The organism is Acrocarpospora pleiomorpha (assembly GCF_009687885.1).
GTDB lineage: Bacteria > Actinomycetota > Actinomycetes > Streptosporangiales > Streptosporangiaceae > Acrocarpospora > Acrocarpospora pleiomorpha.
In genome coordinates this window covers 1242-58912 of the sequence record NZ_BLAF01000081.1, presented here as the reverse complement: position 1 = coordinate 58912, position 57671 = coordinate 1242, and the positions used below count along the sequence as shown (strand labels likewise).

Sequence of the window (57671 nt, the reverse complement as noted above, 5' to 3'; positions counted from 1 at the left end):
ACTGCCAGACGGCCTGGACCTGGCCTCGATCTGCGACTTAGGGCCGCTCTTGTATATAAAGGACTTCTCGTGATTGTCGCTCGGCCGGTTGGCGGCCCTGTCGGCAGCGTTCACTACGTAGAGCCTATAACAGACGTAGAGTATCGGCGCATTTCCCGCGGATGCAAGCAAAAGCGGCACCCAACCGTTCAAGGACATCGCCCCTCCTGAGGGTCTCGTGCCAGCGCCCTCCCGCTCCAGGGGCGTAATCATACTTTTACCCCATAGCCCGTGCACCACGAGCACTGTCACAGAAATATTTGGCCACAAGAGCGGCTAAAGCGGTTTCGGTCGAGCCTCGAGCCGCATTTTGTTTAGCGCCGTTGCGGTCGATTTTTCACATTTATACCGTTCTCGCGTCGGATGGACTCAGCCGTGCCGGGATCGCCGCGCCCTTACCGGCACGACCTGGTGAGCGTGCACCAGCAGCACGGCGACAACCGTGCGCTGGCGGTGTCCGGCCAGGTATACCGGCTGCCGAATTCCACAACACGACGGTAAACGTCACGCTCCACTACGCACCGTACCTTCTTACGCAGAAGGGGCTCTTACGGATGCGGCTTAATCTCGCAGCGTGGTGGCGACGTCGGGGACATAGTTCCGCTGCGTGCGCGGTGGGCGGCGGTAGCCGCTCGCCGGGGGGCGTTTGGGGATTTCGAGCGGAGTCTGCCGCACCTCGCCGTACGGGATGGTCGAGAGCAGGTGGGAGATCATGTTGATCCTGGCGGCTCGCTTGTCCTCGCTCTCCACCTCATACCACGGCACCTCGGGAATGTCGGTGTGAACCAGCATCTGATCCTTGGCCCGCGAGTAGTCCTCCCACCTGGTGATCGACTCCAGATCCATCGCCGAGAGCTTCCAGCTCCGCATCGGATCCTCCAGCCGCGCCCTGAACCGCTTCTCCTGCTCGACGTCGCTGACCGAGAACCAGTACTTCCGCAGCAGGATGCCGTCCTCCACGAGCAGCCGCTCGAAGATCGGGCACTGATGCAGGAACCGGGTGTACTCCTCCTGCGTGCAGAACCCCATCACCTTCTCCACACCCGCCCGGTTGTACCAACTGCGGTCGAACAACACGATCTCCCCCGCCGCGGGCAGATGCTCGACATACCGCTGGAAATACCACTGCGTACGCTGCCGCTCGGTCGGAACCGGAAGCGCCACGATCCTGGTCACCCGCGGATTCAGATACTCCGCCACCCGCTTGATCGTGCTCCCCTTGCCGGCCGCGTCCCGCCCCTCGAAGATCACAACGAGCCGCTTCCCCTCCGCCCGCACCCACTCCTGGAGCTTGACCAACTCACCTTGAAGACGAAAGAGCTCCTTCTGGTACGGCTTGCCCTTCACCATGCACCACCCTCTCGTTTCCAGGGGATCATAGCGATCAGCCCTGAACACCCCACCACCGTGCTTCGACAGGGCGGTGGGGTGCATGAAGGCGGTCAGCGGCACGGCCGCCAGGGGGTGGCCTTGAGGTCGAGGGTCTTGAGGATGGCACCGCGACCTGCGGCGTTGGCCGGCGGGCAGGTGCCGGCCGCCGTGGCCCCCTCGTCGGTGTACTCGACCTGGAACACGGCCTTGCCCGCGACGAGGAACTGGTCAAGGAGATCGCACTCGTCCCACTCCTGGCAGCTCTCGTTGATCGCGTAGTCGAACCAGTCGATCAGGTCGGCGACCTGGCCGAGATCGTTCTTGAGCCCGGCCGACAGACCATGGTCGTGGGCCAGATCGGCCAGCGCCCGGTTGTAGGCGAGCTGGTCGGCTGGACTGATCACGAATCCCGGGTCGTTCTGGTACGAGTCGACGTTGTCGAACTCGACCGAATCGAAACCGGCCTGCTCGCACTTGGCGACGCGAGCATCCATCAGCGGCAGCAGCACGGCCAGGTTCCGCACGTCGAGCCACTTCTCCCCCGGCCAGGTGCCGTCCGGGCCCCCGTCCACGTCGTTGCCCTTGACCGACTCGGGGAAGTCGCCGGCGTCGGGCCGCCAGTCCTCCCAGGTTCCGGCGGAGATGTAGCAGATCGCGTGCTTGCCTGAGGCGTGGATGGCCTGGACCGCGGCCGTGTTCGGGGTCACGTGGTCAGGGGCGTACAGATCGATGTCGTACACGGTCGGGGAGACGCACGACCCGCCGCTATACGCAACGGTGCACAGGTTGAGTCTGATGCCCCCGGCCGTGCCGCTGCCGGTCGCGTTGGGCTGGAGCTGGTACTGCCAGCGGTCGGTCTGGGCGGGCAGCCACAGGTCGGGCTCGGGCGTCGGCGTGGTTTCGGCGTGGGTGACGGTCAGGCCCGCATAGTCCAGGTCGGCGTCGTCCACGGCGTTCGAGGAGGTGATCCTGATGAGGATGTTCCCCGTGGCCGCCTGGACCAGCTCCGTCTGCGGACCCGGAGCGTTGAAGGTCAGCAGCTTCCAGATCCCCCAGGAGGTGGCGCCGGTGTTGTCCCCCAGCACCACCCAGGAGCCGGTGGTGAAGTTGTAGACGCTCCACTGCCACTGCTGCTCGGCCCTCGACGGCCCCCGGTAGTTGAGCCTCAACTGCACGCCACTGACCGAGGAGGCCGGGACCGACGGGGGCAGGGTGTAGGTGAGCTGGCCGCTGTAGGCCGTGTTCGCCGTGTGGCCGCGGAACTCGACGTACTCGTCCCAGTCGTCGTCGATGCCGGACTGATCCTGAACTCTCAGGTTGCCGACGCTCTGGCCACTCCCGATCGAGCCCGCGCCGGTGGTGAGCGATACGGGCACCAGAGTGGTGGTGTCCGCATTCGCGGGGGTGATCCCCGCGAGCATTCCCCCGATGGTGAACAGGACGGTTCCGGCCACCAATAAGGCGCGCCGGAACGTGGAATTTCTATGCACTGAATACCCCGTCTCAACTGTTGCGAGAAAGTCCGAAGCCCGACCGGCCCCGAACAGGCACGTCCCGCCGTCTGGTACGCCTTTCGGCCCGCGCCCGCGCTCCACGCTAGGAATACCGACTTGGATACCAGTTGTGGACGGCCGCAGAAAATCGCCCGTGCCATTCCAGCGAAATACCATTAATTCGGCCGGTCGGTTAACGACCTTTTCGGCACGGCCGGCCGACCCTGGCCCTTACACTGGTGATCTTTCCAAGAGTTCGTTGAAGGGCTGATCCTCGTTGCCGATCTATGGAGCCATCGAAGCGGGCGGCACGAAGTGGGTGTGCGCGGTCGCCGACGACGCCGGACGTTTGCTCGCGACCGAGGTGATACCGACGACGACCCCGGCGCAGACCATCCCCGAGGCGGTGCGGTTCTTCCTGCGCCACGACACCCTGACCGCGATCGGCGTCGCCAGTTTCGGTCCCGTCGACCTGGATCCCGCCTCGCCGACGTACGGCCACATCACCGCCACCCCCAAGCCGGGGTGGGCGAACACCGATGTCGTCACGCCCCTGCGGACCGCGCTGAAGGTCCCCGTCGGCTTCGACACCGACGTGAACGGGGCCGCGCTGGGCGAGGCACGGCACGGCGCGGGCCGTGGCCTGCACACGGTCGCGTACGTGACCGTGGGCACCGGCATCGGCATGGGCGCCATCGTCCACGGCCGCCCGCTGCACGGGCTGGCGCACCCCGAGTTCGGGCATATACGCGTCCCTCACGACACCGGTCGTGACCCCTTCGCCGGGAGTTGTCCCTTCCACGGAGACTGTCTGGAAGGGCTCGCCTCGGGTGAGGCGATGCGACGGCGCTGGGGCCAGCCCGCCGAGCAGGTGGAGGACGCCGCGGCGTGGCAGCTCGAGGCCGAGTACCTCGCTCTCGCCGTGATCAACCTGACCTACACGCTGTCCCCCCAGCGCGTCATCGTAGGCGGGGGCGTGGCGAAGCATCCTTCCCTTATCGAGCAGGTACGGGCACGCGTACTCGACCTGGCCGCCGACTACCCGGTCCCGACCGATCAGGCGGCCATGGACGCCTACCTCGTCAGCCCGGGCCTCGGCGACCTCTCCGGCGTCACAGGAGCCGTCGAACTGGCACATGACGCCACCAAGACAACGCACGCTCGCGGCTAGCGCGGGAGTGGAGCGGTGCTGCCCCGATCTCGCCAACCCCCAGCTCCCGTGAAGTTACGTTCACAGATCACGAAATATACGATGCGCGACCTGGCTACTTCCGTGAAACGTTCACGAATCGTGCCGTTCGTGACATATCCACCACTGGACGAAAAGTCCAGGCTGGGAAACGTGTGGCGCGCAGCGTGACGGTCGCCGTGAGCGACGGACCGTTGACGGCCCCCCGGGCGTTGGATGTACTCCGCGACATCACAGCCCTTCCGGCATCTGTCAGGGGGCACGTGTAGTTCTCGACATGTTAGCGCTAACACACATAGCGCCAACCGGGTCAGGAGCCCCCATGTCTCTGAGCCGTCGCCAGCTCTTCCAAGCCGCGGGCGCGACCGTCGCGCTCTCGGCCGCCGGTCAGGTCGCCGGTACGTCCGCCGCCCAGGCCGCCATCGCCCCCGTACGATCCGACATCGGTGTGTCCGCCTACGAGTTCGACCTCGGCCTGGTGCGCCTGAACTCGGGGCGCTGGCTCGACAACCAGAACCGCACGTTGTCCTACCTGCGTTTCGTCGACGTCGACCGCCTGCTGTACGTCTTCCGCGCCAACCACCGCCTCTCCACCAACGGTGCCTCGGCCAACGGCGGCTGGGACGCCCCCGGCTTCCCGTTCCGCAGTCATATGCAGGGGCATTTCCTGACGGCCTGGGCGCAGGCGTACGCCGTGCTGGGCGACACCACCTGCCGGGACAAGGCCACCTACATGGTCGCCGAGCTGGCCAAATGCCAGGCCAACAACGGCGCGGCCGGGTTCACCTCCGGCTACCTGTCGGGCTTTCCCGAGTCCGACATCACGGCCGTGGAGAACCGTACGCTGAGCAACGGCAACGTGCCGTACTACTGCATCCACAAGACGCTCGCCGGGCTGCTGGACGTGTGGCGGCACATCGGCGACACCCAGGCCAGGACGGTGCTGCTGGCGCTGGCGGCATGGGTGGACACGCGGACCGGACGGCTGTCGTCCAGCCAGATGCAGGCGATGCTGGGCACCGAGTTCGGCGGCATGAACGCCGTGCTCGCCGACCTGTACCAGATGACCGGCGACTCCCGCTGGCTGACCACGGCCCAGCGGTTCGACCACGCCGCCGTGTTCAACCCGCTGGCGTCCAACCAGGACCAGCTCAACGGCCTGCACGCGAACACGCAGGTGCCCAAGTGGATCGGGGCCGCGCGCGAGTACAAGGCGACCGGCACGACCCGCTACCGCGACATCGCCGCCAACGCCTGGACCATCACCACCACCGCGCACACGTACGTGATCGGCGGCAACAGCCAGGCCGAGCACTTCCGCGCGCCGAACGCCATCGCGGGCTACCTGTCCAGGGACACCGCCGAGTCCTGCAACACCTACAACATGCTGAAACTGACCCGGGAGCTGTGGCTGTTGTCCCCCTCCCGGGCCGACTACTTCGACTTCTACGAGAGCGCCCTGCTCAACCACCTGATCGGCCAGCAGAACCCGGCCGACAGCCGGGGGCACGTCACCTACTTCACCCCGCTCAACCCCGGCGGGCGGCGCGGCGTCGGCCCGGCCTGGGGCGGCGGCACCTGGAGCACGGACTACGACTCGTTCTGGTGCTGCCAGGGCACCGGCATCGAGGTCAACACCAAGCTGATGGACTCGATCTACTTCCACGACGGCACGACGCTGTTCGTGAACCTGTTCGTGCCTTCCACGCTCAACTGGTCGCAGCGCGGCATCACGGTCACCCAGTCCACCTCCTACCCCGTGAGCGACACCACGTCGTTGCAGGTCACCGGAAACGTGAGCGGGTCGTGGTCGATGCGCATCCGCATCCCGGCCTGGACGCAGGGTGCCACGGTGAGCGTCAACGGTGTCCAGCAGGGCATCGCCACCACGCCGGGCTCCTACGCGGTGCTGACCCGGTCGTGGACCTCCGGCGACACGGTGGCCGTCCGGCTGCCCATGCGGGTGATCATGAAGGCCGCCAACGACAACCCCAACCTCCAGGCCGTCGGGTACGGCCCGGTCGTGCTCTCCGGCAACTACGGCAGCACCTCACTGTCGTCGGCGCCGACGCTGAACACCTCGACGATCAACCGGACCAGCACGTCGGCGCTGGCGTTCACCGCGACGGCCAACGGCTCCTCGGTCAACCTGGGGCCGTTCTACGACGCCCACAACCACAACTACGTCGTCTACTGGAACGCCGGCGGCGGGGGCCCAACGGGCGGCGAGGCCAGTTTCCGGCTGGCCAACGCGGCCAGCGGGCTGGCGCTCGGCATCCAGAACATGTCCACCGCCGACGGCGGCCTGGCACTCCAGTGGACCGACAACGGCACCGCCGACCATGACTGGGTGCCCGTCGTCGACGGGAACGCGCTGCGCTTCCGCAACGTCAACAGCGGCAAGGTGCTGGGCGTCGAGAACATGTCGACGGCCGACAACGCCCGGGTCATGCAGTGGACCGACAACGGCACCGCCGACCACCGGTGGACGATCATCGACGTCGGCGACGGCTCGGTCAAGATCCGCAACGCCAACAGTTCGAAGCTGCTGGGCATCCTCAGTGGAAGCACCGCCAACGGGGCTTTCGCCGTACAGGACCCGGACAACGGCAGTGCCGACAACCAGTGGCGGTTCGTGCCGAACGGCGCGCGGCGCATCCAGAACGTGGGCACCGGCATGGTGCTGGGCGTGACCGACATGTCCACCGCCGACGGCGCGCTGGTCGTGCAGTGGGGTGACACCGGCACCGCCGACCACCTGTGGACCGCCGTCGTGGACACCGGCGGTTACCTGCGGCTGCGCAACTCCAACAGCGGCAAGGTGCTGGGCGTGGAGAACGCCGCCACCGCCGCCGGGTCCCGGGTCGTGCAGTGGGCCGACAACGGCACCAACGACCACCGCTGGCGGCTGCGTTACGGAAGCAACGCCGCCTTCCGCATCCAGTGCGCCAACGGCGGCCGGGTGCTCGGCCTCAGCGGCACCTCCCAGGGCGCGCAGGTCGTGCTCGCCGACGACAACGGGTCCGGAAACAACCTCTGGAGGTTCCTGTGAAGAGCCTGCTCACCCAGACCAATTCCCCCTGACGCTCCCGCCGCCGCACCCGGGCCCCTGGTGGAGACCTATTGTTCGGCCGCGATCCGGGTGGCCGTCTCGACGAGGCGGTTGGCGTAGCCCCACTCGTTGTCGTACCAGCCGAAGATCTTCACCAGCGTGCCGTCGGTCTGCGTCAGGGGCGCATCGAAGACGCAGGAGGCGGTGTCGCCGATGATATCGCTGGAGACCAGCGGGGCCGTGCTGTAGCGCAGGACGCCGGCCAGCCGGCTCTGCGCCGCCTGGGCGAACGCGTGGTTGACCTCCTCGACGCTGGTCTGGCGGCCGACCACCGCGGCCAGGTCGGTCAGCGAACCGTCGACGACCGGGACGCGCAGGGCGATGCCGTCGAGCCGGCCCCGCAGGTCGGGCATGACCTCGCCGACCATGCGGGCGGCGCCGGTCGTGGTGGGGATGATGTTGACGGCGGCCGAGCGGGCGCGGCGCGGGTCCTTGTGCGGGGAGTCGAGCAGCCGCTGGTCGCCCGTGTAGGCGTGGACGGTCGTCATGAAGCCTTTGACCAGGCCGAACGTCTCGTTGAGTACCTTGACCATGGGCGCGACGCAGTTGGTCGTGCAGGATGCCATCGAGATGATCTGGTGCAGCCCGGGTCGGTAGGCGACGTCGTTGACGCCGGGGACGAGCGTGACGTCCATATCCTTGCCGGGCGCGCTGATGAGCACCTTGCGGGCGCCGTTCTTCAGATGCTTCTCGGCGTCGGACCTGCTGCGGAAGCGGCCGGTCGCCTCGATCACGAGGTCCACTCCGTACGCCGTCCAGTCGATGCCGGACGGGTCACGGTAGGCGGTGACCGGTATGCGCCTGCCGTCGACGATCAGCGCGCCGGGGGCGACCGAGACGGGCTTGTCATAGGTGCCGTACGTGGAGTCGTGCTTGAACAGATGGGCCAGCGCGTCGGCGTCGGCCAGGTCGTTGATCGCGACGATGTCCAGCCCCTGGTCCAGCCCGGCGCGGAGCACAGCGCGGCCGATCCGGCCGAAGCCGTTGATACCGATCTTCATCGTGATTCCTCTCTGCGGGTCTGCACGCCGATCGTCCGGCGATGCCGGTGCGTGCTCGTAGAGGCGAAGGACCGAACTTCCGGCCCGCCCATTGACTTCACCAGGCGTACGAAGGCGAGCCCGGTGAGCGCCGCCACCGTCGCGGCCATGACGGCGCCGCCGAGAACGCCGATCGCGGCGACCAGCCAGACCGGCTGCCCTTCCCGCCACAGCGGCGTGGTCACGGCGGCGAACGCGGCGAGAGCCACCATCCAGGCGCCCGCCGTGGCGGCGACCCACCAGGCCGTACCAGGCAGGCGCGAGGCCAGGACACGCCACTGCAGACCGCCCATCGCGACGAGCATGACGGCGCCCAGCAGCACGAGCACCATCGGCGGCTGGTCGAATCCGCCGAGTACGATGGGGATCGCGCCGATCGACCAGGCCACCGCCGCTCCCCCTGCGGTGGCCCCTGCCCAGGTGACGGTCGGCACCCACGGCAGGGCCGTTCGCAGTGCGTACGCCTGAGCCAGGCCGAGAACCGAGCCCTCCACGATTCCCGCGGCCACGATGAGGAGCGCCGACAGCAGTTCGGGGCCTGCCGAGGCGACCGACGCGGCGACCAGCGCGGGCACCGCGAAGCCGGCCAGCTCGCCCAGCGTCACAGCGCCGAACCAGCGACGCCACAGCCCGCTGGGCTCGGGCCGGGGTTCGGCCGGCGCGAGCACCATCGTGACCGCCACACCGTCCTCGAGCGAGGGCACCACAGGCACGCCCACCGCTCCGAGGGCGTCGCGGACCGCGGTCGGCGCCCTGTCCACTGCCCCGTAGGCGGCATGCCGCTTACCCCGCAGGACCACGGTCAGCGGTGCGCCTCCAGCCAGGTTGCGCCACCACAGCCGGTCACGCCTGCTGACGATCGTGAGGACGTCGCCATCCTCCGCGTACTGGACGGGGACGGCGATGGTGCGCCCCGAGCGGCGACCTGTGATCAATAACAGGACCACGCTCCGGGACAGCAGATCATGCAACGGGGACAGCAGTAACCATCGCACCACGGCGTTGACGACACGCATCGGAGCCTCCTTCAACGGCTCTTCCACGGTCGCCAATCTCACCGATCCAGACATGTGCCGAAAGTCCCGCCCGGCGGTGCCTTTGGGCTCGGGGCGCTCCGCCGTACCGCTCGAAAGGCTTGAAGCGCCTACGAGTCACGGCAAGGAGTGAAGAAATGACCTACATCTTCGACTTCGCCGACGGTGACATGCACATGAAAGACCTGCTCGGCGGAAAGGGCGCGAACCTGGCCGAGATGACCCGGCTGGGCCTGCCGGTCCCCCCGGGCTTCACGATCACCACCGAGGCCTGCCGGGCCTACCTCAAACTGGGCGAAATCCCCGAAGGGCTGCCGGCGGAGATCGGCGACCACCTGCTCCGCGTCGAGAAGACCATGGGCCGCCGGCTCGGCGACCCGGCCGATCCGCTGCTGCTGTCGGTCCGCTCCGGCGGCAAGTTCTCCATGCCCGGCATGATGGAGACGATCCTGGACGTCGGCCTCAACGACACCACGGTCACCGGCCTGGCCACCACCTCGGGCGACGACCGCTTCGCCTGGGACTGCTACCGCAGGCTCATCTCCATGTACGGCACCACGGTCGAGGCCGTCCCGCACGACCTCTTCGAACGAGCGCTCGCGACGCGCCGACAGGCGGCCGGCGTGCGCACCGACCCGGAACTCGACGCGGCCGACCTCCGCGACCTGGTCGAGGAGTACAAGCAGATCTTCCAGGACCACACGGGCGAGCCGTTCCCCCAGGACCCGGCCGCGCAGCTCACGGGCGCCGTCCTGGCCGTCTTCCGTTCCTGGAACACCGAACGCGCCCGCGTCTACCGCCGCGCCGAGCACATCCCCGACACCCTGGGCACCGCCGTCACCATCATGGCCATGGTGTACGGCAACCGGGGCCCCAGGTCCGGGACGGGCGTCGCCTTCACCCGCGACCCGACGACCGGCGCCCGCGGCCGCTACGGCGACTACCTGCCCAACGCCCAGGGCGAGGACGTCGTCTCCGGCAGCCGCGACACCCTGCCCCTCCAGGAGCTGGCACACCTGGACCCGCCGAGCTTCGACCAGCTGACCGCCGCTATGGGGGTCCTGGAGCAGCGTTACCGCGACCTGTGCGACATCGAGTTCACCATCGAGGAGGGCCGGCTGTGGATGCTGCAGACCCGCGTCGGCAAACGCACCGCGGCCGCGGCCTTCACCATCGCCGCCCAGCTCGTCGACGAAGGCGTCATCGACCTGGACGAGGCGCTGCGCCGCGTCGACGGCGCCAAGCTCGCCCAGCTCATGTTCCCCCGCTTCGACCTGGCGGGCGACCCGGAGCCGATCGTGACCGGCGTGGCCGCCGCACCCGGAGCCTCCTGCGGCCGGGCCGTCTTCGACTCCCGGCGCGCCACCGAAGCCCGCGAGCCGGTCATCCTGGTCCGGCGCGAGACCAATCCCGACGACCTGCCCGGCATGCTGGCCGCGCGCGGCATCCTCACCAGCAGGGGCGGCAAGACCTCGCACGCGGCCGTCGTCGCCCGCGGCATGGGACGCACCTGCGTCTGCGGCACCGCCATCGAGATCGACGACGAGCTGCGGGAGTTCCGCGCCGGCGACGTGGTTGTCCGCGAAGGCGACCTCATCTCGATCGACGGCACCACCGGCAAGGTCTACCTGGGCGAGCTTCCCGTGCGCCCGTCCCCCGTCGTCCAGTATTTCGAGGGCGAGCTGGACGCGGGCTCAAGTCCGCTGGTCGCGGCGGTGCACCGGCTGGTCTCGCACGCCGACGCCGTCCGCCGGCTCGGCGTGTACGCCAACGCCGACACCCCGAAGGACGCCGCCCGTGCCCGCCGGTTCGGCGCCGCCGGAATCGGCCTGTGCCGTACCGAGCACATGTTCCTGGGCGAGCGGCGCGAGCTGGTGGAGCGGCTGATCCTCGCCGAGGGCGAGCAGGAGGTCCAGGCTGCGCTGGACGCGCTGCTCCCGCTCCAGCGGGCCGACTTCACCCGCATCCTGGCGGCCATGGACGGCCTGCCGGTGACCATCCGGCTGATCGACCCGCCGCTGCACGAGTTCCTGCCCGCGCTGGAGGACCTGCTCGGCGCGACCACCGAACACGACAGGAAACTGCTGGCGGCGGTCCGCCGGATGCACGAGAGCAATCCGATGCTCGGCCTGCGCGGCGTCCGCCTCGGCCTGCTGGTGCCCGGGCTGTTCGCGATGCAGGTCCGCGCGATCGCCGAGGCCGCCGCCGAACGGGTCGCCGCCGGCGGCGACCCCCGACCGGAGATCATGGTGCCGCTCGTCGGCGACGTCCGCGAACTCCACCTCGTACGCGCCGACGCGGAACGTGTCCTGGCCGGCGTCCCAGGCATCCCCATCGGAACCATGATCGAGGTGCCGCGCGCGGCCCTGACCGCCGGCGACATCGCGCACGAGGCGGAGTTCTTCTCCTTCGGCACCAACGACCTGACCCAGATGGCCTGGGGTTTCTCGCGCGACGACGTGGAAGGCTCGATCTTCCCGGCCTACCTGCGCCTGGGCGTCATCGACGCCTCGCCGTTCGAGACCATCGACCGCCGCGGCGTCGGCCGGCTGGTGTCGATCGCGGTCGAGGAGGGCCGCCAGGCCCGGCCGGACCTGCGGATCGGCGTCTGCGGCGAGCACGGCGGCGACCCCGACTCGGTGCGCTTCTTCCACGAAGCCGGACTCGACTACGTGTCCTGCTCCCCCTTCCGAGTGCCGGTGGCCCGCCTCGAGGCAGGCCGCGCGGCACTCCCGGCCGGCACCTGAACCCTGGCCGTTCTGTCCGGTCGTGAACCAACGAGAAGAGATGATCATCATGCGCTCTCTCATCGCAGAAACCGTCCAGGCGGCCGGGCTTCCCGTCCCGGTGCCCGCGCCCACCCCCGTGCTGGTGGCGATCCGCGCCGAACGCCATCCCGGGCTGGATCGCCTCGTCTTCGAGTTCCGCGACGGACTGCCTGTGCGACGGAGCGGCACGTACGTCAAGCGGCTGGTCGCCGACGGGTCCGGGGAGGATGTGCGGGTAACCGGGGACGCCATTCTCCTGCTGCGTTTCACCGGGGCCGACGGCCATGACGCCTTCGGCACCCCCTCGTACGGGTCGGCGCGCACGACGTACGCGCTGCCCGGGATCATCCAGGTGGTCAACGCCGGTGACTTCGAGTCGGTGCTGTCGTTCGGTGTCGGGCTGGCCAAGCGGGTGCCGTACCGGATGTACACGCTGACGAGCCCCAGCAGGGTCGTCGTGGACTTCTCCGCCCCGTACTGGACCGTGAACGCAGGGATTCGCCTGCCGGACTCCACCGGGCATCCGCGTACCGTATTGCGCCCGGTGATTCCCCCCGGCGTGGCGCGCGGCGCCCTTCTGCGGCTGTTCGCCGGGCCGACGGCGGCCGAACAGGCGGCGGGGCTGCGGCTGGTCAGCTCGCACGCCACCGGATTCAGCAAGCTCACGATCAGCAGAGGCGTCGCGCGGGTGTATCTCACCGGTCACGTGCGCGGCGACGGGTCCGCCTTCACCATCGCGAACGAGATCACGCTCACCCTCAAGCGGTTCCCCACCATCTGCTGGGTGAAGATCTACGACGCCTCCGGCCGCACGCAACAGCCTCGGGGCCGTTGCGACTCGATCCCCGAATGCCTGGAACCGTGATGCTGATCCAGGGCCGAAAGTCCCGTCCGGAACGGGCCTAGCGGGCCCGCCGCGCGAGTCCTCCAGCCCTAAGCATTGATCTGAGAAAAGGGTGTTATTGGGGTGCGAGAACAAGACAAGGACCGCTCTTAAAAGGGACTCACCATGGCCACCACCGAAGGACGCCGCACCGTCCACATCCCCCGCACTTTCAACTCGCACACGCCGTCCAGCGCGGCACGCACGGTGGACTACGTCTGGGCCGTCGCGCGCATCTCCCTCGGCTGGGTCTTCCTGTGGGCCTTCCTCGACAAGGCCTTCGGCTGGGGCCTGGCGACCCCCGCCGCCCGCTCCTGGATCAACGGCGGCAGCCCCACCACCGGCTTCCTCAAGGGCACCGGCGAGAACGCCCTCGGCGGATTCTTCTCCAGCCTGGCCGGACAGGCCTGGGTCGACTGGCTGTTCATGCTCGGCCTGCTCGGCATCGGCGCCGCCCTCATCACCGGCGCCGGAATGCGCATCGCCGCCGCCACCGGCTCCCTGCTCCTGATCTTCATGTGGGCCGCCGAACTCCCCCTCGCCAACAACCCCTTCCTGGACGAACACCTCATCTACGCCGTCGTCCTCATCGGCCTCGCCCTCACCTCCGCCGGCAACACCCTCGGCATCGGCGCCTGGTGGTCGCGCACCGCGATCGTCCAGAAGTACCCGATCCTCAAGTAGCCAAGTCTCCCAAGACGCCCATCCGCAACGGATGGGCGTCTTGTTGCGTCGGTTCGCGGCCAGAGGTCACCCGTGGCCCAGTTCGTCCAGCGGCAGCGACCGCAGGAAGTCCTCGGCATCGAAGATCTCCCCGGCTGTGGCGCGAAACCGAGCGACTCCTCAACGGCTGAACCCGACCGAAGCCGGCCTCAGAGCTGGATCAGCAGCTTCCCGACATGTTCTCCCCGGAACAAACTCACGAAGGCGCGGGGCACGCTGTCGATCCCCTTCAGGATGGTGACCCGATCCCGCAGACGTCCGTCGCGGACCAGTTTCGCCATCTCCGCTTGGACGGTGGGCAGGAGTTCGGCGTAGGACCTGGTCAGATAGCCCTTCACCGATAGTTCCTTGGCGACGATGGCAAAAAGGTTTCGCGGGAGGGAACCTGACTGGGTGTCATAGTTCGACACCGTCCCGCACATCACAATGCGGGCCCCAGGCCGGGCGTTGTCGATCGCCGCTTCGAGCTCCGGCCCTCCCACGCAGTCGAAGTATCCGTGAATGCCGCCAGGAGCCGCCGTTCTGAGTGCCGCGGACAGGTCGGGAACACGTCGGTCGAGCGCCACGTCCGCGCCCAACCCCAGGACGAGGTCCCGCTTCTCGGCGCTCCCCGCACTGGCCACCACCCGCGCACCCGCGATCTTCGCGAGTTGCACCGCGAGGCTCCCGATACCGCCTCCGGCGGCGGAAACGAAGATGACGTCACCGGGTCGCGGGTCCAAGAGCTTGACCATCCCGACGTATGCCGTCAAACCGGCGGGACCCAGCGCGGTGAGGTACGCGGCCTCGGACATGCCCGGCTCCTCGACGATCCGGTGCGGACCTCGCCAGCCGGTCTCGTCAGCGCGAATCACCGCGTGCGTCCGCCAGCCGGAGCTGTGCAGCACGAGATCGCCTTCCGCGAAGCCCGAGCGGCGCGAGGACAGCACGCGCCCCAGGGCGAAACCACTGATGGGCCCGCCTAACGTGATCCTCGGCATATACGGCGAATCCGATTCGCGCATGCGAAGGCGGGCCGAGGCGTCGAGGGACAGCCACGAGTTGGCCAGCAGGAGCTCGCCGGCTTCCAGGGAGCGCGGCACCGGTGCCCGATGGAGCTCGAAGTCCTCCTCGCGGAGGATGTCCGGCGGATAGGCGCGGAGTCGTATCTCGGTCGCTTCTCTCCGGCCGTCGGAAATCCGATCCATCGTTCCGCCAGTATCTTGAACTCAGTATACAATAATCAAGCATACACGATCGATGTTCGACAGGAGAGCGACCCATGAGCGAGGACGCGCTCAACGTTCCGCTGCTGCACGCCGCCGTGATGGACCGGCTGGTTGAAATGATCGTGCGAGGCGAACTGCGGCCCGGGCAGCGCCTGTACGAGATCGAGCTCTGCGAACGGCTGGGTGTCAGCCGGTCCCCGCTCCGTGAGGCGATCCGGAAACTCGCGGCCGACGGGCTGCTGCACATGGAACCCCGCCGAGGAGCCGTGGTCGCCCCTCCTGCCAAAGCGGACGCGGCCGCGCTGTACGCCTGCCGGGAACTCGTCCAGATCGAGTGCACCAGGCTCGCGATGCCCCACCTCACCGAGGCGGAAACCGACAGGATGGCCGAGGTCCTCAAGCAGATGCGGGCCGCGGCCGACGTGGCGGACACCTACTCCTACCTGCAGTTGGTCGGCGAGTTCCGCGGCGTCATCGACCGGGCGTGCGGCAACAAGGTGCTGATCGAGCTCGTGGAAGGCCTCTGGCGGCGCACCCTTCGCTTCAGGTATATCGCCGTTCAGAACGCCGCGCATCTCACGAACTCCCTCTCCAACCACGAGCAACTGCTCGCCGCCATCCGGGCGGGCGACACCGAGCATGCCCTGGAGCTGACCCGAAGGATGATCAACGCCTCCCTCGACTCCATCCTCAAAGGAATCGACATGCTTGAGGAGACCAGGGCATCGTGATCACCGGCCGCGGGGGACGAGCAGGCTCCACGAGAGCATGCCTCCGGAGGCGACAGCGAGGCCGCCGACCAGGAGCCACCCGAGCCGTGGCTCGCTGACACCGCTGGTGACGGCCATCACGAGCGGTCCGGTGGCGGAACCGAGCATCCCTCCGGACTGAACCACCGCGCCGGCCATGGCTGGCCGTCCCAGCCCTCTGCGAATCGCGCTGGTGAACATCAGCCCCGACCATCCCCAGCCGAAGGTGAAGGCGACCAGGATCCCCACGGCCGACGCGGTCGCCTGCCCGATGGCCAGGAGCAGGGCGCCCCCTCCGCCAGTAAGGATCATGCCGGCCAGCGCCAGGTCCGTGAGCTCCGGGCGAGCCTGGACCAGGAGCCCGGAGACGATCCGCGACGCGATCCCGAGGACGTTCGCCACGATGAGCAGGTGCGCCGCGTCCTGGTTCGCGAACCCGGCGGCCGTAAGCCCGGCGAACGCGTACCCGGTGAGCGCTCCCGGCAGGAGCGAGGCCAGCAGCGTCACCCAGCCGAGCGCGGTGAGCCGGCGCTCGGCCGACGGCCCGTACGCGGACGTCAGGGGACGTGACGCGGGCGGCCGAGCCGGGAGGACGGCGCGGAAGCCGACCACGGTGGCGAGCGACAGCGCCGCCGCGATGGCGAAGGGCGCCCGCCAGCCGATTCCGCTCACGACAGTGCTCGCGTAGGCCGAGGTCATAAGCCCGATCGGGATGGCGGCCTGCTTGACGCAGAGCACCACCACCAGTCGCCGGGGGCTGACCACCCCGTCCAGAACGGCGTTCGTCGAGGGCAGGGTGAGGCCGAATGCCGCTCCCGAGGCGACGCTCGCCAGCAGCAGGACGGGCGGCCACTGGCCGCCCAGGGCGACGGCGAGCAGTGCCACCGCGCTGACGATGGTGGCCGCCGAGGCGACTCTGCGTGGCCCGATGGCCTCCAGCCGCCTGCCCAGCACGGCCGCGGCGAGACTTCCGCCCAGGAAGTACGCGGCCACGGCCACTCCGACGACCCAGGTCGGCTGGCCTCCGGGCAGCTGATGCCCGACGACCCCCAGGAGCGCGACCAGGATGACTGTCGAGATGTCGACGGCGATCGCGGCGACAACGATGACGGCGACCCCTGACGCACGCCGCATCAGGCCGGGAGGGCGTCGCGCGCACGGCAGGCGTCCGGATCGACGCCCAGCAGTCGCGAGACACGATCGGCGGCCGCGACCAGCTGCACGGCCAGGTCCCGCATGTGCGCCCAGGACATCTCCGGCGGCAGCCCCAGAAGCCGGAGGGCGAGTTGCACCCTGCCGTCGGTCCCGAAGACGGGAGCGCCGAGGAACCGCACCGCGCAACGCTCCCCGGGGTCGAGGTCAGCCGGTTCGACGGATGCCTCGAGTCTGTCGATCGCCTGGGACACGCGCTCCACCAGGTCGGTCGTGATCTCACCCCCGGAGGCCGCGTCGAACAGCCGATCGAGCTCGGCGGAGTCGTCGGCCAGCCAGATCGACCAGCCGCGTTCCCTGATGCGGTGGAGCATCCGGGACCAACCGGCGGGTGTCTCACCCATGTGCCGGAACCGGCGGCTCCACCGCAGGTTCTCCTGCGGTTGCCAGGCGGCGAACAGACCGCCCCGTGGCGGAACCAACGGGATTCGCAGCCCCACGCGAGTGGGCGCGTGGCCGTGCGGGCTGACGCCCGCGCTCGCGATGAAGACGAGCTCATCGCCCAGCAGCGCCTGGGCGACACACTCGAAACCGGTGCGCTGGGCGATCTGTTCCATCTCCGCTCGGGCCAGGTCGGCGAGCCGGATCTGCGGGAGCAGGTCGATCTCGGGGGCGAGAACGAGAGACGCCGGTGTGAACTGCCCGTAGCCGCCGCGGAAGAACACCAGTGGCGGCGCGTCGCTGCCTTCACCCAGCGCCGTGACCCGCCCGATGACGATGTGGTGGTCCCCCGCCTCGTGCACCGCGTAGTGCTCACACTCGACCCACAACAGCGCGTCGGGAAGCGATGGAGCGCCTCCCGGCGTGGGCTGCCAGGCGATCCGGTCCCAGCGGTCCGGGTAGCGGGCCGCGAAGGAGCGGCACACTTCGGCCTGCTCCGAGCTCAGCACGTTGACCGCGAAGCGCACCGCATTTCTGATCTTCGGAAAGGTGGTGGACGACCGGTCAGGCATGAAGCTCACGAGCGGCGGATCCAGGGATACCGACGAGAACGTCCCGACGATCATGCCGACCGGATCTCCGGCGGCGTCCATGGCGGTCACCAGGGCCACTCCTGTCGGATGCCGCCCCAGCGCCCGCCGGAACGCGGGACCATCGATGGTCATCGTCGCACCTCTCCTTCCGCTCGCTCTTCCCGTCCGGCGTCCCTTGTGCTCACCCGTAGTCGTCGTACTTGACGATCTTGCCGTCCTGGATGGTCATGACGGTGCAGAGTTCGAGCTCGATCGACTCGCCCGCCTTGGCGAAGCCGGGCATGTCGGCCTTGGCGGTGGCCGCCCAGGTGTGTTCGATGAGGACCACGTCGTCGAAGGCGACAATGCGCCGGCGATCGCGGAAATGCTTGTCGGGGATGACGGCCGCGGCGCCTTCCTTGCCGGCGAAGACGATGTCCCGGCCGATCCGGTGCACCCCCCGGTTGTGGTGGGTGACCTCGACGTCCTCGCTCATCAGCGTCTTCATCGTGGCAAGGTCGTCGGAGTTGTAGCACTCCACGTACGCGTTGGCCACGGCCAGCAGTTCCTCTTGGGTCATGTGCGCTCCTTTGACGGTTGTGGAGACGGGTAGACGATCAGTCGGCGGCCGGGGCGAGCTTTCGCAGCCTCGGAGCCACCTCCGCGGCCATCAGCCGGAGCGACTCATTCCAGGGCTCCGGATTGGCGGCGTAGTTGTGTCCGGGGACGAGGGTGGTGCCCCACCCCCCGCTCTCCTCAAGGCAGGCGGCCAGCTTCTCGGCGACGGTGTCGGGGGATCCGACGATCCAGACGTGGTCGGCGAGGTAGTCCAGGTCGACGCTGAGAGGATCGGCCACGCCCTGGACCAGGCCATCCAGCAGCCCCAGCCGCTTGAAGTGCGGAAGGAGGATCCGACTCCACGCGTAGCCCAGGCCGCCCTCGATGGCCCACTTGCGCGCCTCCTTGTCCGTCTCGGCGACGAAGACGTCGCGCTGCACCCGGAGCATGGACCGGTCGACCGTGTGGCCGGCCGCCTCGGCGGCCTCCGAGAACGTGGCCCAGTGCTGCGCGACCCTCTCGTTGCCGGAGAAGACCGAGAGCGGGATGTAGCCGCGCGAGCCCGCGAACGCCAGGGACTTCGACGGCGAGCTCGTGCCGGCCATGGCGATCTCGACCTTGCCGCCGTACGGCCGGACGTCGCGGAGTGGAAGCTGTCCCTCCTTGGTCTGCGGATAACCCGCCTTCCAGAATTTCCCCTCGTGGTGGAACGGCTCGGCCGCCCAGACCTTCTCCATGATCTCCAGAGCCTCCACCACCATGTCGTGGTTGCCCCGCATGTCGGTGAGGCCGCGCAGGGCGGCGTCCGACGGGTAGGCGCCGGCGCCGACCCCGAGGATGTAGCGGCCTTCCGCGAGATGCGTCAGCCAGGAGACCTGCACGGCGAGGGACGCGGGGTGGTGGTAGGGAAGCAGGTGGGCCCCCGGGCAGAGCTTGATGCGCTCGGTCCTCGCCGCCGCGGCGGCGAGGATGATCTCGGGGTTCGGGACCGGCTCCCATGCCACCGTCGCATGCTCACCCACCCAGTACTCCGTGAGGCCGGCCTGGTCGGCCACGACGGCCTGGCCGACGACCCAGTCGTACACCTCACGAGGCGTGCGCTCGGGCGGCGTGTGCGGCGATTGGAACAGTGCGAACTTCATATCGAGGCCTTTCTCTCAGAGGGCAAGGGGTCGGGCGGGCTCACTTCGTGTCGACCGCCCCCGTGAACATGGCGGGCGAGGTGGTCAGGAATCCGCCGTCCACCGGGATGATCGCGCCCGAGACCCAGCGGGCCCACGGGCTCGCGAAGAACACCACGGCCCTGGCGACATCCCAGGCGTCGCCGCCCGGTCCCAGCGGGGCGGTGCGCTGGCGGTCGGCGATCTGCTCCGGGGTCAGGGTCATCCGCAGCAGCGGGGTGTCGAGAGTACCCGGCACCACGGTGTTGACCCGGATGCCCTGCGGCCCGAGCTCGGCGGCGAGGACGGTGGCGACCGCCTCGATGGCGCCCTTGGAGGCGGTGTAGGCGACGGTGCCCGAACTCGACACCCCGCGATGGGCGGCGATCGAACTGATGTTCACCACCGAACCGCCACCTGACGCGGCCATGGCCGGTACCGCGGCCCGGATCAGGAAGAGCGTGCCCTTGAGATTGACCCCCAGGTGCAGCTCCAGGTCCTCGTCGGTCATGGCCGCGAGCGTGCCGGAACGGAAGACGCCGACGTTGTTGACCAAGGTCGTGAGACTTCCGAACGTGTCCACCGCGGTGTCCACGGCGCGCCGGGCGACGGCCGGGTCGCGGACGTCGCCCACGCAGCCGACCGCGCGACCGCCCTCCGACTCGATGAGCTCGACCGTCTCCCTGGTCCGCTCCGCCACGCTGTCGAGGACGACGACGCCGCACCCGGACCTGGCCAGCAGCACCGCACTCGCCTTGCCCGTGCCGAAGCCCGGTCCGCTCGACCCCGCGCCGGTCACGATCGCGACGCCGTCCACCATGGGCTCGAAACTCATCATCACTCCTGGCACTCGATCCGGATGACCTGCGCGAGTTTCGCGCAGGTCATCGGTCTCCAATTCACTGTCCGGGCGTGACCAGCTTGCAGGTGCCGTCTCCGTCGCGGAGTTCGCAGACCGCGATGGGTGCCTGCAGCACCCCGTTCTGGGCGAAGGAGACGTCGCCGTTCCCCGCGTTGACGCTCACCGTCTTGAGCGCCTTGGCCACCGCGTCGGGGTCGTCGACGGTTCCCGCCTTCTCCATGGCCCTGGCGAGAGCGTTGATGGAGGAGGTGAACTCCGTCGCGTACAGCTGCGCGTCCAGGGCCGGCGGCTTGCCGTTGACCTGCTCGTACTGCTGGAACAGCTGGGTGACGTCCGGGTTGCCGGTGTACGGGTCCAGGCCCCGGTTCATGATGTACATGTACGGGAAGGGAAGGGGTTTGCCGTTGTTCCCCGTCAGTCCGGTTCCGGCGGTCGCCCCCAAGACGATCATGCTGCCGAACGGGCTGCCGAGCTGCACGGCCTGGGAGGCGAAGGCCTGAACCGCCCCACTGGTGGTGCCCGTGAAGACGATATCCGGCTTGTACGACTTGAGCTTGGTGAGAATGCCGGAGAAGTCGGTGCTCGCGATGTCGAAACGCAGCTTGTCCACGACGTCGACCCCCTTGGCGGCGAAGGCCTTCTCGATGAGCTCGACGTAGGGGTCGGACGCGGCCCCGGACGGCCACACGATCGCGGCCGTCTTCGTGCCGGGCTGGTACTGCAGCGCCCCGTTCACGGCGGCCGGGAACACCGTGGCCGCGCTCGGGTTCGTACCGAAGATCTTCGCGAAGGCCGGGTCACCGGCCTTCGCCTCCAGCCGGCCGGAGATGTAGGTCGACCCGGCCAGCCACAGCACGTCCTGCTTGGTGACCACGGACTCCGCCGCGACCACCGACGGGGTGTCGGCCGGCCCGATCAGGTACTTGACCCCCTCGTCGCGGATCATGCCCAGGACCCCTGCCGTCGCTTTCGCGGGGTCGCTGGCCGAGTCCTTCGTCGTCACGGCGAAGGTGTACTTCTGGCCGTTGACGGTGATGCCACCGGCCTTGGTCACCTGGTCGATCCCCAGCTTGATGCTGCCCAGATGGGCCTCGCCCTGGGCGGCGAAGGGGCCGGTCAAAGACAGCACGGCCCCGATTTCGATCACGTGATCGTTGACACTGCTCGTTCCCCCGTCCGAGCCACAGGCGGCGGCCGTCGACAGTGACATGACGGCGGCTACAACCGCGAACTTCTTACGCATGACTCTCCTTTGGTTCTTCCGGACGTGGGTGTCCGAGCCCGTGAATTCCCCGGGTCGATCGCTCAGGGGTCGACACCGAAGTAGGCGGTGTTGATGGCGTCGCCCTCCGACAGCTCCGCGCTGGAGGCGGAGGCGACAAGGTGTCCGTTCCGGAGCACGTAACCCCAGGTCGAGACCTGTAGGGCCAGCGCGCTGTACTGTTCCACGATCAGGACCGCGGCCCCGAACGTGGTCTGTGCCCAACGGATCAGCTCCACGATCGTCGGGAGCATCACCGGTGCCAGGCCCAGCGACGGCTCGTCGAGCAGCAGCATCCGCGGGCGCGACATGAGCGCGCGCGAGATGGCGAGCATCTGCTGCTGTCCACCCGACAGCTGACCCGCCGGCTGCTTCGCCTTCTCCGCGAGAACCGGGAAGTGGTCGAGCAGCAGCGCGATGGTCTCGTCATGGGTTCCGCCGCCGCGCCGGACGGAACCCAGCCGGAGGTTCTCCAGCACGGTCATCTGCGCGAACACCTGCCGGCCTTCGAGCACATGGGCCACGCCCCTGGCGAGGGTCTGGTCGGGGCGGAGACCGACGAGCGACTCCCCGTTCAGCCGGATGTCGCCGGACCGCGGCTTCACCTGACCGGAGACACTGCGCAGGATCGTGCTCTTGCCCGCGCCGTTCGCTCCGAGCAGGGCGACGGTCGTGCCCGCCGGCACGGACAGGCTGACGTCCTTGACGGCGACGACCCCGCCGTACCCCGCGGTGAGTCCCGAGATCTCCAGTTCGGCAGTGCTCATGGCTTCTCCTCCATCGGGGTCCCGAGGTAGGCCTCGATGACCCGCGGATCCTTCACCACCACCGACGGAGGGCCCTCGACCAGCTTCTTTCCGGCGTCGAGGACCACCACCCTGTCGCACATGGACACCATCAAGGTCATGTCGTGGTCGACGATGCCGACGGTGACGCCCAGGTCCCGCAACGTCAGTAACAGCGCCTTGAGCTCGCGCGTCTCGAAGTCGTTGAGCCCGGCCGCGGGCTCGTCGAGCAGCAGCAGGTCTGGCTGCGCCGCCAGCGCGATGCCGATCCCGAGCCGGCGGAGATAGCCCAGGGGAAGGTCGGACGCGAGCGCGTCGAGGACCGCGTCGAGGCCCACGAGCGCGACGAGTCTCTCCCCGGCGAGCGCCTCGTCGACGCGCTTGCTCTTCGGGCGGCAGCTGTGCGCGATGGCGAGGGCCTCCCGCACGGTGACCCCGCCGAAGACCATCTGGTTCTGCGACGCCATGACCAGCCCGTGCCGGGCCAGTTTGTCGACCTTCCAGCCGGTGACCTCCTCGCCTCGCCAGAAGACGCCGCCCCGCGTCGGCGGGTGGACGGAGGACAGCGCGCGCAGCAGCGTGCTCTTCCCCGAGCCGTTCGGGCCGATGATGCCGAGAATCTCACCGGCCACGACGTCGATGTCCACCGCGTCGCAGGCGACCAGCGCTCCGAACCGAACCGTCACCCCGGCGCCACGCAGCAGGACCTCGCTCATGAGATCTCCTCTCGCACCAGGTCGGACGAGGGCCGCGCGTCGGCGCCACCGGCCGCGGGCCTGCTGGAGCCGGCGGCCGCGGCCGGGTGACCGGTACGGGTGAGACGAGACCGGAGCGTCGAGTAGCCGGTGATCAGCGCCGGGACCAGGCCGCGCGGGAGAAGGAGAATGATCATGATGAGGAGCACCCCGAACAGGAGTTGTTGGTCCACCGGATCGAGTCGCAGGAGCTCGGGCAGCAACACGTAGACCATCGAGGCGACCAGCGGGCCGGCGAGTGAGATCCCGCCCAGGATCAGGATGATGACGATCTCGATGCTGAAGATGGCGTCGAACGACGTGGGGACGATCACGGTCTGCGTGTAGAGGTAGAGCACGCCCCCCACGGCTGACACGGCTCCGCTCAGCGCGAAGGCGCCGACCTTGGCCCGGCCGACCCGCAGGCCGATCGAGCGGGCGAGGCTCTCGTTCTCCCGGACTCCCGCGAGCTGCCTGCCGAAACGGGTCGGCTTGACCATGCGGAGGCCGAAGGCGGCCAGGAGCGTCACGAGGAGCACCAGGTAGAACTGGGACCGGAGGTCGGTGAAGGTGATGGGACCGATCACGGGGAGTCTTTCCGGCAGGATCAGCCCGTTGTCGCCGTTCGTCAGGTCGATGGCGGTCAGCGTCACCTGGGTGACGAGCGCGGAGAAGGCCAGCGTGACGAGGAGCAGGTAGTGGCCCGTACATCGGGAGACCACCAGCCCGAGGAGCGCCCCGGCCGCCACCGTCAGCGGCACCGCGACCAGCAGCGCCCACCAGAAGCCCAGACCCAGGTGCACGGCGATGACCCCGGCCGAGTAGGCGCCCACGGCCATCAGGCCGCCCTGCGCGATCGACAGGACGCCGGTGGTCTCGTACACGTACGCCAGCGCGTAGACCTGGATGGCGTACAGGACGCTGAGCAGGACGAGCGACTGCAACCGGGACGTGCCCACCGCCTCGAAGATCACGATCGGCAGGAGCACGAAGGCGGCGCCGCCCAGCAGTGTCTCCACCCGGCTGTGCCTCCGCACGTGGGCGACGCCCCTGGATGACCGGGCGAAGGTCGAGTCGCCGGGCGGGTGCTTCTCGAAGAGACCACCCGGCCGCACGAGCAGCACAATGATGATCACTCCGTAGGTGAAGAACGGAACGTATTCGGCGCGGCCGTAACCCGCCACCAACGTCTCACCGATGCCGTAGAGCACGCTGGCCTTCGCCAGCCCTGACACGTTCCCCAGGCCGCCCAGCAGGGCGACCGCGAATCCCTTGAGGATCAGGTGCCCGCCGTCGAAAGCGCCCACGGGCTGGAGCGTGCCGTAGAACACGCCGCCAAGACCGGCGAGCGCGGAGCCCGCCACGAAGGCGACCGTGACCATGCGCCCGACGTTCACGCCGACGTGCGATGCCGCGACGGGATTCTCGTGCGCGGCCCGCAGTTGCGCGCCGAGCTTCGTCCTGGCCAGCAGCAGGAACAGACCGGCGGTGACCAGGCCCGCCATGACGAGCACGAGCACCCGGTTCCAGGCGAAGTAGGTGTCGCCGAGGGCGGCGCCGCCGTCGAGTGCGGCGGGCACGCTGACCTGGAAGCCGCCCCAGATCTTGAAGGCCGCCGCCTCCAGCACGAGCAGCAGCCCGAGGCCGATGATCAGTCCGTTGTAGGGGTTGTCCATCGTGAAGCGGAAGAGCAGCCGTTCGCTCAGCCAGCCGATCGCCCCGGCGGTCACGACGGCGGCCAGCGCGGCGAAGACGAAGGGCACGCCCGCCGTGATCAGGTCGAGCGCCACGAAGACGGCGAGGACGAGGAACTGGCCGTGCGCGAAGTTGATCAGTCGCGTCAGCCCGAACACCAGCGTGATGCCGACCGCGATGAGCATGTATACGGAGCTGGCGACCACGCCGTTGAACAGGTGTTGCATGAGGAGATCCATGCCCACCCCTTTCCTCGTCCTGCCCGGGATGTGGAGCGTCCGAGCCACTCCGGAATATACGGATTCAGTATCTTGAATACAATAGCCAGGATGCGGGTTTCACTTGCCGATCCGGAGACCGGTGAAGGCCGATCAGCCCAGCAGTTCCCTGGTCAGCTGCCCCACGCTGACGTACCTCTCGACCACGTGCGCGCCCGCCTCGGCGAGCGTCGCCATCTTGGCCTGGGCGCTTCCGGCAGGTCCGTCGGCCTGCGCGCCGGCATGGCTGTAGCGGATGCCCGCCGGGGCCGCCGCGCCCGCGATGTACGCGACGACCGGCTTGCCGACCTGGCCCTTGCGGATCAGCTCAGCGAGCCGCTCCTCCTGCGTGGTCCCGATCTCGCCAAAGATCACGATCGCCCGGGTGTCCGGGTCCTTCTCCGCCAGCGTGACGGCCGTGGGCATGTCGATGCCGATCACGCTGTCCCCGCCGATGCCGATGCACGTGGACGTGCCTATGCCGGCGCGCGCGAGGTTGTCGGCGATCGTCGACATCATCCCGCCGCTGCGCGAAACGACGGCGACCTCGCCCGGCCTGAACCTGCTGGGATCCAGGGCCCCGAGCAGGCACTGGCCCGGGCTGATGATTCCCGGGCTGTTGGGACCGATCAGCGTCACCGCGCTTTCGCGAGCCTTGCTCAGCAGTTCGATCGACAGGTTGAGCGGAACTCCGTCGACCATGAGCGTGACGGGGTCCATGCGCTCGTGAATCGCCTCAAGCGCCGCGTCCCGCAGCCCGGCCGGGGGCACCAGCACCAGGGACGCGGTGCACCCGGTCTGGTCGGCCGCTTCGGCGACGGTGTCGAAGACCGGAACTCCGCCGACCGAGGTGCCGCCACGGCCGGGGGTGACGCCGGCTACCGGCTGGTAGCCGGCCCTGGACATCAACTCCGTGACGTACACGCCGAGTTGCCCGGTTATGCCCTGGATGAGAACACGCGTGTTCCGGTCCACCAAGAAACTCATCGGCCCTGCTCCTCGCTGGAGTTGACGTCCTCGATCAGGTCACGCAGCATCCGCGCGGCCGTCCACTCATCGGTTTCCTCACCGACCACACGGAGGCGATCCATGCGGCCCGTGCCCCACCGCGCGACGATGTCCCGCGCCTGCGGCGATTCGTTGCCCGCGAAGCGCACCACGCTGGGCCCTCGCCAACCGGCGCGTTCCCAGCCGTCGACCAGCCCGTGCGCCGTCGTGGTGAGCGGCTGGTTGGCGATGCAGGTCGAGAAGAGCACGCCCTCGATGTGCGGCTGACCCGCCACCAGCTCGGCCGCCACCGCGACCTTCTCGGCGGAGGGAGCGCCCGAGGTGTCGCAGTAGTTCGTGGGCGCGAGATCCGCAGCCGCGAGGGCGTCGAGGACGACCATCGACTCGCCCCCTCCGACCGAGTGGGAGGCGACCCGGGGCTGCTCGGCGGGCGCCGCCCCTTCGGGCAGCAGCTGCACGTAGCGGAAGCTCCCCCGGTGGTCACGGGACTGGTATTCACGGGCGAGCCGCTCGCGCGGGTCCGTCTCCACCGCCTCCAGGTACGCCGCGTCCGGGATCAGGGCCTTGGAATAGTCGTCGATGTCGGCCTTGCCGTCGAGCGCGACCAGGCCGTGCGGGGTCAACGCGATCGGGTTCAGCTCCAGGAGGTAGGCCGACCAGCGCGAGACGCACCGGATCATCGCGGACAGCGTCCGCGTCACCTCCAGGAGTTCGTGCGAGGCGAGGCCGGTGCGCCGGAGCTCCCGTCTGATCACGTGGGGTTCGATGTGCGAGTCGAACTCCAGCTGGAAGGCCGCCCGCGCCGGGTCGAAACCAGTCCCGCCGGAGCTGGAGAAGCGAAGCACGCGGCGCGGCGGGCCTTCCACGATCGAGACGCTCGCGTACCCCTCCCACTCGGCCTGGATGCCGGCCTCGACGAGCACGGCCTCGACCGGCATGCCCTGGATGGTGGCCGCGAGGAGCTCCGCGGCGATCGCCTCGGCCTCCGCCGGGTCCGCGCCTGACCGTACCCCGCCGGCGGACGCCCGGTCCCCGGCGGCGACCTGCGCCTTCACGAACACCCGGCCACCGAGCTCCGCCGCCGCCTCCCGGGCCTCGGCCGCCGAACGGCAGACCAGCCCGGGTGGCGTCGCGATCCCCTCCTCGCGGAGGATCTCCTTCACCTGGTATTCGAGCAGCTTCGTCATCGCTTACGCTTCCTCCTGCTTTGCGGGTGACACGAACCGGATCGTGTCCAGGGACGGGGCGCGGAAGGGCTTCTCGCCCATGAGCTCCTCGCGGGCGTGCGCGGCCAGCCCGAAGGCCCTCCCCAGCCCGGTGACGAGGGTGATGTCGGCGGTGCCGAGCCCGGCGTCCAGGAGCAGCGCGGCCACCGCGGCGTCGGCGTTCATGCGCAGGTCGCGTCCGGACTCGGCACGGAGTGCCGCCTCGCAGAGCCGGGCGATCCGCCGGTGGGTCCGGTCCTCGGCCACGCCGCTCATGAGGGCGGGAACGCGCGGATCCCGCCGGTGGTAGGGATGCCCGTACCCGGGAAATCTGTCCCCGCGGTCCAGCAGCCGCCGCACCACGTCGCGGGCGCCGGTCTCGTGGTCGTCCGAGGCCGCGATCTCGACGAAGAGGTTCGCCGCCCCTTCGGCTGCTCCCCCGTGCGCGGGGCCCGCGAACGCCATCAGGCCACCGGCGACCGCGAAGGGCACCGCCGACCGGGTCGACGCGGTCACCCGCGCGACCAGCGTGGACGGGGCCGAGACGCCGTGGTCCAGTGCGGCGATCAGGGCGCGGCGGAGCGCGTCGGCGGAGCCGGTGCCGGGTGTTCCCCCGAAGAGCACCAACCACAGCGTGGTCGCCAGGTCACCGTCGTCGATCAGGTCCTCGATGGGGACACCGCGATAGCGGATCGAACTGTCTTCGACGTCGGTGATCGAGGTGGACCATGAACTCAGGTCAGGAATGGGGGTCACCGCCTTCTGGCAGGGTTGGCTCCTCGAATTCGAGGAAGGACAGGTCGTCGATCACGTCTTGGTAGGACAGCTCGCCGGAGCCGCTGCGCGCGCGGCGGGAGGCGAGTCGTTCGGCTTCGATCCGGAGCGCGGCGGCGGGCAACGGCAGCGCGCCATGATCGAGGAAACGCACCGCGCCGTCGGCGTCGCGAACGGGAAGGACGTTTCCCCGCACATGCACGTTCGGAGAGAACGGAATGTCCAGCACGCCGGTGGCCAAGGCGGAGATCGACCCCCGAACCGGGTCGCCGTTCCCCATGTCCAGGACGGCGTCGAGTATCGCGCGGGCCTCCATCAGGTTCAGTTCGAGTTCGAACTCGACCTCGGGGGAGAGCAGCGACGTGGCCTGGCGGGAGATCAGGTGAGTCAGGTACCGCGTGAACCGGATGCTGGCGGCGTTCGCCGCCGCGGTCGGCACGCCGATGCCCTCCTCGATCGTCTTCACGTAGTTGACGGGCGTCCGGGCGATCGCGCAGGCCAGCACGTTGGCCGCGAGCAGGCCGTAGGCGTCGGGCTGGCGGGCTGGAAAGGCGCCGTTCCAGTCGCTGCTGGCCACGTAGGTCCGCACGTCCCCGAAGCCCAGCTTGGCGAGGTACTCGTCGGTCAGCGTGCCCACCGCGATGCAGCCGGCGACGTCCTGGGCCACGTGCCCCTGGAGCATCTGGTACGGGACGATGTGTTTCACTCCCTGCCCGGCCATGATCAGCGCGTCGAGGACGACCCCGACATGCATCAACGAGGGAACCGAGCACGTCCCGCTCTGCGCGAAACCGATCGCGTCCTCGACGATGGGGACGCCGTGGGCGGCGTACTCTCCCATCAACCTGAAGATGTACTGCCAGTTCGGGATGGACACCTCAAGGGACCCCAGCTTGGAGTACTCAAGGGTCGCGTACATCGGGCCCGACACGAATCCCGTCGCCCCCGAGGCGAACGCGGTTTCGGCTACGAGCCGCAGGTCGATGGCGTTGGCGCGCACGATGACCGGCCGATCGACGGCGGAGATCAGCTCCCGCGTGCGTTCGACTCCGTGGGCGAGGAGCGGATATCCGTTGAGCACGGAGCGGTCGGGCGTGCTCTGGGCGAGGGCCTTGGCCGCGTCCTCGAACTTCAGGGACCGGGTGAGGCTGTCGACCGTGATCGGGACGACGCCCGCTCCCGCCGCCGAGAGCGTGCGCATCAGCTCGAGCTGCGCGTCCCAGTGCGCGACACCCGCGCGGGGAATGGCCACCGTGTTACCCGTGGCTTTGGCCCGGGCGAGGGTGGCGGCCATACCGCGGCGCTCCGCGTTCGATCGCGCGAAGTCCCAGGCCTCGTCGAGGTCGTACGGCTCCCGGCCGAGCTGCCGGTGGAAGACGGACGCGCGTTGCGTCTTGAGCTCGTCCAGGTCGAGCATCTCGTTGGAGACCTGGTCAGGCATTCTGGCTCCCGCGCGCACGCAGATCGTCCGCCAGATCCCGGACCGCCTGGTCGGGCAATGTGCGCGGTGGGTAGACCCGGTCGAATCCCATGCGCGCGAAGCGTTCGCGCACCTCGTCCCACGGCGTCGCGGCGCTGACCGACAGGTTGCCCCCGACGTACAGGATGGGGTCGGCGCCCGCCTCGCGGAGTCCTGCCACCAGCTCGGGGCAGAAGATCCCCGCGTGCCCGTTGCTCGACGAGACGAACACGGCGTCGGCGTCCTCGGTCACGGCGGCCGCGACGAACTCCTCGGGCGAGGTCTGGATCCCCAGCTGGATCACATCGGCGCCCGCGTTGCGCAGGGCATGGCCCAGCAGGGTGATGCCCACGACGTGGATGTCGTCGCCGATCGACCCGACGACCACGCGGACGCGCCTCAGGACGCTTGTCACCGCTTCCACTCCCTTCTTGTATCTTGAATACAGAATTCTTGCGTCAAACGCACCTCTTGTCGAGGGACCTTCGAACGTCAGAGCCCCAGGTCTCGCCCGATGATTTCCTTCATGATCTCGTTCGAGCCGGCCCAGATCTTGGTCACCCGCGCATCACGCCAGGCGCGTCCCACGCGGTACTCGTTCATGTACCCGTACCCGCCGTGCAGCTGGAGGCAATGGTCGAGCACATCGTTCTGCACCTGGGCGGACCACCATTTGACCTTCGCCGCGGCTACGGCCGTCAGCTCCCCACGGACATGGGCCAGCACCGCCTGGTCCACGAACGCCTGAGTCGCCTCGACCCGGGTGACCAGGTCCGCGATCAGGAACTTGTTGTGCTGGAAGGACCCGATGCTCTGCCCGAATGCCCGCCGGTCCCTGACGTAGGCGATCGTCTCGTCGAGGAGCTGTGCGGCATGGGCGACGTTGGCGACCGCCGCCGACAACCGTTCCTGCGGCAGCCACGCCATCATGCTGGGGAAGCCCGCGTCGACAGCGCCGATCACGTTGTCATCCGGCACCCAGGCGTCCTCCAGGTAGAGCTCGGCCGTGTCCGCTTCGGACTGGCCGACCTTGTCCAGCCTCCGTCCCCGAGTGAAGCCCGGAGTGCCGGCCTCGACCCCGAAGAGGGTGATACCCCGGCTCCGCTCGGCCGGGTTGGTCCGGGCCGCGATCACGACGAGGTCGGCGGTCGTCCCGTTCGTGATGAACGTCTTCGATCCGGTCAACCGCCAGCCGTCCCCATCCCGGACGGCACGCGTGCGAAGGGCCGCGAGGTCGGATCCACCCGATGGCTCCGTCATCCCGATGGCGGTCAGCATCTCTCCCGAGCAGAAACCCGGCAGCCATCTCCGCCGCTGCTCATCCGTCGTCAGGTGCAGCAGATAAGGCGCCACGATGTCGGCGTGGATCGAGTACGCCGACCCGAGCGCCACCGTCACGCGCGACAGCTCTTCCAGGACCACGGCCATGAACCGGTAGTCCGGCGCGTCGGACCCGCCGTACCGCTCGGGGACGTGGAGGCCGAGAAGCCCGAGCTTCCCAGCTGAGAGCCACACGTCCCGTGCGATCGCGCCGGCCTGGATGAACTCGTCAACCCGGGGAGCGACGGACGTGGCGACGAAGGAGCGAACCATGTCGCGGAAGTCGTCGTGGTCGGTGTCGAAGATCATGCGTCTCATCGTCAGGACGCCAGGTACCGCAGGGCCCGGGATGGACAACCGTCCGCCGCTTGGATCACACCGTCCGCGATCGCGGGGTCGATCTCGGTGACGACCACCTCCACCAGGCCTTCGTCGTCGTCCTGATCGAAGACGTCCGCGGCGGTGAGAACACACTGGCCGCTGCCGATGCACAACGATCGATCGACGGTCAGCTCTCCGGCGGTCCCGACCTGGAACTTCACTTCGGATCACCCCACGCCACCGGAAGCTCGTACAGGCCGTAGATCGTGTGATCCGTCTTGAACCGCAGCCGGTCGCGCGGGACGGCGACGCGGAGGTCCGGCAGCCGGCGGAACAGCGTGGTGAGGACGACCTGCAGTTCGATCTCCGCCAAGGTCTCTCCGATGCATCGGTGGGTTCCGTGGCCGAAGCTCGCGTGGTCCTTGGCGTTGGGACGGTCAAGATGGAGCTCGGCCGGGTGGTCGAAGACTCGAGGATCACGGTTGGCGGCCTCGCTGGAGACCACGATGCCTTCCCCTGCCCTGATGGTCGTGCCGCCGACCTCGATATCCTCGAGGGCCACCCGGCACCGGCCGGCTTGCGCGATCGTCGCGAAGCGCAGCAGTTCGTCGATGGCCAAGGCGACCTGCCTGGGGTCCTCCGCGTCGAGGAGCGCCGCGAGCTGGTCGGGGTGGTCGATCAGCGCCATGACGGACATCGCGATCGAGTTCGCCGTTGTCTCGTGACCCGCGAGAAACAGCAGGCGGGTGCCCTCCGCCAGTTGCTCCATGGTGCAATGACCGGTCTTGACGTGCTCGGAGATGGCCAGGGACAGGACGTCGTCCTCCCGCGGGTGCTCCGAGCGGTCCTGGATGAGGCCGTGGCAGTAGTCGAGAAGACGCTGCGAGGCGGCCCGCGACTCCTCGGCCGAGGAACGCCACGACAACATCGTGTGCGTCTCGTGCTCGACGATCTCGTGGTCCCGATACGGCGCGTTGAGCAGCTCGAAGATCACCTGAGAAGGAATGGGCAACGCGAAATGCTCGACGAGGTCGACCGGTGAACCCATGGCGATCAGCCGGTCGACCGCCTGGTCCACGAGATCCTGGACGCGGGGGCGCAGACGTTCGATCCGCTTGACCGTGAACCACTTCGTGAACATGCGCCGTTCGACGTTGTGCTCCGGGTTGTCCTTGTTGTTGAACGTCTGAAGGCCACTCTTCCGGTAGCCGGCGAGAGCCGGGCTGACGTGGGGGTACCCGGGCAGGTCGGGTCGCGCGCTCACCCGGGGATCCCCCAGCAGCATGCGTCCCTCCTCGTATCCGGCCACCACCCATGCCTCGTCGCCGTTCCACAGCCGCATCCTCAGCATGGGCTGCTCTTCGAGCCGCGTGGTGTAGGCATTCGGCGGCTCGTAGGGACAGCGACTGTCCTTTGGGCTGGGGTAGGTCCCGATGGTCGGCGCGGCCTCGGTGGACATGGCGCTCCTTTCCCGACTGCGTGCGCCATGAATTCTGTATACTTAAGACAAGGCTCGTCAAGGGCTCACGCTGGCTCATTTCACAGCAATCCACACCCGGCCGTGAAGAAGGGCAACCTCACTGGGCGACTGTTTGTCATCTGATGTATTTGCGAAGGACTTGCAATAACTAGGTGATCGCTTTACCTTCGCTCCCATGACGCCCTTTCGCGCCAGATTCGCACCCCTTGCCCCTCTCGTCCTAATTGCCGCGCTTGCACTCACCGCCTGCGCCGCGCCGACGGCGCCCCAGACCTCGTCGAAAGGCTCGCCGGACGACACGTTCGTTCTCGGGATCAGCTCTGAGCCGGACACCCTCAACCCGGTCCTGGGCTACGCGGTCGACGGCGGCTCGCTCCTGTTCGACGGGCTGGTCAGCCGCAACGCCGATCTCTCACTCAAGCCCGCGCTCGCGGAGAAGCTGCCCGAGGCCGACGGCACCACGGTCACCTTCACCCTGCGCAAGGACGTCAAGTTCCACGACGGAACCCCGCTGACCAGCGAGGACGTCGCCTATACGTACCAGGCCGTGCTGGACGAGAAGAACAACTCCAGCATCCGCGGCGACTTCGCGGCGATCGAGTCCGTGCAGGCGCCCGACCCCGCGACGGTGGTCTTCCACCTGAAGTACCCGTACGCGCCGATCCTGCAGCGCACGACGCTGGGCATCGTGCCGAAGAAGCTGCTCGACGGGCAGAGCCTGGAGGGCGCGGCGTTCAACACCAAGCCGGTCGGCACCGGGCCGTACACCTTCGTGTCCTGGACGCCCGGCGACAAGCTCGTGCTCAAGGCCAACCCGTCGTACTGGGGAGGCGCGCCCGCCATCAAGCAGCTCGTGATGGCGTACGCCACCGACGACAACGTGCGCGCCACCAGGATGGCGGCCGGGGAGTTCGACGCGACCGTGCTGCCGCCCAAGGCCGCCGCGCGGTTCGACGGCCAGTCCGACCTGACCGTGCGCCGGGTGCCGAGCGCCGACTACCGGGGCGTGATGTTCCCCTTCGGTACCCCGGTCACCGGCGACGTGGCGATCCGCAAGGCGGTGAGCCTGGCGCTGGACCGCTCGGCGATGGTGGACACCATCCTGGCCGGGGCCGGAGTCCCCGCGTTCGGCCCGATCGCGCCCGACACCACCTGGTACAACCCGGCCATCACCGGTTCGCCCACCCCCGACCAGGCACAGGCCGCCCAGATTCTTGACCAGGCCGGCTGGACCATGGGCGAGGGCGGCATTCGCGCCAAGGACGGCACCCGTGCGAGCTTCACCCTGATGTACCCGGCCGGTGACTCACTGCGTAAGGACCTCGCTCTCGCCGTCGCCTCCGATGCCAAGAAGATCGGCGTCGATGTGCAGTTGGCCGGACTCGACTGGGACGCGATCGAGCCGCGCATGGCTAAGGACGCGCTGGTCATGGGCTATGGGGCGCCGTTCGACCCGGACTACACCAACTACGAGCTGTTCCACTCCGCCTTCGCCGGCCAGGGTTTCTTCAACCCGGGCAACTACAAGGTCCCCGAGGTCGACGCGCTGCTGGAGAAGGGCCGCGAGACGTCCGACCCGGCCGCCCGCAAGCAGGCCTACGACGCCTTCCAGCAGCGCATCAGCGACGACGCCGCCTGGGCGTACCTGGTGTACCTCAAGCACGTCTACGTGGTGCGCGGCCAGTGGACCGGGATCGCCCCGTCGGTGGAGGCGCACGAGCACGAGACCGGCGGCCTGTTCCGGAACATCGCCGAGTGGAAGCCGGCGTCGTGACGCGTGCGCTCGTCCGGATGGCGGTCTGGCGGCTGGCGTTCACCGTGCCACTGCTGTTCGCCGTCACCTTGGGCATGTTCGCGCTGGCCAAGGCCTCGCCGTTCGACCCCGTCCGGCAGTACCTCGGTGACCGCGCGGTCATCACGAGCCCCGAGGTCATGGCACAGATCCGGGAGAACTGGGGCCTGGACCGGCCGGTCGCCGAGCAGTACCTGACCTGGCTGGGCAACCTGGTGCAGGGCGACCTCGGCGACTCGCGCAGCATGCACCGGCCGGTCATCGAGGTGATCGGCGAGCGGCTCGGCTGGACCCTGCTCGCGGTGAGCTGCGCCCTGGTGCTCATGCTGGCGGCCAGCCTCGCGGTCGGCGCGCTGGCCGCCCGGTTCCGCGACTCGTGGCTCGACCGGCTGATCACCGGCACCGCGTACGCCAACGAGGCGGCCCCGGTGTTCTGGGTCGGGCTGATCGTGATCTGGGTGTTCGCGGTGCAGTTGCGGTGGCTGCCGCCGGGCGGGCTGACCGACCCGGCCGCCACCACGCTGGAGGCGGGGGACGTGCTGGCGCACATGGTCCTGCCGGTGGCGGTGCTGGCGTTCTCGCAGTCCTCGTGGTTGTTGCTGTTCGTCCGCGAGTCGCTGATCACCACTTTGCGGGAGGATTTCGTGCTCGGTGCCCGCGCCCGGGGCCTGCGGGAACGCACCGTGGTCGTGCGGCACGCGCTGCGCTCGGCGCTGCTGCCGTTCATCACGCTGCTCGGGGCGCGCATCCCCGAGCTGGTCACCGGGGCGATCCTGGTGGAGACCGTGTTCTCTTGGCCGGGGGTGGCGTCGGCGTCCGTACAGGCCGCCCTCGCCGCCGACTTCCCACTACTCGCCGCGCTCACCCTGCTGGCCACGCTCGCGGTGGTGCTCGGCAACCTGCTCGCCGACAGCGCCTACGTGATCGCCGACCCGCGCGTGCGCGTCCTGGGGGTGAGCTGATGACCGCGACGTCCCTGACCGCGCGAAAGGCCGCGACGGGCCGATCCCGGTGGATCGCCGCCGGGGTGCTCATCGCGCTCGCACTGGCCGTGCTGCTGGTGCCCATGGTGGTGCAACTCGACCAGCAACTCGTCGACCTGCGTTCGGCGAACCAGGCGCCGTCTCTGGCGCATCCGTTCGGCACCGACGAGGTCGGGCGCGACGTGCTGCTGCGGGTCGTCTACGGGCTGCGCGTCTCGCTGCTGATCGGCCTGGTGGCGGCCCTGGTGTCGGTCACCGTCGGCACCGTGGCCGGACTTGCCGCCGGCACGCTCGGCGGCACCGCCGACCGGCTGATCATGCGGGTGGTGGACGGCTTCAACTCGGTGCCGCACCTGCTGTTCGGCATCTTCATCGTGGCGCTGTTCTCCCCCAGCGCCACCGCGGTCGTGGCCTCGGTCGGGCTCACCCACTGGACGACCGCGGCCCGGATCGTCCGCTCGGAGGTGCTCACGCTGCGCGCCCGGCCGTTCGTGGACGCCGCGATCTCCGGCGGGTCCGGCCGGCTGCGCATCGTCCGGCGGCACTTCCTGCCGCACCTGCTGCCGCACATCGCGCTGGCGTCGGTACTGATGGTCCCGCACGCCATCTGGCACGAGACCGCGCTCAGCTTCCTCGGCCTCGGCCTGCCCCCGCACCTCGCCTCGCTCGGCAACATGATCAACGATGGGGCACGATCGCTGCTCGCCGGCAACTGGTGGGCCTCGCTCTTCCCCGGCCTGTTCATCCTCGTGCCCACCCTGGCGATCTCGGTGCTCGTCCAGTACTGGCGCGACCGCGCCAACCCGCGCTGGCGATCGGAGCTACAGCTGTGACCTCCTCCCTGACCGTGCAGAGCCTGTCCGTACGGTTCCACCTGCCCGGCGCGACCGTCCACGCGGTGAGCGACGCCTCCTTCGCGGTACGCCAGGGCGAGTGCCTGGCCCTGGTCGGCGAGTCCGGCTGCGGCAAGTCGGTAATGGCGCACGCCCTGATGGGGCTGCTGCCCGGCAACGCCACCGTGGCCGGGTCCGCCTGGCTGCGAACCGGCGGCGCGCCGCCCCTCGACCTGATCGCCGCGCCGGAACGGGTGCTCGCCCGCACGGTGCGCGGCCGCCGGATCGGCCTCGTCCCGCAGAGCCCGGCCGCCCACCTCACCCCGGTGCGCACCGCCCGCGCCCAGCTCGCCGAGGCCCTGCGCGAGCTGGGCAACCCCGCCCCCGCCGACGAACTGGCCGCGCGTGCCGGTCTCGCCCCGGCGCAATTGGACCGGTACCCGCACCAGTTGTCCGGCGGCATGGCACAGCGCGTCGTCAACGCCATCGCCCTGGCCGGCGACCCGTGGCTGATCATCGCCGACGAGCCGACCAGCGGCCTGGACCGCCCGCTCGTCGACGCCACCATGACCGAGCTGCGGCGGCTCGCCGACGACGGCCGCGCCGTCCTGCTCATCACGCACGACCTGCGCGCCGCCGAGCAGGTCGCCGACCACATCGCGGTGATGTATGCCAGCCGCGTGGTGTCGCTCGCTCCGGCGGCCGAGTTCTTCGCCGGACCGCGTCACCCGTACGCGGCCGGGCTGCTTGAGGCGCTGCCGTCCCGCGGCTTCACCCCGATCCCCGGCCGGCCTCCGGAACTCACCGACCTGCCCGCGGGCTGCGCGTTCCTGCCGCGCTGCGACCGATCCACCGCCGCCTGTTCGCACCTGCCCGAGGCTGGGACGGAGCCGAGCAGGGTGGCCTGCCATCACCCCCTGGAGCATCATGTTGCGCGCTGACGGCATCACCGTCGCCTACGGCCGGCAGCGCGTGCTGCGCGGCGCCGACCTGGCCGTGGCCCCCGGCGTCGTCACCGGACTGGCCGGGCCGAGCGGCTGCGGCAAGTCCACCCTGGCCCGGGTGCTCGCCCTGCTGCTCCGGCCCGACGCCGGCCGGCTCACCGTGGACGGGGCCGAGGTCCACCGCTGGCGGCACCGGGCCTCCCGCGACCTGCGCACCCGGGTCGCGCTGATCTTCCAGCAGCCCCGGCTCGCCGTCGACCCGCGGCTCACCCTGCGCGAGATCGCCGCCGAGCCGTTCCACGCCACCGGCCGATCGCCCGGCCCGGCCGCCGAACTGGCCGAGGACCTGGGGCTCACCTCCGAGCTGCTGATCCGCCGCCCGCACGAGGTCTCCGACGGGCAACTCCAGCGCGCCTGCGTCGCCCGCGCGCTCGCCCTGCGGCCCCGCTATGTGATCTGCGACGAGATGACCACGATGCTGGACGCCTCCACCCAGGCCCACCTCATCGCCCGCCTGGAGGCCTACCGCCGCGAAACCGGCGCCGGAATCCTCGCCATCACCCATGACGAGGAGCTGCTCACTCGCTGGACCGAACCGTCCGGCGGCCCCACCGTGCGCATGTAGTGACGCTCACGCTGGTCGCGCGGCTGGTCACCACCCGCAGCTCGGATCCGAAATCATCGCTCTAATCGCAAACAGTCAGACATGTCTGCTTCTACAGCAAATCGGACGTTCATGCGCTGGTTCCTCTCTCGTCGCACTCTCGCTGACGGCACCTGGCTGAATATGAACGCTCGCTCTTCTGCGGCGGCGACACTCCATCTGGACCGATCTCCGTCAGGTCCCGCACAGCCGACGAGGCCGGGGTCTGACATCACCATCAGACGTCCCCGGCCTCGGTGTGCGAGGCGAGACCGGGGAGGTCTCTCCTCCCGGACGCCACCTGAAGATCACGAGTCGGTCATCAGAAATGATCTAGCCGGGTTCCGGAGTCGCCCTGTGGCGCCCCGCCACCCGGTCGGCTTCGTTCAGGAGATCGCGTGAACATCCCTACCCGCACACTGGCGGTCGCGCTGCTCGTCACGGCCGTACTGCCGGTCATGGTGGGCGTCGCCATGCCCGCCTCCGCGCACCCCTTCGGCGCACCGCCGACGGCGCGGATCAGCGCCACCGGATCGCAGGTGGAGATCCTCTACACCGCGAGCCCCGACGACTGGTTCGCACTCGGATCCGCCAAGGGCGCCTTCAAAGACGTGCCGCGCCAGCTCACCGGCGATGAGAAACTGCAACGCTCGTCCGTGGTGCGCGACTACCTGCTCAGCACCATCACCGTGGCGCAGGACGGCAAGCCGTGCCCAGGCCGGCTGGCGTCCCTGGTGGGCGTGACCGACAATGGCGCCCGCTTCAGCTACGACTGCGGCCGGCCGGTCGACGACCTCGACGTCACCCTGAGGGCCCTGATCGACCTCGACAGCAACTACCGCACCGTGCTCGTCTTCGCCCCGCCGGTCCAGCAGGCGCAGATGCTCTTCACCTCGACAACCACGACCCAGCATCTGCGCTTCTCCGGGTCCGGCGTCAATATCGCCGTCATCGGTCTCGCCCTCTGGTTGGCGTTCGTGGTGGCCGCCGGGATCGGCGGTCTGGTCGTGCTGAGGATGCGGCGCAGGAGGAAGTCGGCATGACGGATCTGAACAGCATCGACAGCCGGTTCGTCGCGTTCTTCGACGGCGGCGGTGACCTTGGTGGTGTCGTACTCGATGGTGACGGACCTCAGCCGGTCACCCGCGTAGCGAGGAGCCGCGCGTACGGTGCCGAAGGCTGAGCGTGGGATCGGGGTGATCGGCGAACCCCAGGCTCCGGTAGAGGCCCTGCCCGTCCGGGCTGGCGTTCAGGTCGACGCGGCTGAGCCCCAAACCGTCGAACCAGTCGAGCAGGTCCCGGCGGCCATGGGCGGCCCCCACCCGGCGACGACTTGTCCACAATTCAGGTCCTAACAACCGAAATCGCCGACCCGCCCGAAGGCGAATCGGCGACCCAAAGGCGTTCCCTTGTTCTGGGTGCCCCCTGCAAGATTCGAACTTGCGCTCCCGGCTCCGGAGGCCGGTGCTCTATCCCCTGAGCTAAGGGGGCTCAACGTGTAGCTAGATTACCAGTAGTCGGGGGACGCTCGGCACCATGATTGTTGAGGGTGTTGTGGTCGGGGCGTACACATACGGTGAAAAGCGCGCGTGGTACCCCTGGGAGGGGTTAGCCTCGCGGCCGTGGGTGAGGTTCTGGGGCGGGTACTCGTGGTGGATGACGACGAGGTCATTCGACAGCTCATCGCGGTCAATCTGACCTTGGAGGGCTTCGATGTGTACACGGCGTCCGATGGGCAGGATTGTCTTGATCGGGTGCGGGAGGTGGATCCGGATGTCATCACGCTGGATGTGATGATGCCGCGGATGGATGGGTGGGAGACGGCGACCAAGTTGCGGGGGGATGTGCTGACCACGCACATCAAGGTCGTGCTGATCACCGCTCGGGCGCAGGAGGACGACAAGCGGCGCGGGTTGGGCATCGGGGTGGATGCGTACCTGACGAAGCCGTTCGATCCGGCCGAGTTGATCCAGGTCGTACGCGATCTGGCCACGGAGGCCCGGCTGTCGTCAGGCGCGTGAGGTTCTGGAGCGCAACTATCGTCGGAGGCATGAGTTTTGTGCTGGCGGTGTGGCGGGAGAGCGAGCCGATCGGGCGGGCGGTGGCGCGGGAGCGGTATCCGCATGCCGAAGGGTCGATGCTCAAGGAGCGGTTTCCCGATGAGGACGTCAGTGGTGGGCTGATCCGGATCGGGGCGGATCGGGTGGATGAGGTGTCGAACGCGGTGTTCGCGTTCGCGCGGGATGAAGGTCTTGTCTGCTATGACCCGCAGCGGGATCTTGTGCACAATCGGGAGCCACTGGGGGCGTATCCGGGGATTCAGCTTCATACGGGGGACGGGATGGTGGCGACCGATCCCGATCTGGGGCTGATTCATGACGTGCTGGGGACGATGTCGGTGCAGAACCCGTTCGTGGCGCTTGTCGTTTATGGGCGGCACTTCATGCAGGTTTCTCCGGGTTCGGCGGGCGATTACGAGCTGGAGTTCAAGGAGGGTGGGATCATCCGGGCCACCCGGCTGGATGATCTGACCGAGATTCGGGCGTGTTTCCTGGCGTACGCCACGGGGGATCGGTCGTTTCTCGGAGAACATCAGTGGTCCTCGTAAAGGCCCGCAGGCCGGACACTGAGCCGTGTCCAAGCCTGCGGGCCGCCATGGCTCACGTGGTAGAGAACGTGAACCAATTGACGTTGACGAAGTCGGCCGGCTGGCCGCTGGTGAAGGTGAGATAGACGGTGTGGGTGCCGGTTACGGGGGTGATGTTGGCGGGGACGGTGCGCCAGCTTTGCCAGCCGCCGGTGTTGGCGAGGGCGAAGTCGCCGATCACCGGGCCGGTGAGGCTGTCGAGGCGGACCTGAACGAGGCCGCTGACGCCGCCGGCCGCGCCTGAAGCGACGCGGGCGCGGAATTGGGTCGCGGCGGTTGAGCCGAAGCGGACGCCGTCGAAGCGGAGCCAGTCGCCATTGGCGATGGCGCCGACGTTCTGGCCGCCGCCGGAGTCGGTGGTGGTTTCGCGGATGGTGCCCTGTTGTGCCTGGTACGCCTCCGCCTGGATGGTCGAGCGCGCGTCCACGCCACCGCCGGGAGGCGGCGAAGGCGACGGGGAGGTCGGCGGCGTGGTGGTGCCGCTCTGCCAGACGGCGACGTAGTCGACCACCATGGGGCGGCCGGAGACCGTGGCGGCGGTGGGGGTGCCGAACCCGGCGAGGGCGTTCGGGAAGGCGCCACCCATGGCCACGTTCAAAAGGATGAAATATCCGGCGTGGCTGGTCATGTTATTCCACGTCGTCGCGTCGAGCTGGCCCTGGCTGACGCTGTGGTACTGCTGTCCGTCCACGTACCAGCGCAATTGGTTGGGGCTGACTGACCGGTCCCATTCGAAGCGGTACGTGTGGAAGGCGGACTGGCAGGAAGAGCCGGGGCAGGCGCGGCTGTTGCCAAGGCCGGTGGTCTCGTTGCACGGGCCGCCGGCGCTGACGCCGCAGTGCAGAACGCCCCAGACCGAGTTGAGGCCGTTGACGTTCTCCATGATGTCGAACTCGCCGATGCCGGGCCAGTTCCAGTAATTCCCCCGGTACGGCGCGCCCAGGGCCCAGAAGGCCGGCCAGTACCCGAGGGCGGCATTTCCGGTGACGTTGGGCATCTGGATTCGGCCCTCGATCCGGAGGATTCGCCCGGCGGCGGGCTTGAAGTCGGATCTGCGGGTCTCGATGCGGGCGGAGGTCCAGTTCTGACCGCTGCCGATGGGGGTGATCCGGAGGTTGCCGGCACCGTCCAGGCTGACGTTGGAGGGGTTCGCGGTGTAGTTCTGGATTTCCCCAGTGCCCCAGTTGCCGGGTCCGCCCGGGTAAGCGTGGCCGGTGTCGATCTGCCAGTTGGTCGAGGAGGGCAGCGAACCCGCGCTGCCGTTGAAGTCGTCGGACCAGACCAGGCTCCAGCCGGAGGGGGTCCCCGGGACGGCGGCGTTGGCGGTCATGGCGTTGAGCAGGCTCACGGGGAGGAGCACAGCCGTCAGCCACGCTAGCAGAGAGCGTTTTCTAAGTCGTACGGATTGCATGAGGAACCTCTCGGGTGAGGGGATACCGCAGTCACCGCAGCGCTGATCGGCGATTGAGGATACTTTGCGCCTTAGTCCAACGAGGGTCAAGGCCCAGAAGTGAGAAGTTAGAGAGCGCTCTCAATGTTCGAGACTTGAACACTAGCGAGAGCGCCAAGTACGCCGGCACGCTCCCCCAGGACGCCCGGGACCACGGTGAGGACGGCCGCGGCGCTGGGGATCGCGAGGCGGTGGACGACCTCCAGGATCGGGTCGATGAGGAGCGCCCCCGCCTCGGCGAGAGCACCGCCGACCACGACCAGCCCGGGGTTGAGAATGTTGCAGAGACTGGCCACGGCCACGCCCAGATGGCGGCCCGCGTCACCGATCACCCGGCGGCAGCCGACATCGCCAGCGGCGGCCAGCTCAACCAGCCGGGGCACCGTGACACCCGGGCCGTGAGTGGCTCTGACCAGCTCAGTCAGATAGAGTCCACCCGCCAGCGTCTCCAGGCACCCACGATTCCCGCACCGGCAAAGCCGCCCGTTCTCGTCGATCGTGATGTGCCCGAGCTCCCCCGCGGCGCCACTCGCACCGCGGTAGACGCGCCCGTCGATGAGAATGCTCGCACCCACTCCTGAGGCGACCTTGAGGTATGTGACGTCCTGCCGCCCCCGCGCGGCACCCCAGGTGGCCTCGGCCAGAGCGCCCAGATTCGCGTCGTTGTCGACGTGTACTGCCAGGCCGAGGCGCTCGCTCATCGCAAGGGCGGGATTGATCCCCACCCAGCCCGGGAGGATCGTGCTCGACCCGAGGATGCCGGTGAGCGGATCGATCGGACCCGGAACACCGAGACCCACTCCCAAGATCTCGGCGCGCTCGGATCCCAGAGTTTCGAGCAGCTCGTCTACCAGAAGTTCGGCGGCGAGCAGGCCCTCGGCGGCGCTGGCGTCCACGTCGATGGGGATGGCACGTTCTGCCAGCACCTGGCGGGTTACCTCGCCGATCGCGACGCGCAGGTGGGAATGGCCGAAGTCGATGCCGACCAGGAGACCGGTCTCGGGGGCCAGGGTGACCGCGTTGCGGCGGCCGCCACCTGAGGTGATCGCGAGAATGCCCAGGTCGCGGAGTTCCCGGACGATGGTGGAGACGGTGGCGGGAGAGAGACCGGTGGTCCTGGCCAGTTGGGCCTGAGTGAGCGATCCCGCCTTCCGCACCGCCTCTGTCACCATGCGCCGGTTCATCTCGCGGAGCGAGGACAGCGAGTTCGCCATTAACGATCTCCCATGTTCAGATTCCGAACCTACACCCCTTGACGGGTCCGGAAAATATGAGCACTCTCAATGGAGAGCGCTCTCAGCAGAGAGGGGGCGACCGTGCCCACCTTCACCGTCATCATCAGCCAAGAGGGCCAGTACGCCCTCTGGCCCGCGGACAGCGACCCGCCCGACGGGTGGAGGGCGACCGGCGTGGACGGGGTGCACCAGGAGCACCTGAACCACATCGCCCAGGTATGGGGAGTCCACGGCACGATCGTGTAGCCCCCTCCGCCGACGCCGACAACCTCGCTACCTAGTAGAGGTGGCGGTTTACGCGCCGTCCATATTCCGCAGAGCGCTTCAGTTCATTCACCGAGCGAAGGTTTCCGCCAGCGGTGCCACCCGGGCGAGGGCAGCCTCCAGCCCGGCCGTCTCAGCCGGTATGGCCTCAGGTGGATTCGCGGACCACCAGTTCCGTCGGCAGCACCACGGGCGACGACACGTCCGGAGCCAGCAGCAGTCGCGCGAGTTCGCGTCCCATTTGCAGGGTCGGCTGGCGAACGGTGGTCAATGGCGGATCGGTGTACACAGCGGAAGCGACGTCGTCGAAGCCGACCACCGCGACGTCGTCCGGCACCCGGCGGCCAGCGAGGCGCAGGGTTTGCATGGCGCCGAAAGCCATCATGTCCGACGCGACGAAGACAGCGTCCAGGGCCGGATCGTCTTCCAGGAGCTGCCGCATCGCGACGGCGCCGGACTCCCGGGTGAAGTCGCCGATGGCGATGATCGAGCGGCGGCCGGAGTCGCGCAGGACCTGGCGGTAGCCGTTCAGGCGGTCGATGCCGGCGACCATGTCGGGTGGGCCCGCGATGGTGGCGATGCGGCGGCGGCCGCGTTCGAGGAGATGTGTTACGGCCTGGACGGCGCCGGAGACGTTGTCCATGTCCACATAAGGCAGCCCATTCCCCGTGATCGGGCGACCGCTGCAAACCACGGGGATCCCCCGCCGGGCGAGCGTCATCGGCAGCGGATCCGCGCCGTGCATGGACGCGATGATCACACCGTCGACGTGACCGGCCGTCGTGTAACGCTCGACCCGCTCGTGGCCCCGAGCCGACCCCGCCATCATCAGCACGAGCTGCTTGTCGGCGGCTTCGACCTCCTGGCTGACCCCCCGGATGATCCCCGCGAAGGTCGGATCGTCCGAGAACACCCGCACGGGCGGTTCGGAGAAGACCAGCGCGATCGAGTCCGCCCGCTGCGTGACCAAACTCCGTGCCGCGAAATTGGGGACATATCCGAGTTCGTCCACCGCGCGCATGACGGCGATCCGAATATCCTCCCCCACGCTCGCCGACCCGTTCACCACCCGCGAAACGGTCGCCCGGGACACGCCGGCCCGGGCGGCCACTTTCTCCAAGGTCGGGCGCACGGTCACGCCATTCCCCCATCCATCTCCAGCGCGATTTCACAGTCGCGGACTCCTGGCGTCCGGATTCTAGTGCCATAGAATCCGGACAAACCGCTCGGGCGTGCGACTTTGAAATGATCTATCCCTGCGGACCGCCACGTGCCTCCGTCACTGGCATCGCTCACGCCAGCAAGCCGTTCCGCCTGATGACCTCGCTATACCAGCGCGCGCTCTCCTTCGGCACCCGCTCCTGCGACGCGTAATCCACGTAAACCAGCCCGAACCGCTTCTCGTATCCGTACGCCCACTCGAAGTTGTCCATGAACGACCACACCAGATACCCCCGCAGATCCACCCCTGCGGCGATCGCGGCATGCGCGGCCCGGAAGTGCGCGTCCAGGAACGCGATCCGCCGCTCGTCGCTCACCCGCCCCCCGGACAGCACGTCCTCGAAGGCCGCGCCGTTCTCGGTGATCACCAACGGCACCGGCGGATAGTCCCTCTTGAGCCCGATGAGCAGCTCGGTCAGCCCATCCGCCTCGATCGGCCACCCCATGGCCGTCGTCGGCCCGGGCTTGTCGATGAAGCCGACGCCTTCGCTGCCGGGGAAGACCGGGTTGGCGGGCTGCCCAGGGCGCGGCTCCACCTGGAACGGGTGGTAGTAGTTCACCCCGAGCATGTCGATGGGCGCTCCGATCAGAGCGAGGTCGCCTTCCTTCACGAACGACCAGTCGGTGAAACGCTCGGCTCGCCGTACCACATCGGTCGGGTATTCGCCCCGCAGCACCGGATCCAGGAAGATCCGGTTCAGGATCCCGTCGGGCACCGCGACCGCGGTCAGGTCGGAGCCGCGGACCGGCGCCAGGTTGAGGGTGATGCCGACCTGGCGAGCCCCGGCGCGGCGGAGTTCGCGGGTGGCCAGGCCGTGGCCGAGCAGCAGGTGGTGGGCCGCCGCGAAGGCCGCCCCGGGGTCGGTACGTCCCGGCGCGTGCACCCCCGCCGCGTACCCGAGGAACGCGGAACACCACGGCTCGTTCAGCGTGGTCCACAGGTCGATCCGGTCCCCGAGCCGCCGGTGCACGATCGTCGCGTACTCCGCGAAACGCTCGGCGGTGTCGCGGTTCGTCCAGCCGCCGTGATCTTCCAGGGTCTGCGGCAGGTCCCAGTGGTAGAGGGTCAGGATCGGCGTGATGCCGTGCCCGCCGAGCTCGTCGACCAGCCGGTCGTAGAAGTCCAGGCCCCGGGAATTGGCCGGACCGGAACCATCGGGCTGGATGCGCGGCCAGGACACCGAGAACCGGTAGGCCCCCATGCCGAGCCCGGCCATGATCGCGACATCGCTCGCATACCGGTGGTAGTGATCGCAGGCGACCTCCCCGGTATGCCCGAGATGCACTTTCCCAGGGGTCCGCGCGAAGGTGTCCCAGATGGATGGCCCCCGGCCGTCCTCCCGGGCCGCGCCCTCGATCTGGTACGACGCCGTGGCCGTCCCCCACACGAAACCCGCAGGGAATTCCAGCACGCCGGGTTGCGCCCCCCGGGCCAACTCCGCGGACACGGTCATGTCGTCTCGCCCCTCCCCGCGCCTCCCCGTGAGAGCGCTCTCAGGCAGCATCCCGGCTGGATGGACCGGCTGTCAAGACGAGCCCTGACGCACACGTTTTCCTGGATGCTCGTGATGACCCATTGACGCGACGTTAACTGCGGGGTTACCTTCCTGCCGCTGAGAGCGCTCTCTGAAATCCCTCGGGCGGGGCAAGCCCCGCCAGCTCGGTACCTGAGGAGGTAACCGTGCGTTTCAAGACAGTCGTTGTCGCCGCCAGCATGGTGGCAACGGCGCTCGTCGTCCCCGTCGTCACCGCGGGTCCCGCGAACGCGGTCGCGGTCGGCGCGGGCAGCTACGCGGCCACCCGCCCCGCCGGCACCGTCGGCCCTTCCAACTTCAATGGCCAGGCCGTGACCCCCAAGGTCACGTCCCGGATGGCCGGCCGCGCCGTGCCCACCAACGACTGGTGGTCCTCGCTGGTCTGGCAGCGGTTCGCGGACAACCCGTACTCCGAGAACATGTACGCCCACCCACTGGCCTTCCACGCCTGGGCCAACGGGCTCGGCGTGGGCTACCAGCCCAGCCCGACGATCACTCCTGACCAGCGGAACTACGAGCACATCGCCCCCAACGACCTGACCGTCGGCATCTCGGGACTTAACGCGCCCCGGACCGAGGTGGACGGCTGGTCGGACTGGACCGTGACGCCGCGGTGGACCGACGGGACCCGCACCCTGCGGACCACGATCGGGCACGGCTCGCCGTATGTGTTCGCGGAGGCGACCGGCGGCAACGCGCAGGTGACCTTCAACGGGCCCACGACCGTCTGGAGCAACACCGGAAACGTGCTCGGCGTGGCCGTGAACGGCCGTGACTACGCGCTGTTCGCGCCGACCGGCGTCAACTGGACGCTGACCGGAACCGCCAACGCGACCGCGCCGGCGAGCTTCTACTCGGTCGCGGTGCTGCCGTCCCGGGCCGCGCTGGCGCTCTACACGCAGTACGCCTACTCCTTCGTTACCAACACCACCGTGAGCTGGTCCTACAACGCGGCGGCCGGTCAGCTCACCGCGACCTACGCGGCCACCACGACCGCCCGCCAGGGCAGCCAGACCGGGACATTGTTCGCGCTCTACCGGCACCAGTGGCTGAACACCAGCGACGCCCTGACCGCGCACACCTACGCCTCACCACGCGGTGAGATGAAGGTCCGCGCTGGGACCTCGTTCAGCACGGTCTCCAAGTTCAACGGCGTGCTTCCGGCCCTGCCGATATCGCCCACCGCCGATACCAACCGGATCAGGGCCGATATCGACGCCGAGCTCAACGCGGCCGACCCGTACAAGGGCGCGGCAGACACCTACTGGACCGGCAAGGCGCTCTGGCGGCTGGCCGCGCTCATCCCGGTGGCCAACCAGATCGGCTACACGGCCGGACGGGACCGGGCGATCAACCTGGTCAAGACCCGCCTGGCCGACTGGCTGACCGCGGGCTCGGGCGAGACCGGGCGGCTGTTCGCCTACGACTCGACCTGGGGCACGCTGATCGGCTACCCCGCGTCGTACGGCTCCGACGCCGAGCTCAACGACCACCACTTCCACTACGGCTACTACGTCCTGGCCGGCGCCATGATCGCCCAGCACGACCCGGCCTGGGTCGCCGACTCCCAGTACGGCGGCATGCTGAAACTCCTGGTCAAGGAAGCCGCCAACTACGACAGAAGCGACACGCGGTTCCCGTTCCTGCGTAACTTCGACCCGTACGCCGGGCACGCCTGGGCCGCCGGGCACGGCTCGTTCGCGCACGGCAACAACCAGGAGTCCTCGTCCGAGGCGATGATGTTCAACGCCGCCGCCGTCCTGTACGGCCAGGCGACCGGCGACAACGCCCTCCGCGACATGGGCATCTACCAGTACACGACCGAACGCGACGCGATCGGCCAGTACTGGTTCGACAAGGACAACGCGGTCTTCCCGTCCTCCTTCCCGCACGACACGCTCGGCATCGTCTGGGGCGCGTCCGGCGCGTACGCCACCTGGTGGACCGCCAACCCGGAGGAGATCCACGGCATCAACATGCTGCCGATCACGGGCGGCTCGCTCTACCACGGCGCGTGGAAGGCCGACATCCTGCAGAACGTGGCCGAGATCCGGGCCGGTAACGGCGGTCAGGAGGCCGAGTGGCGGGATGTGATCTGGGAGTTCCTGGCGATGAGCGATCCGGCGCAGGCCCAGTCGCTCTGGCTGGGCGCGAATCCGGGTCCGGAGGACGGTGATTCGCGGGCGCACGCGTATCACTGGATCTCCTCGCTGAACGCCTGGGGCACTCCGGACCATTCGGTCACGGCCAATGTTCCGACGTACGCGGTGCTCAATAAGGGTGGCGCGAAGACGTACATCGCCTACAACGTGTCGAGTTCCGCCGTGACCGTAACGTTTTCGGATGGGCAGACGCTGGCCGTACCGGCGCGGGCGATGGCCTGGCGCGGCGCGGCGGGCAGCGGCGTCGAGAACGGCAACGGCGCGGGACCGAACCCCAGCCCGAGCCCAAGCCCAAGTCCCAGCCCAAGTCCCAGTCCCAGTCCCAGCCCGAGCCCGGGCACCGGATTCGACGCGCGTTCCACCATCCAGGCGGAAGCGCGTAACGCCCAGCAGGGCACCACGCTGGAGACCACCACCGACACCGGCGGCGGCCAGAACGCGGCGCACCTCGCCAACGGTGACTGGCTGCGCTTCGACGGCGTGCGCTTCAACGGCGAGTTCCAGTTCAAGGCCCGGGTCGCGTCCGGCGCCGCGGGCGGTATCAGCGGCTTGGTCCAGGTTCGGCTAGGCAGCCCGACCGCTACTCCCATCGGCGACTTCGCGGTCTCCAACACCGGCGGCTGGCAGTCCTGGATCACGGTCCCGGCGAACATCGCCAACACCACCGGCACTCATACCGTCTACATCACCTTCACCAGCGGCCAACCGGCCGATTTCGTCAACCTGAACTGGTTCACCTTCGCGGCGAGCTGACGCAGCGCAGATCACCACGCCGGGCGGCCCCCGCGCCGCCCGGCGTTCTTACAGAGACGCCTGAGAGCGCTCTCTAATCGACCTAACAGCGCAATTCACAATCCCGTAACCGTAATCTCACATCGATTGACATCCCCACGACAAGAGATAAGGCTTCCGGAATCGCTCTCTCACGAGAGTTCCCGGTAACAGCTTTGGAGGAAGGGTCCATGTCGCTCCTCTCCCGACCCGCCCGCATAACGGCCGTCGCAGCCGGCCTCGCGCTGATCGCCGCCGGATGCGGATCTTCGGAGAACACCACCACGCCGCCCGCCGCAGGGGGCAGCGCCAGCGTCTCCGCGGAGTGCCAGCCGTTTGCCGAATACGGTTCGTTCGCCGGTAAGACGGTGAGCATCTACTCCCCCATCCGTGACACGGAAGCGGACCTGTTCCAGGAGGCCTGGGCTCCGTTCGCCAAGTGCACCGGAATGAAGATCACCTACGAGGGCACCGGCGAGTTCGAAGCGCAGATCCAGGTCCGCTCCGACGCCGGCAACCCGCCTGACATCGCCATCTTCCCGCAGCCGGGTCTGCTGGAGCGCTTCGCCAAGGCGGGCAAGCTCAAGCCGGCCTCGGCCAAGGTCAAGGAGCTGACCGACACCAACTGGTCGCCGGACTGGGCCAAGTACGCCACCGTCGACAACGTCTTCTACGGCGCCCCCCTCGGCGCCAGCGTGAAGTCCTTCGTCTGGTACTCGCCGAAGATGTTCGCCGAGAAGGGCTGGAAGATCCCCACCACGTGGGACGAGCTGATGACCCTCACCGACACCATCGCCGCCACCGGCATCAAGCCCTGGTGCGCGGGCATCGAGTCCGGTGACGCCACCGGCTGGCCGGCCACCGACTGGATCGAGGACATCATCCTCCGCGACCTCGGTCCCGAGGAGTACGACAACTGGGTCGCCCACAAGCTCGCCTTCAACGACCCGAAGGTCGCCGCCGCGGTCGACAAGGTCGGCGCCATCCTGAAGAACGACAAGTACGTCAACGGCGGCTACGGCCCGGTCAAGTCGATCTCCAGCACCGCCTTCCAGGAGGGCGGCGTGCCGATCACCGAGGGCAAGTGCGCCCTGCACCGGCAGGCCTCCTTCTACGCCAACTTCTGGCCTGAGGGCACCGTGGTCGGCGAGCAGGACGACGTCTACGCCTTCTACCTGCCCGGCAACGACGCCTCCAAGAAGCCGGTGCTCGGCGCCGGCGAGTTCGTCGCGGCCTTCGCCGACCGTCCCGAGGTCCAGGCCGTGCAGGCCTACCTGGCCGGCACCGACTTCCCGAATCGCCGGATGAAGCTGGCCACCTACGTCTCCGCCAACAAGGGCGTGGACCTGGCCAACGCGCAGAACCCGATCGACAAGCTGTCCATGGAGATCCTCCAGGACCCGGCGACGATCTTCCGCTTCGACGGTTCCGACCTGATGCCCGCCGCGGTCGGCGCGGGCACCTTCTGGAAGGGCATGACCGACTGGATCAACGGCAAGGACACGAAGTCCACCCTCGACTTCATTGACGCCTCCTGGCCGAAGTCGTAGAACCAAGCTCAACAGGTTGAAGTAAACGTCCGGCTCCGATGATCGGAGCCGGACGTTGCCTGCCTCAAGGGAGACCCATACCCCCATGGATCTGAACTTCGACTTCGCGGCCGAGTCACCCAAGCTGGTTCAACTCCTGATCGGTGTCGTCGCGTTCCTCGCCTTCATCGGCCTCATGCTGCTCCTCCTGGACCGCGCCCCGATGCGGCAGCGGGCCCGGCTGCACGCCCTCATCCTGCTCGGGCCCGCGCTGATCCTGCTGGGTATCGGTCTGATCATCCCGGGCATCCGCACCACCCTCCTGTCGTTCATGAACGGGGACAGCTCGACCTGGGTCGGGTTCGAGAACTACACGTGGATGTTCACCCAGCCCGAGGCGCTCACCGTGCTGCGGAACACGCTCATCTGGGTGCTGGTCGTGCCGCTGCTGGTCACCGCCATCGGGCTGGTGTACGCGGTGGTGGTGGACAACACCCGGTTCGAGTCGCTGGCCAAGTCGCTGGTGTTCCTGCCGATGGCGATCTCGTTCGTCGGTGCGGGCATCATCTGGCGGTTCGTGTACGCCTACCGCCCCGAGGAGGCCGACCAGATCGGGTTGCTCAACCAGATCGTGGTCCTCCTGGGCGGCACGCCGCAGCAGTGGCTGCTGGATCCGCCGATCAACACGCTGTTCCTGATCATCGTCATGGTCTGGATCCAGGCCGGGTTCGCCACCGTGGTGCTGTCGGCCGCGATCAAGGGCATCCCGTCCGAGATCGTGGAGGCGGCCCGGCTGGACGGGGCCAGCCCGATCCAGATGTTCTTCCGGGTCACGATTCCGGCGATCCGGCCGGCCGTGATCGTGGTGGTGGTCACCCAGTGCATCGGGACGCTGAAGCTGTTCGACATCGTCCGTACCATGACCGGCGGGCAGTTCGACACCAGCGTCATCGCGAACGAGATGTACAACCAGTCCTTCCGCTACGGCGAGACGGGCAAGGGGTCGGCCCTGGCGGTGTTCCTGTTCGTGCTCGTCATCCCCATCGTGATCTACCAGATCCGCAACCTGCGGCAGCAACGGGAGGCAAGATGACCGCCACGGTCACCCCGACCCCCAGAACGTCCTCCCCGCCGCCGAGCACCCCGCAGTCCCGCGTCCGCAAGCGGCTGACCAGCAGATGGGCCAGCCTGATCGCGATCGTGATCGCGCTGCTGTGGACCACGCCGACCTTCGGGCTCTTCCTGTCCTCCTTCCGGCCCGAGGACCAGATCAAGCAGACCGGCTGGTGGACGTTCTTCAGCGATCCGGTGCTGACGCTGGAGAACTACCAGTCGGTTCTGTTCAGCACGTCGTCCTCGTCCGGCCAGATGGCCAGCTTCCTGATCAACTCGCTGGTCATCACGATCCCGTCCGTGCTGTTCCCGGTGGCCCTGGCCACCTTCGCCGCGTACGCGCTGAGCTGGCTGGACTTCCGCGGCCGGGACTGGATCTACATCGGCATCTTCGCCCTCCAGGTGGTTCCGCTGCAGATGGCCCTGGTGCCGCTGCTGTCGTTCTTCTCCCAGGGTGTGGAGCTGTTCGGGCTCCAGGTGCTGCCCGCCTGGGATCTGGAAGGCCCGGCCAAGTTCATCCAGGTCTGGTTCGCCCACACCTGCTTCGCCCTGCCCGTCGGCGTCTTCCTGCTGCACAACTTCATGTCCGAGCTGCCGGGCTCGCTGATCGAGGCGGCCCGGGTGGACGGCGCCACGCACGGGAAGATACTGCGCAGGATCGTGCTGCCGCTGGTGCTGCCGGCCCTGGCCTCCTTCGGCATCTTCCAGTTCCTGTGGGTCTGGAACGACCTGCTGGTCGCGCTGATCTTCGCCGGTGGCACGCCGGACTCGGCTCCGATGACGGTACGGCTGGCGCAGATGGCCGGCACCCGGGGCAACGAATGGCAACGCCTCACGGCGGGCGCGTTCGTGTCGATCATCGTGCCGCTGGTCGTGTTCCTGTCCATGCAGCGCTACTTCGTCCGCGGCCTGCTGGCCGGTGGCATCAAGGGATAATCCCCCGGTAATGAGAAATGCGCCCCCTGGAATAAAATAATCTCAGTTCAATCGCCCGACCTGCGCCTACGTAAGATCGGTACGCTTGGTCGCGCATTTCTCATTACCGGAGGGTCTCGATGAAGCGCCCCACCCTGGAGGCTGTCGCCGCGCGTGCGGGGGTGTCCCGGGCAACCGTTTCCCGGGTCGTCAACGGGCAGTCCACGGTCGGCCCGGAGATCCGCGACGTGGTCATGCGGGCCGTCCGCGAGCTCGGCTACGTGCCCAACTCGGCGGCGCGCAGCCTGGTCACCCAGCGAACCGACTCCATCGCCCTGGTCGTCTCCGAACCCCCGACCAGGGTGTTCTCCGACGACCCGATGTTCTCCACCGTGATCCGCTCGGCCAGCGTGGAGCTGGAGGCGGCCGACAAGCAGGTCGTGCTGATGCTCAGCGGCACCGCCCAGAGCCACGCCCGGGTGGAGCGATACATCGCCTCCGGGCACGTGGACGGCGTCATGCTCATCTCCATGCACGGCGCCGACCCGCTGCCGGCCGCCATCACCCGGATGGGCGTGCCCGCCGTCTCGTACGGCCGGCCCGCGGTTCCGGTGGCTTTGCCGTACGTGGACAACGACAACGTGGGCGGCGCGGAGAAGGCCGTCAAGCACCTGCTGGAGCGCGGGCGGCGGCGGATCGCCACCATCGCGGGCCCGCAGGACATGATCGGCGGGCAGGACCGGCTGACCGGCTACCGGACCGCGCTGCGCGACTCCGACCGGCGGTCCATCGTGGCGGTGGGCGACTTCACCCGGGAGTCGGGCGCGATCGCGATGCGGCAGCTGCTGGAGGACGATCCGCAGCTGGACGCGGTCTTCATCGCCAACGACCTGATGGCCATCGGCGCCATCCAGGCGCTGCGCCAGGCCGGGCGGAGCGTGCCGGACGACGTGGCCATCGTCGGGTTCGACGACATCGAGGCGGCGCTGTACACCGATCCGCCGCTGACCACCGTCCGGCATCCGATCATCGAGCAGGCGGCGGCCATGGTCGCGCTGCTGCTCAGCCTGCTGGAGGGCGACGAGAACGCGGCCAGCCCGGTGATCTTGCCCACCGAGCTGGTGATCCGCGAGTCAGCCTAGGGAGTTCTTGATCCTGGCCAGGACGTTCAGCGGGGCCAGGCCGTACGCGAAGAAGTCCACGCCGGTGGCGCCCGCGGCCTTGGCGGCGCGGACCTTGGCGGCCAGGCGGTCGGTGGCGTCGGTCTCGCCGAGGGCGGCGATGTCCGGCGCGCCTGGCCGCAGCACTGCGCGCAGTCCGCGGTCCTTGCCGACCGAGCGCTGGTAGGCGGCGATGTCGTCGGCGACCCTGGCCGCGTCGCGGGCGTAGGCCAGGACGGCGACGGACTGCACTATGTCGCCGAGGGCGACCAGGTCGACGCCGAGTTGCCAGGCGTCGTGGGCGGCGAGCCCGGCCGGGGGCAGGCCGTCGGCGTAACCCTTGGCGGCGCCGGTGCCGTCGGTGAAGGTGAGCCTGGAGCCCTCCTCGGTGACGGCGGCGGAAACCTCGGCGACCAGGGTGGTGACGGTCTCCGAGCGAGCCCGGGCGTAGGCGACCACCTCCGGTCCGGCGTAGGCGGTGAGCGCGGCCCTGGTCACCTCGCCCTGGGCGGGCGGATCGCCGGCCAGGACGCCGCCGATGATCCTGCCGCACTCCTCGCGGGCCACCTCGGCGTTGACGCCCAGGTCGGCGGCGCGGCGCAGGCAGTGGTGGCAGAAGCACAGGCCGAACAGGAAGGCGTCCATCGGGCCGAGCGGGACCGCGCAGCGTTCGTAGCTGAACGGGCTGAAATGCAGGGCTTCGGCGACGACGCTGTCGAAGCCCTGGCGGGCGACGGCGCGGGCCAGGGCCACCGCGTACTCACGGACGTCAGGGTGGGCCGGGCAGAGATCGGCCGGGGAGCCGCGGTCGCCGAAGCAGTTGCGGATGGTGACCTCGGGGTGCCGCTCGCCGAGCGCGGGGTTGCGGAGGAAGACCGTCCAGCCGTGTACGGCCAGTCCCCTTTGGCGGAGTTCGCCCAAGGGGAGCTGGGGTTGCGCCGGCGGGACCAGGCGACCGCCGTCCGGCCAGGGCACGCGCACGCCGTCGTGGCGCACGGTCACCCGGGTGACTCCGTGCGGGGTGATGTCCCTGGACCGCTCGGAGGTCACGGCGATGGTCACCCCCGCCGCGCCGTAGCCGGTGATCCGGTCGAGGACCTGATCGACGCCCTCGGCCAGGTCCTCGGCGAAGACGTACACGGAGGTGTCCACTTACTGCCCCTTGTACGCCACGAAGTCGATTTCCACCAAAATGTCCAGGAGCTGTGAGCCGACGGTGGTCCGCACCGGGTAGGGCTCGGTGAAGTACGACTTGTACACCTCGTTGTAGGCGGCGAAGTCCTCCTTCAGGTTCTGCAGGTGCACCGTGGACTTCACCACGTGCGCGAAGGTCAGCCCATGCGCGGCCAAGATGGCGCCCAGGTTCTGCAGGGTTTTGTGCGTCTGCTCGGCCACGTCGACGCCGACCACCTCGCCGGTCACCGCGTCCAGCGGCCCGACGCCCGCGGTGTACACGAAGTCCCCCACCACCAGGCCCTGCGAGTACGGCCCGACCGGCGCGTAGCTGTCGGTGGTACGGATCTCCTGCATGTTCGCTCCTAGAAGTAGGTGGTGATCAGATCGACGACCACGTGGTCGTCATCGACGACGGGGATGACGCGCCACTTGTCGAACGCCGTGCACGGGTGGGAGATGCCGAACGAGACCAGGTCCCCCGGGCGCAGGCCGTCGCCACTGAGGTAGGTGTGCTGGTCCTGGATTCGCTCCACGGTGATGCCGTCGGGCATGTTGTGCGGGATCGGCAGGTCGATGTCGTAGGGGACGTCGCGTTTGCCCATGCCGACCATGATCAGGCCGGGCTCCGGGGTGGAGATCACTTGGGCCCAGACTTCGATGGCGGGTCGGAGGACGTCGCGGAGGGGGCTGGCGCGGGCGTACAGGCCTTCGTCGTGGGCGATGTACGCGCCGCTGCGCAGGATCACGGTGGCGTCTTCGATGCCGAGCTCTTCGGCGACCAGGTCGAACCAGGCGCTGCCGCCCGCGGAGACGATCAGGTGCTTGGTGTACGGCCTGACGAGTTCGGCGGCTTCGGCGAGTTGCCGGAGGTAGGCGCGGACCTCGTCGGGGCCGGGTTGGGTGCCCTCGTATCCGGCTACTCCCGCGAGTTCGACGCCCTCAGTGTTGGTGATCATCTCGGTGAGGCTGCGCAGTTCTTCTAGGCCGCGGCAGCCGGTGCGTGCGTTGGGCTGCCCCAGTTCGATCAGGACCTGGAACGGCTTCTTCCCCGCAGCCGCTGAGAGCACGCTGACGCCTTCGGGACAATCGGCATACACCAGGCATTCGAAGCCTGCTTCGAGCTCGCCAGCGAGCCAGTGGAGCGCTCCCACGTCGTAGATTTCGTTGGCCAGGAGCACGCGCCGTACGCCGAAGTGCCGGAAGGCGAGGACTTGGGCGGCGTTGGCGGCGGTCATGCCCCAGGCGCCGGCGCGGAGCTGGGCCTGGACGAGTTCGGGGGACATGGTGGTTTTGCCGTGCGGGGCGAAGGTCAGGCCGTGGTCGGCGGCGAAGCGGGCCAGGGTGGCGATGTTGTGGTTGAGGGCTGATTGGCGGAGCACGAGGAGCGGCCAGGTGAAAGGGCCGTCGAAGAGGGAGTGGCGCGCTGCCAGGAAGTCGGTTCTGGTGATCGGTTCCGGGTGCAGGAAGCCGCGGGTGCGCCAGTCGATGACCGGGTCGTCGAAGTTCATGCCGCCTCCCCGGTATAGACCACCCCGTGGATCGTACTGGACCTCAGGCGGCACGGAGGGCGCGGCCGGGGGTGGCTCCGGTTAGGTGGCTGTCCTTGAGTACGTGCACGCCGGCGACGAGGACGTCGTCGATGCCGATGGAGAGGGAGCGTGGGTTCTGGTAGGTCGCGGTGTCGGAGACTGTGTCTGGGTTCACGACGATCAGGTCGGCGATCTGGCCGGGGCGGATCAGACCACGGTCTGGGAGGTGGAAGCGGCGGGCTGGGTGCGAGGCGAGGTGTATCGCCGCTTGTTCCCAGGTCAGGTCGCCGAGTTCACGAACATGACGGCCGAGGTAGCGCGCGAAGGTCCCGTAGGCGCGGGGGTGGGGATGTCCGCCGACATGAATGCCGTCGGATCCGCCCATATGTCCTGGATCCCGCATGATCGCTCTGATGGACTCCTCGCCGCTCGGGCCTTCGTCCGGACGCGCTATCACGCATCCTGCCTCCAGTCGCGTCTCGATCAGCAGGACCCGGCAGAACTCCTCAACCGAAGCGCCGTATCTCTCCGCGGCTTCGGGCAGCGTCAGCCCTTCAGCCCACTCGAACGTTGGCGCATGCGCCAACGTCAACCGCTCCCAGACCACCTCTGACCACTCCCGCTTTACCCGTTCCCCCTCTTCGACGAGTACGGCGAGCGCCTTCTCGATATCGGCCGCGGGCACCCAATTGGGCAACACAACCATCCCCAGAATCGTGCTCCCCCGCAGATAGGGATAGGTATCGAAACTCAGATCCACCCCTTCGTCCCGCGCCCGCTCGACAAGCCCCAGCAATTCCCCCGAAGGCCCATGAAAATGCGAAATATGCACCGCCACGTCCGCCCGCCGCGCGATCTCCACAACCTCCGCCACCCCCACCCCTGCTTCGGCCCCATATCCCCGCATATGCGTCACATAAGGCAACCTACCCAAGCTCTCACAAATCCCAGCTAGTTCCCCCACATCCGCATACCGCCCCGGCACATACTCCAACCCACTCGAAACCCCCACCGCCCCCTCACTCAACCCGCGCTCCACAATCCCCCGCATAATCCCCAGCTCATCCTGATCCGCCCCCCGCTCCGCCGCCCCCATAACGTCAAACCGCACAGTCC

53 protein-coding genes and 1 tRNA gene (1 of these 54 only partly in view) are annotated in these 57671 nt (G+C 68.6%); 21 read left to right on the top strand and 33 right to left on the bottom strand.

Translation table 11 applies throughout. The annotated features are described in order from the left end of the window. On the bottom strand, window positions 1-198 hold the 5' end (the start) of the coding sequence (locus Aple_RS45150) for a hypothetical protein (RefSeq protein ID WP_155350949.1). 375 nt of this gene lie to the left of the window's left edge; only the first 198 of its 573 coding nucleotides appear in the window; it begins with the start codon at window positions 196-198; its stop codon lies off the left edge, out of view. A gap of 216 nt (window positions 199-414) precedes the next feature. Between Aple_RS45150 and Aple_RS55870 the strand changes: the two genes are divergently transcribed. Next, on the top strand, window positions 415-540 hold the full coding sequence (locus Aple_RS55870; RefSeq protein WP_281361701.1) for a hypothetical protein: 126 nt from the start codon (window positions 415-417) through the stop codon (window positions 538-540). A gap of 60 nt (window positions 541-600) precedes the next feature. On the opposite strand, the gene ppk2 is transcribed toward Aple_RS55870, so the two are convergent. Further along, window positions 601-1389, bottom strand: coding sequence for a polyphosphate kinase 2 (ppk2, locus tag Aple_RS45145; RefSeq protein ID WP_155350948.1), 789 nt, complete (start codon window positions 1387-1389; stop codon window positions 601-603). A gap of 92 nt (window positions 1390-1481) precedes the next feature. Then, window positions 1482-2900 (bottom strand): endo alpha-1,4 polygalactosaminidase, encoded by a 1419-nt coding sequence (locus Aple_RS45140; RefSeq protein ID WP_170321983.1) that lies wholly within the window; start codon window positions 2898-2900, stop codon window positions 1482-1484. Window positions 2901-3180: 280 nt separating this feature from the next. On the opposite strand from Aple_RS45140, the gene Aple_RS45135 reads away from it, so the two are divergent. Together Aple_RS45135 and Aple_RS45130 are read left to right on the top strand one after the other, a co-directional pair. After that, a complete protein-coding gene (locus Aple_RS45135; RefSeq protein ID WP_155350946.1) occupies window positions 3181-4074 on the top strand; it encodes an ROK family protein in 894 nt (297 codons plus the stop codon). 340 nt (window positions 4075-4414) lie between these two features. Beyond that, a complete protein-coding gene (locus Aple_RS45130; protein ID WP_155350945.1) occupies window positions 4415-7144 on the top strand; it encodes a beta-L-arabinofuranosidase domain-containing protein in 2730 nt (909 codons plus the stop codon). 68 nt (window positions 7145-7212) lie between these two features. Here Aple_RS45130 and gap read toward each other — a convergent pair whose 3' ends face one another. Both gap and Aple_RS45120 read right to left on the bottom strand, forming a co-directional pair. Next, window positions 7213-8211, bottom strand: coding sequence for a type I glyceraldehyde-3-phosphate dehydrogenase (gene gap / locus Aple_RS45125; protein ID WP_155350981.1), 999 nt, complete (start codon window positions 8209-8211; stop codon window positions 7213-7215). Next, window positions 8202-9260 (bottom strand): hypothetical protein, encoded by a 1059-nt coding sequence (locus tag Aple_RS45120; RefSeq protein ID WP_155350944.1) that lies wholly within the window; start codon window positions 9258-9260, stop codon window positions 8202-8204. The genes gap and Aple_RS45120 overlap by 10 nt, the downstream gene beginning before the upstream one ends. A 155-nt stretch (window positions 9261-9415) precedes the next feature. Here Aple_RS45120 and ppdK point away from each other — a divergent pair, with 155 nt between their 5' ends. The 3 genes from ppdK to Aple_RS45105 all read left to right on the top strand — a co-directional run bounded on the left by ppdK (window position 9416) and on the right by Aple_RS45105 (window position 13613). Further along, window positions 9416-12025: a pyruvate, phosphate dikinase gene (gene ppdK / locus Aple_RS45115; RefSeq protein ID WP_155350943.1), complete on the top strand. Its 2610-nt coding sequence runs from the start codon at window positions 9416-9418 to the stop codon at window positions 12023-12025. Between the two features lie 49 nt (window positions 12026-12074). After that, window positions 12075-12911, top strand: a complete 837-nt coding sequence (locus Aple_RS45110; RefSeq protein WP_155350942.1) for an AMIN-like domain-containing (lipo)protein — start codon at window positions 12075-12077, stop codon at window positions 12909-12911. Between the two features lie 144 nt (window positions 12912-13055). Then, window positions 13056-13613, top strand: coding sequence for a hypothetical protein (locus Aple_RS45105; protein WP_155350941.1), 558 nt, complete (start codon window positions 13056-13058; stop codon window positions 13611-13613). A 188-nt stretch (window positions 13614-13801) separates the two neighbouring features. On the opposite strand, the gene Aple_RS45100 is transcribed toward Aple_RS45105, so the two are convergent. Next, complete coding sequence (locus tag Aple_RS45100; RefSeq protein WP_155350940.1) at window positions 13802-14839, bottom strand: MDR family NADP-dependent oxidoreductase; 1038 nt, start codon at window positions 14837-14839, stop codon at window positions 13802-13804. A gap of 74 nt (window positions 14840-14913) precedes the next feature. On the opposite strand from Aple_RS45100, the gene Aple_RS45095 reads away from it, so the two are divergent. Beyond that, on the top strand, window positions 14914-15591 hold the full coding sequence (locus tag Aple_RS45095; RefSeq protein WP_155350939.1) for a GntR family transcriptional regulator: 678 nt from the start codon (window positions 14914-14916) through the stop codon (window positions 15589-15591). Here the strand turns inward: Aple_RS45095 and Aple_RS45090 are convergent, their stop codons facing one another. The 17 genes from Aple_RS45090 to Aple_RS45010 all read right to left on the bottom strand — a co-directional run bounded on the left by Aple_RS45090 (window position 15592) and on the right by Aple_RS45010 (window position 32632). Further along, window positions 15592-16743, bottom strand: coding sequence for an MFS transporter (locus Aple_RS45090; RefSeq protein WP_155350938.1), 1152 nt, complete (start codon window positions 16741-16743; stop codon window positions 15592-15594). Continuing rightward, a complete protein-coding gene (locus Aple_RS45085; protein WP_155350937.1) occupies window positions 16743-17927 on the bottom strand; it encodes a flavin reductase in 1185 nt (394 codons plus the stop codon). Before Aple_RS45085 ends, Aple_RS45090 begins: the two co-directional genes overlap by 1 nt. A gap of 49 nt (window positions 17928-17976) precedes the next feature. Then, a complete protein-coding gene (locus Aple_RS45080; protein ID WP_155350936.1) occupies window positions 17977-18354 on the bottom strand; it encodes a nuclear transport factor 2 family protein in 378 nt (125 codons plus the stop codon). 37 nt (window positions 18355-18391) lie between these two features. Beyond that, window positions 18392-19474, bottom strand: coding sequence for an LLM class flavin-dependent oxidoreductase (locus tag Aple_RS45075; protein WP_155350935.1), 1083 nt, complete (start codon window positions 19472-19474; stop codon window positions 18392-18394). A gap of 40 nt (window positions 19475-19514) precedes the next feature. Further along, window positions 19515-20330, bottom strand: a complete 816-nt coding sequence (locus Aple_RS45070) for an SDR family NAD(P)-dependent oxidoreductase (protein WP_155350934.1) — start codon at window positions 20328-20330, stop codon at window positions 19515-19517. Window positions 20331-20391: 61 nt separating this feature from the next. Then, window positions 20392-21597, bottom strand: a complete 1206-nt coding sequence (locus tag Aple_RS45065) for an ABC transporter substrate-binding protein (RefSeq protein WP_155350933.1) — start codon at window positions 21595-21597, stop codon at window positions 20392-20394. Window positions 21598-21659: 62 nt separating this feature from the next. Continuing rightward, window positions 21660-22382: an ABC transporter ATP-binding protein gene (locus Aple_RS45060; protein ID WP_155350932.1), complete on the bottom strand. Its 723-nt coding sequence runs from the start codon at window positions 22380-22382 to the stop codon at window positions 21660-21662. Further along, window positions 22379-23116 carry an ABC transporter ATP-binding protein gene (locus tag Aple_RS45055; RefSeq protein WP_155350931.1) on the bottom strand — a complete coding sequence of 246 codons (738 nt, stop codon included), beginning with the start codon at window positions 23114-23116 and terminating at the stop codon, window positions 22379-22381. The genes Aple_RS45060 and Aple_RS45055 overlap by 4 nt, the downstream gene beginning before the upstream one ends. Further along, a complete protein-coding gene (locus tag Aple_RS45050; protein WP_155350930.1) occupies window positions 23113-25068 on the bottom strand; it encodes a branched-chain amino acid ABC transporter permease in 1956 nt (651 codons plus the stop codon). The genes Aple_RS45055 and Aple_RS45050 overlap by 4 nt, the downstream gene beginning before the upstream one ends. Window positions 25069-25200: 132 nt before the next feature. Next, window positions 25201-26073, bottom strand: a complete 873-nt coding sequence (locus Aple_RS45045; RefSeq protein ID WP_155350929.1) for a succinate--CoA ligase subunit alpha — start codon at window positions 26071-26073, stop codon at window positions 25201-25203. Further along, window positions 26070-27281, bottom strand: a complete 1212-nt coding sequence (locus Aple_RS45040; protein ID WP_155350928.1) for an ATP-grasp domain-containing protein — start codon at window positions 27279-27281, stop codon at window positions 26070-26072. Before Aple_RS45040 ends, Aple_RS45045 begins: the two co-directional genes overlap by 4 nt. Before the next feature lie 3 nt (window positions 27282-27284). Beyond that, window positions 27285-28055 carry a citrate/2-methylcitrate synthase gene (locus tag Aple_RS45035; protein WP_155350927.1) on the bottom strand — a complete coding sequence of 257 codons (771 nt, stop codon included), beginning with the start codon at window positions 28053-28055 and terminating at the stop codon, window positions 27285-27287. After that, window positions 28039-29514, bottom strand: a complete 1476-nt coding sequence (locus tag Aple_RS45030; protein ID WP_155350926.1) for a hypothetical protein — start codon at window positions 29512-29514, stop codon at window positions 28039-28041. Before Aple_RS45030 ends, Aple_RS45035 begins: the two co-directional genes overlap by 17 nt. Continuing rightward, window positions 29507-29947, bottom strand: coding sequence for a methylaspartate mutase subunit S (gene glmS, locus Aple_RS45025; RefSeq protein ID WP_218038836.1), 441 nt, complete (start codon window positions 29945-29947; stop codon window positions 29507-29509). Before glmS ends, Aple_RS45030 begins: the two co-directional genes overlap by 8 nt. 77 nt (window positions 29948-30024) lie before the next feature. Continuing rightward, on the bottom strand, window positions 30025-31170 hold the full coding sequence (locus Aple_RS45020; protein ID WP_155350925.1) for an acyl-CoA dehydrogenase family protein: 1146 nt from the start codon (window positions 31168-31170) through the stop codon (window positions 30025-30027). 2 nt (window positions 31171-31172) lie between these two features. Continuing rightward, entirely contained in the window at window positions 31173-31394 is a 222-nt protein-coding gene (locus tag Aple_RS45015; RefSeq protein ID WP_170321982.1) for a ferredoxin, read from the bottom strand. Next, window positions 31391-32632, bottom strand: a complete 1242-nt coding sequence (locus tag Aple_RS45010; protein WP_155350924.1) for a cytochrome P450 — start codon at window positions 32630-32632, stop codon at window positions 31391-31393. The genes Aple_RS45015 and Aple_RS45010 overlap by 4 nt, the downstream gene beginning before the upstream one ends. Before the next feature lie 196 nt (window positions 32633-32828). Between Aple_RS45010 and Aple_RS45005 the strand changes: the two genes are divergently transcribed. From Aple_RS45005 to Aple_RS44980, 6 genes are all read left to right on the top strand, one after another. Continuing rightward, the gene (locus Aple_RS45005; RefSeq protein WP_155350923.1) at window positions 32829-34427 is read left to right on the top strand and encodes an ABC transporter substrate-binding protein; all 1599 of its coding nucleotides are present in this window, start codon (window positions 32829-32831) and stop codon (window positions 34425-34427) included. Then, window positions 34424-35407 (top strand): ABC transporter permease, encoded by a 984-nt coding sequence (locus Aple_RS45000; RefSeq protein WP_246265300.1) that lies wholly within the window; start codon window positions 34424-34426, stop codon window positions 35405-35407. Before Aple_RS45005 ends, Aple_RS45000 begins: the two co-directional genes overlap by 4 nt. After that, on the top strand, window positions 35407-36261 hold the full coding sequence (locus tag Aple_RS44995) for an ABC transporter permease (RefSeq protein ID WP_155350922.1): 855 nt from the start codon (window positions 35407-35409) through the stop codon (window positions 36259-36261). The genes Aple_RS45000 and Aple_RS44995 overlap by 1 nt, the downstream gene beginning before the upstream one ends. Next, window positions 36258-37202, top strand: coding sequence for an ABC transporter ATP-binding protein (locus Aple_RS44990; protein ID WP_246265297.1), 945 nt, complete (start codon window positions 36258-36260; stop codon window positions 37200-37202). Before Aple_RS44995 ends, Aple_RS44990 begins: the two co-directional genes overlap by 4 nt. Further along, window positions 37189-37830, top strand: a complete 642-nt coding sequence (locus tag Aple_RS44985; protein WP_155350920.1) for an ABC transporter ATP-binding protein — start codon at window positions 37189-37191, stop codon at window positions 37828-37830. Before Aple_RS44990 ends, Aple_RS44985 begins: the two co-directional genes overlap by 14 nt. Window positions 37831-38246: 416 nt before the next feature. Continuing rightward, window positions 38247-38891 carry a hypothetical protein gene (locus Aple_RS44980; RefSeq protein ID WP_155350919.1) on the top strand — a complete coding sequence of 215 codons (645 nt, stop codon included), beginning with the start codon at window positions 38247-38249 and terminating at the stop codon, window positions 38889-38891. Window positions 38892-38987: 96 nt separating this feature from the next. On the opposite strand, the gene Aple_RS44975 is transcribed toward Aple_RS44980, so the two are convergent. Both Aple_RS44975 and Aple_RS44970 read right to left on the bottom strand, forming a co-directional pair. Continuing rightward, a complete protein-coding gene (locus tag Aple_RS44975) occupies window positions 38988-39191 on the bottom strand; it encodes a hypothetical protein (RefSeq protein ID WP_155350918.1) in 204 nt (67 codons plus the stop codon). A 76-nt stretch (window positions 39192-39267) separates the two neighbouring features. Next, a tRNA-Arg gene (locus Aple_RS44970) sits at window positions 39268-39339 on the bottom strand. Window positions 39340-39470: 131 nt separating this feature from the next. On the opposite strand from Aple_RS44970, the gene Aple_RS44965 reads away from it, so the two are divergent. Then, a complete protein-coding gene (locus Aple_RS44965) occupies window positions 39471-39869 on the top strand; it encodes a response regulator transcription factor (protein ID WP_246265295.1) in 399 nt (132 codons plus the stop codon). Between the two features lie 29 nt (window positions 39870-39898). Next, window positions 39899-40456 (top strand): hypothetical protein, encoded by a 558-nt coding sequence (locus Aple_RS44960; protein ID WP_155350917.1) that lies wholly within the window; start codon window positions 39899-39901, stop codon window positions 40454-40456. 52 nt (window positions 40457-40508) lie between these two features. Here the strand turns inward: Aple_RS44960 and Aple_RS44955 are convergent, their stop codons facing one another. Continuing rightward, a complete protein-coding gene (locus tag Aple_RS44955; protein WP_246265292.1) occupies window positions 40509-41843 on the bottom strand; it encodes a glycoside hydrolase family 16 protein in 1335 nt (444 codons plus the stop codon). Window positions 41844-42013: 170 nt separating this feature from the next. Next, a complete protein-coding gene (locus Aple_RS44950; protein ID WP_155350915.1) occupies window positions 42014-43159 on the bottom strand; it encodes an ROK family transcriptional regulator in 1146 nt (381 codons plus the stop codon). A gap of 69 nt (window positions 43160-43228) precedes the next feature. On the opposite strand from Aple_RS44950, the gene Aple_RS44945 reads away from it, so the two are divergent. Continuing rightward, window positions 43229-43426 (top strand): MbtH family NRPS accessory protein, encoded by a 198-nt coding sequence (locus Aple_RS44945; protein WP_155350914.1) that lies wholly within the window; start codon window positions 43229-43231, stop codon window positions 43424-43426. A 166-nt stretch (window positions 43427-43592) separates the two neighbouring features. Here the strand turns inward: Aple_RS44945 and Aple_RS44940 are convergent, their stop codons facing one another. Beyond that, on the bottom strand, window positions 43593-44582 hold the full coding sequence (locus tag Aple_RS44940; RefSeq protein WP_155350913.1) for a LacI family DNA-binding transcriptional regulator: 990 nt from the start codon (window positions 44580-44582) through the stop codon (window positions 43593-43595). A 154-nt stretch (window positions 44583-44736) separates the two neighbouring features. After that, a complete protein-coding gene (locus tag Aple_RS44935; protein WP_155350912.1) occupies window positions 44737-46119 on the bottom strand; it encodes a GH1 family beta-glucosidase in 1383 nt (460 codons plus the stop codon). A gap of 227 nt (window positions 46120-46346) precedes the next feature. On the opposite strand from Aple_RS44935, the gene Aple_RS44930 reads away from it, so the two are divergent. The 5 genes from Aple_RS44930 (at window position 46347) to Aple_RS44910 (ending at window position 53832) form a co-directional block, all read left to right on the top strand. Continuing rightward, window positions 46347-49115: a glycosyl hydrolase gene (locus tag Aple_RS44930; RefSeq protein ID WP_246265290.1), complete on the top strand. Its 2769-nt coding sequence runs from the start codon at window positions 46347-46349 to the stop codon at window positions 49113-49115. A gap of 209 nt (window positions 49116-49324) precedes the next feature. Then, window positions 49325-50683: an ABC transporter substrate-binding protein gene (locus tag Aple_RS44925; RefSeq protein WP_155350911.1), complete on the top strand. Its 1359-nt coding sequence runs from the start codon at window positions 49325-49327 to the stop codon at window positions 50681-50683. Window positions 50684-50774: 91 nt separating this feature from the next. After that, a complete protein-coding gene (locus Aple_RS44920) occupies window positions 50775-51755 on the top strand; it encodes a carbohydrate ABC transporter permease (RefSeq protein WP_155350975.1) in 981 nt (326 codons plus the stop codon). Continuing rightward, window positions 51752-52711, top strand: coding sequence for a carbohydrate ABC transporter permease (locus Aple_RS44915; RefSeq protein WP_155350910.1), 960 nt, complete (start codon window positions 51752-51754; stop codon window positions 52709-52711). Before Aple_RS44920 ends, Aple_RS44915 begins: the two co-directional genes overlap by 4 nt. A gap of 119 nt (window positions 52712-52830) precedes the next feature. Beyond that, window positions 52831-53832: a LacI family DNA-binding transcriptional regulator gene (locus Aple_RS44910; RefSeq protein WP_155350909.1), complete on the top strand. Its 1002-nt coding sequence runs from the start codon at window positions 52831-52833 to the stop codon at window positions 53830-53832. On the opposite strand, the gene Aple_RS44905 is transcribed toward Aple_RS44910, so the two are convergent. The 4 genes from Aple_RS44905 to Aple_RS44890 form a co-directional block, all read right to left on the bottom strand. After that, on the bottom strand, window positions 53824-55002 hold the full coding sequence (locus Aple_RS44905) for a hypothetical protein (protein WP_155350908.1): 1179 nt from the start codon (window positions 55000-55002) through the stop codon (window positions 53824-53826). The two genes, Aple_RS44910 and Aple_RS44905, sit on opposite strands and share 9 nt — an antisense overlap. Continuing rightward, on the bottom strand, window positions 55003-55380 hold the full coding sequence (locus Aple_RS44900) for a Rid family detoxifying hydrolase (protein ID WP_155350907.1): 378 nt from the start codon (window positions 55378-55380) through the stop codon (window positions 55003-55005). It lies immediately after the preceding gene. Window positions 55381-55388: 8 nt separating this feature from the next. Next, entirely contained in the window at window positions 55389-56534 is a 1146-nt protein-coding gene (locus tag Aple_RS44895) for an alanine racemase (protein ID WP_155350906.1), read from the bottom strand. A gap of 43 nt (window positions 56535-56577) precedes the next feature. Then, window positions 56578-57671: N-acyl-D-amino-acid deacylase family protein (locus Aple_RS44890; protein WP_155350974.1), on the bottom strand; the 1094-nt coding region annotated here is incomplete at its 5' end.

Coding starts and splice junctions, on each gene's coding strand:
- ppk2 (WP_155350948.1), bottom strand. CDS start 1,389: ATGGTGAAGGGCAAGCCGTACCAGAAGGAGCTCTTTCGTCTTCAAGGT.
- Aple_RS45130 (WP_155350945.1), top strand. CDS start 4,415: ATGTCTCTGAGCCGTCGCCAGCTCTTCCAAGCCGCGGGCGCGACCGTC.
- Aple_RS45120 (WP_155350944.1), bottom strand. CDS start 9,260: ATGCGTGTCGTCAACGCCGTGGTGCGATGGTTACTGCTGTCCCCGTTG.
- ppdK (WP_155350943.1), top strand. CDS start 9,416: ATGACCTACATCTTCGACTTCGCCGACGGTGACATGCACATGAAAGAC.
- Aple_RS45110 (WP_155350942.1), top strand. CDS start 12,075: ATGCGCTCTCTCATCGCAGAAACCGTCCAGGCGGCCGGGCTTCCCGTC.
- Aple_RS45105 (WP_155350941.1), top strand. CDS start 13,056: ATGGCCACCACCGAAGGACGCCGCACCGTCCACATCCCCCGCACTTTC.
- Aple_RS45100 (WP_155350940.1), bottom strand. CDS start 14,839: ATGGATCGGATTTCCGACGGCCGGAGAGAAGCGACCGAGATACGACTC.
- Aple_RS45095 (WP_155350939.1), top strand. CDS start 14,914: ATGAGCGAGGACGCGCTCAACGTTCCGCTGCTGCACGCCGCCGTGATG.
- Aple_RS45090 (WP_155350938.1), bottom strand. CDS start 16,743: ATGCGGCGTGCGTCAGGGGTCGCCGTCATCGTTGTCGCCGCGATCGCC.
- Aple_RS45085 (WP_155350937.1), bottom strand. CDS start 17,927: ATGACCATCGATGGTCCCGCGTTCCGGCGGGCGCTGGGGCGGCATCCG.
- Aple_RS45080 (WP_155350936.1), bottom strand. CDS start 18,354: ATGACCCAAGAGGAACTGCTGGCCGTGGCCAACGCGTACGTGGAGTGC.
- Aple_RS45075 (WP_155350935.1), bottom strand. CDS start 19,474: ATGAAGTTCGCACTGTTCCAATCGCCGCACACGCCGCCCGAGCGCACG.
- Aple_RS45070 (WP_155350934.1), bottom strand. CDS start 20,330: ATGATGAGTTTCGAGCCCATGGTGGACGGCGTCGCGATCGTGACCGGC.
- Aple_RS45065 (WP_155350933.1), bottom strand. CDS start 21,597: ATGCGTAAGAAGTTCGCGGTTGTAGCCGCCGTCATGTCACTGTCGACG.
- Aple_RS45060 (WP_155350932.1), bottom strand. CDS start 22,382: ATGAGCACTGCCGAACTGGAGATCTCGGGACTCACCGCGGGGTACGGC.
- Aple_RS45055 (WP_155350931.1), bottom strand. CDS start 23,116: ATGAGCGAGGTCCTGCTGCGTGGCGCCGGGGTGACGGTTCGGTTCGGA.
- Aple_RS45050 (WP_155350930.1), bottom strand. CDS start 25,068: ATGGATCTCCTCATGCAACACCTGTTCAACGGCGTGGTCGCCAGCTCC.
- Aple_RS45045 (WP_155350929.1), bottom strand. CDS start 26,073: ATGAGTTTCTTGGTGGACCGGAACACGCGTGTTCTCATCCAGGGCATA.
- Aple_RS45040 (WP_155350928.1), bottom strand. CDS start 27,281: ATGACGAAGCTGCTCGAATACCAGGTGAAGGAGATCCTCCGCGAGGAG.
- Aple_RS45030 (WP_155350926.1), bottom strand. CDS start 29,514: ATGCCTGACCAGGTCTCCAACGAGATGCTCGACCTGGACGAGCTCAAG.
- Aple_RS45020 (WP_155350925.1), bottom strand. CDS start 31,170: ATGAGACGCATGATCTTCGACACCGACCACGACGACTTCCGCGACATG.
- Aple_RS45010 (WP_155350924.1), bottom strand. CDS start 32,632: ATGTCCACCGAGGCCGCGCCGACCATCGGGACCTACCCCAGCCCAAAG.
- Aple_RS45005 (WP_155350923.1), top strand. CDS start 32,829: ATGACGCCCTTTCGCGCCAGATTCGCACCCCTTGCCCCTCTCGTCCTA.
- Aple_RS44995 (WP_155350922.1), top strand. CDS start 35,407: ATGACCGCGACGTCCCTGACCGCGCGAAAGGCCGCGACGGGCCGATCC.
- Aple_RS44985 (WP_155350920.1), top strand. CDS start 37,189: ATGTTGCGCGCTGACGGCATCACCGTCGCCTACGGCCGGCAGCGCGTG.
- Aple_RS44960 (WP_155350917.1), top strand. CDS start 39,899: ATGAGTTTTGTGCTGGCGGTGTGGCGGGAGAGCGAGCCGATCGGGCGG.
- Aple_RS44950 (WP_155350915.1), bottom strand. CDS start 43,159: ATGGCGAACTCGCTGTCCTCGCTCCGCGAGATGAACCGGCGCATGGTG.
- Aple_RS44945 (WP_155350914.1), top strand. CDS start 43,229: ATGGAGAGCGCTCTCAGCAGAGAGGGGGCGACCGTGCCCACCTTCACC.
- Aple_RS44935 (WP_155350912.1), bottom strand. CDS start 46,119: ATGACCGTGTCCGCGGAGTTGGCCCGGGGGGCGCAACCCGGCGTGCTG.
- Aple_RS44925 (WP_155350911.1), top strand. CDS start 49,325: ATGTCGCTCCTCTCCCGACCCGCCCGCATAACGGCCGTCGCAGCCGGC.
- Aple_RS44915 (WP_155350910.1), top strand. CDS start 51,752: ATGACCGCCACGGTCACCCCGACCCCCAGAACGTCCTCCCCGCCGCCG.
- Aple_RS44910 (WP_155350909.1), top strand. CDS start 52,831: ATGAAGCGCCCCACCCTGGAGGCTGTCGCCGCGCGTGCGGGGGTGTCC.
- Aple_RS44900 (WP_155350907.1), bottom strand. CDS start 55,380: ATGCAGGAGATCCGTACCACCGACAGCTACGCGCCGGTCGGGCCGTAC.
- Aple_RS44895 (WP_155350906.1), bottom strand. CDS start 56,534: ATGAACTTCGACGACCCGGTCATCGACTGGCGCACCCGCGGCTTCCTG.